The organism is Pseudogracilibacillus sp. SO30301A, from assembly GCF_037072025.1.
Taxonomy (GTDB): domain Bacteria; phylum Bacillota; class Bacilli; order Bacillales; family Amphibacillaceae; genus Pseudogracilibacillus.
The window spans coordinates 1-51,165 of record NZ_JAXHDD010000030.1; the positions used below are offsets into that span (position 1 = coordinate 1).

General features: G+C 35.2%; 51 protein-coding genes and 1 riboswitch. Of the genes, 27 read left to right on the top strand and 24 right to left on the bottom strand.

Going from position 1 to position 51,165, the window contains the following annotated elements; genetic code table 11:
• The first annotated feature begins 151 nt into the window (after positions 1-151).
• The 12 genes from SPD89_RS14200 (at position 152) to SPD89_RS14255 (ending at position 11,839) form a co-directional block, all read left to right on the top strand.
• The gene (locus SPD89_RS14200; RefSeq protein WP_336262607.1) at positions 152-1,441 is read left to right on the top strand and encodes an efflux RND transporter periplasmic adaptor subunit; all 1,290 of its coding nucleotides are present in this window, start codon (positions 152-154) and stop codon (positions 1,439-1,441) included.
• On the top strand, positions 1,425-2,105 hold the full coding sequence (locus tag SPD89_RS14205) for an ABC transporter ATP-binding protein (RefSeq protein WP_336262608.1): 681 nt from the start codon (positions 1,425-1,427) through the stop codon (positions 2,103-2,105). The genes SPD89_RS14200 and SPD89_RS14205 overlap by 17 nt, the downstream gene beginning before the upstream one ends.
• Positions 2,102-3,304, top strand: coding sequence for an ABC transporter permease (locus SPD89_RS14210; protein WP_336262609.1), 1,203 nt, complete (start codon positions 2,102-2,104; stop codon positions 3,302-3,304). The genes SPD89_RS14205 and SPD89_RS14210 overlap by 4 nt, the downstream gene beginning before the upstream one ends.
• 733 nt (positions 3,305-4,037) lie before the next feature.
• Entirely contained in the window at positions 4,038-4,538 is a 501-nt protein-coding gene (locus SPD89_RS14215; RefSeq protein ID WP_336262610.1) for a hypothetical protein, read from the top strand.
• Positions 4,539-4,659: 121 nt separating this feature from the next.
• Positions 4,660-5,319, top strand: a complete 660-nt coding sequence (locus SPD89_RS14220; protein WP_336262611.1) for a DUF6875 domain-containing protein — start codon at positions 4,660-4,662, stop codon at positions 5,317-5,319.
• Positions 5,316-6,314, top strand: coding sequence for an ABC transporter ATP-binding protein (locus tag SPD89_RS14225; RefSeq protein ID WP_336262612.1), 999 nt, complete (start codon positions 5,316-5,318; stop codon positions 6,312-6,314). Before SPD89_RS14220 ends, SPD89_RS14225 begins: the two co-directional genes overlap by 4 nt.
• Entirely contained in the window at positions 6,311-7,105 is a 795-nt protein-coding gene (locus SPD89_RS14230; protein WP_336262613.1) for an ABC transporter permease, read from the top strand. Before SPD89_RS14225 ends, SPD89_RS14230 begins: the two co-directional genes overlap by 4 nt.
• Positions 7,102-7,884 carry an ABC transporter permease gene (locus SPD89_RS14235; protein WP_336262614.1) on the top strand — a complete coding sequence of 261 codons (783 nt, stop codon included), beginning with the start codon at positions 7,102-7,104 and terminating at the stop codon, positions 7,882-7,884. The genes SPD89_RS14230 and SPD89_RS14235 overlap by 4 nt, the downstream gene beginning before the upstream one ends.
• A 356-nt stretch (positions 7,885-8,240) precedes the next feature.
• Positions 8,241-8,498, top strand: coding sequence for a hypothetical protein (locus tag SPD89_RS14240; protein ID WP_336262615.1), 258 nt, complete (start codon positions 8,241-8,243; stop codon positions 8,496-8,498).
• A 463-nt stretch (positions 8,499-8,961) separates the two neighbouring features.
• Positions 8,962-10,122, top strand: coding sequence for a GNAT family N-acetyltransferase (locus SPD89_RS14245; RefSeq protein ID WP_336262616.1), 1,161 nt, complete (start codon positions 8,962-8,964; stop codon positions 10,120-10,122).
• Between the two features lie 24 nt (positions 10,123-10,146).
• Complete coding sequence (deoC, locus tag SPD89_RS14250; RefSeq protein WP_336262617.1) at positions 10,147-10,821, top strand: deoxyribose-phosphate aldolase; 675 nt, start codon at positions 10,147-10,149, stop codon at positions 10,819-10,821.
• 826 nt (positions 10,822-11,647) lie between these two features.
• Positions 11,648-11,839, top strand: coding sequence for a hypothetical protein (locus SPD89_RS14255; protein ID WP_336262618.1), 192 nt, complete (start codon positions 11,648-11,650; stop codon positions 11,837-11,839).
• Between the two features lie 2 nt (positions 11,840-11,841).
• On the opposite strand, the gene thiE is transcribed toward SPD89_RS14255, so the two are convergent.
• From thiE to SPD89_RS14285, 6 genes are all read right to left on the bottom strand, one after another.
• Positions 11,842-12,459, bottom strand: a complete 618-nt coding sequence (thiE, locus tag SPD89_RS14260; protein ID WP_336262620.1) for a thiamine phosphate synthase — start codon at positions 12,457-12,459, stop codon at positions 11,842-11,844.
• Positions 12,460-12,471: 12 nt separating this feature from the next.
• Positions 12,472-13,218 (bottom strand): hydroxyethylthiazole kinase, encoded by a 747-nt coding sequence (gene thiM / locus SPD89_RS14265; RefSeq protein WP_336262621.1) that lies wholly within the window; start codon positions 13,216-13,218, stop codon positions 12,472-12,474.
• On the bottom strand, positions 13,215-14,021 hold the full coding sequence (gene thiD / locus SPD89_RS14270) for a bifunctional hydroxymethylpyrimidine kinase/phosphomethylpyrimidine kinase (RefSeq protein WP_336262622.1): 807 nt from the start codon (positions 14,019-14,021) through the stop codon (positions 13,215-13,217). Before thiD ends, thiM begins: the two co-directional genes overlap by 4 nt.
• Before the next feature lie 15 nt (positions 14,022-14,036).
• Positions 14,037-14,540, bottom strand: a complete 504-nt coding sequence (gene thiW, locus SPD89_RS14275; RefSeq protein WP_336262623.1) for an energy coupling factor transporter S component ThiW — start codon at positions 14,538-14,540, stop codon at positions 14,037-14,039.
• A gap of 104 nt (positions 14,541-14,644) precedes the next feature.
• Positions 14,645-14,757, bottom strand: a riboswitch (TPP riboswitch).
• Between the two features lie 618 nt (positions 14,758-15,375).
• Entirely contained in the window at positions 15,376-16,038 is a 663-nt protein-coding gene (locus tag SPD89_RS14280; RefSeq protein ID WP_336262624.1) for a CoA transferase subunit B, read from the bottom strand.
• A gap of 15 nt (positions 16,039-16,053) precedes the next feature.
• On the bottom strand, positions 16,054-16,752 hold the full coding sequence (locus SPD89_RS14285) for a CoA transferase subunit A (RefSeq protein ID WP_336262625.1): 699 nt from the start codon (positions 16,750-16,752) through the stop codon (positions 16,054-16,056).
• Positions 16,753-17,010: 258 nt separating this feature from the next.
• On the opposite strand from SPD89_RS14285, the gene SPD89_RS14290 reads away from it, so the two are divergent.
• Positions 17,011-17,949: a S66 peptidase family protein gene (locus tag SPD89_RS14290; protein ID WP_336262626.1), complete on the top strand. Its 939-nt coding sequence runs from the start codon at positions 17,011-17,013 to the stop codon at positions 17,947-17,949.
• Between the two features lie 214 nt (positions 17,950-18,163).
• On the opposite strand, the gene SPD89_RS14295 is transcribed toward SPD89_RS14290, so the two are convergent.
• Together SPD89_RS14295 and glcD are read right to left on the bottom strand one after the other, a co-directional pair.
• Positions 18,164-19,444 (bottom strand): (Fe-S)-binding protein, encoded by a 1,281-nt coding sequence (locus SPD89_RS14295; RefSeq protein ID WP_336262657.1) that lies wholly within the window; start codon positions 19,442-19,444, stop codon positions 18,164-18,166.
• 44 nt (positions 19,445-19,488) lie between these two features.
• On the bottom strand, positions 19,489-20,892 hold the full coding sequence (glcD, locus tag SPD89_RS14300) for a glycolate oxidase subunit GlcD (protein ID WP_336262627.1): 1,404 nt from the start codon (positions 20,890-20,892) through the stop codon (positions 19,489-19,491).
• Positions 20,893-21,003: 111 nt separating this feature from the next.
• Here glcD and SPD89_RS14305 point away from each other — a divergent pair, with 111 nt between their 5' ends.
• The 4 genes from SPD89_RS14305 (at position 21,004) to htpX (ending at position 23,487) form a co-directional block, all read left to right on the top strand.
• On the top strand, positions 21,004-21,243 hold the full coding sequence (locus SPD89_RS14305) for a hypothetical protein (protein ID WP_336262658.1): 240 nt from the start codon (positions 21,004-21,006) through the stop codon (positions 21,241-21,243).
• A gap of 217 nt (positions 21,244-21,460) precedes the next feature.
• Complete coding sequence (locus SPD89_RS14310; RefSeq protein WP_336262628.1) at positions 21,461-22,075, top strand: TetR/AcrR family transcriptional regulator; 615 nt, start codon at positions 21,461-21,463, stop codon at positions 22,073-22,075.
• Positions 22,076-22,102: 27 nt separating this feature from the next.
• Positions 22,103-22,522: a Spx/MgsR family RNA polymerase-binding regulatory protein gene (locus SPD89_RS14315; protein WP_336262629.1), complete on the top strand. Its 420-nt coding sequence runs from the start codon at positions 22,103-22,105 to the stop codon at positions 22,520-22,522.
• Between the two features lie 86 nt (positions 22,523-22,608).
• Positions 22,609-23,487 (top strand): protease HtpX, encoded by an 879-nt coding sequence (gene htpX, locus SPD89_RS14320; RefSeq protein ID WP_336262630.1) that lies wholly within the window; start codon positions 22,609-22,611, stop codon positions 23,485-23,487.
• Between the two features lie 105 nt (positions 23,488-23,592).
• Here the strand turns inward: htpX and SPD89_RS14325 are convergent, their stop codons facing one another.
• The 15 genes from SPD89_RS14325 to recQ form a co-directional block, all read right to left on the bottom strand.
• Positions 23,593-24,684 carry a glycerophosphodiester phosphodiesterase gene (locus SPD89_RS14325; RefSeq protein WP_336262631.1) on the bottom strand — a complete coding sequence of 364 codons (1,092 nt, stop codon included), beginning with the start codon at positions 24,682-24,684 and terminating at the stop codon, positions 23,593-23,595.
• Between the two features lie 223 nt (positions 24,685-24,907).
• Positions 24,908-25,666, bottom strand: a complete 759-nt coding sequence (locus SPD89_RS14330) for a DeoR/GlpR family DNA-binding transcription regulator (protein ID WP_336262632.1) — start codon at positions 25,664-25,666, stop codon at positions 24,908-24,910.
• A 25-nt stretch (positions 25,667-25,691) separates the two neighbouring features.
• A complete protein-coding gene (locus SPD89_RS14335) occupies positions 25,692-26,828 on the bottom strand; it encodes an ABC transporter ATP-binding protein (RefSeq protein WP_336262633.1) in 1,137 nt (378 codons plus the stop codon).
• Positions 26,829-28,334, bottom strand: coding sequence for an ABC transporter permease (locus SPD89_RS14340; protein ID WP_336262634.1), 1,506 nt, complete (start codon positions 28,332-28,334; stop codon positions 26,829-26,831).
• A gap of 306 nt (positions 28,335-28,640) precedes the next feature.
• Positions 28,641-29,696 (bottom strand): ABC transporter substrate-binding protein, encoded by a 1,056-nt coding sequence (locus tag SPD89_RS14345; RefSeq protein WP_336262635.1) that lies wholly within the window; start codon positions 29,694-29,696, stop codon positions 28,641-28,643.
• 128 nt (positions 29,697-29,824) lie between these two features.
• Positions 29,825-30,916 carry an alcohol dehydrogenase catalytic domain-containing protein gene (locus SPD89_RS14350; protein WP_336262636.1) on the bottom strand — a complete coding sequence of 364 codons (1,092 nt, stop codon included), beginning with the start codon at positions 30,914-30,916 and terminating at the stop codon, positions 29,825-29,827.
• A 626-nt stretch (positions 30,917-31,542) separates the two neighbouring features.
• A complete protein-coding gene (locus tag SPD89_RS14355; RefSeq protein WP_336262637.1) occupies positions 31,543-33,240 on the bottom strand; it encodes a DUF6044 family protein in 1,698 nt (565 codons plus the stop codon).
• Positions 33,206-34,333, bottom strand: a complete 1,128-nt coding sequence (rffA, locus tag SPD89_RS14360) for a dTDP-4-amino-4,6-dideoxygalactose transaminase (RefSeq protein WP_336262638.1) — start codon at positions 34,331-34,333, stop codon at positions 33,206-33,208. Before rffA ends, SPD89_RS14355 begins: the two co-directional genes overlap by 35 nt.
• Positions 34,334-34,343: 10 nt before the next feature.
• The gene (locus tag SPD89_RS14365; protein WP_336262639.1) at positions 34,344-34,709 is read right to left on the bottom strand and encodes a hypothetical protein; all 366 of its coding nucleotides are present in this window, start codon (positions 34,707-34,709) and stop codon (positions 34,344-34,346) included.
• Positions 34,710-34,712: 3 nt separating this feature from the next.
• A complete protein-coding gene (locus SPD89_RS14370; protein WP_336262640.1) occupies positions 34,713-35,396 on the bottom strand; it encodes a GNAT family N-acetyltransferase in 684 nt (227 codons plus the stop codon).
• Positions 35,347-36,345: a glycosyltransferase family 2 protein gene (locus tag SPD89_RS14375; RefSeq protein WP_336262641.1), complete on the bottom strand. Its 999-nt coding sequence runs from the start codon at positions 36,343-36,345 to the stop codon at positions 35,347-35,349. Before SPD89_RS14375 ends, SPD89_RS14370 begins: the two co-directional genes overlap by 50 nt.
• Entirely contained in the window at positions 36,324-37,346 is a 1,023-nt protein-coding gene (rfbB, locus tag SPD89_RS14380; protein WP_336262642.1) for a dTDP-glucose 4,6-dehydratase, read from the bottom strand. The genes SPD89_RS14375 and rfbB overlap by 22 nt, the downstream gene beginning before the upstream one ends.
• Entirely contained in the window at positions 37,339-38,271 is a 933-nt protein-coding gene (gene rfbA / locus SPD89_RS14385) for a glucose-1-phosphate thymidylyltransferase RfbA (RefSeq protein WP_336262643.1), read from the bottom strand. The genes rfbB and rfbA overlap by 8 nt, the downstream gene beginning before the upstream one ends.
• A gap of 1,057 nt (positions 38,272-39,328) precedes the next feature.
• A complete protein-coding gene (locus SPD89_RS14390; RefSeq protein ID WP_336262644.1) occupies positions 39,329-39,571 on the bottom strand; it encodes a YkuS family protein in 243 nt (80 codons plus the stop codon).
• Positions 39,572-39,660: 89 nt separating this feature from the next.
• On the bottom strand, positions 39,661-41,814 hold the full coding sequence (gene recQ, locus SPD89_RS14395) for a DNA helicase RecQ (RefSeq protein WP_336262645.1): 2,154 nt from the start codon (positions 41,812-41,814) through the stop codon (positions 39,661-39,663).
• Positions 41,815-41,981: 167 nt separating this feature from the next.
• Here recQ and SPD89_RS14400 point away from each other — a divergent pair, with 167 nt between their 5' ends.
• The 10 genes from SPD89_RS14400 to SPD89_RS14445 all read left to right on the top strand — a co-directional run bounded on the left by SPD89_RS14400 (position 41,982) and on the right by SPD89_RS14445 (position 50,593).
• A complete protein-coding gene (locus SPD89_RS14400; protein WP_336262646.1) occupies positions 41,982-42,158 on the top strand; it encodes a polysaccharide deacetylase family protein in 177 nt (58 codons plus the stop codon).
• A 451-nt stretch (positions 42,159-42,609) separates the two neighbouring features.
• Positions 42,610-43,527, top strand: coding sequence for a carbohydrate ABC transporter permease (locus SPD89_RS14405; RefSeq protein ID WP_336262647.1), 918 nt, complete (start codon positions 42,610-42,612; stop codon positions 43,525-43,527).
• A complete protein-coding gene (locus tag SPD89_RS14410; protein ID WP_336262648.1) occupies positions 43,524-44,333 on the top strand; it encodes a carbohydrate ABC transporter permease in 810 nt (269 codons plus the stop codon). Before SPD89_RS14405 ends, SPD89_RS14410 begins: the two co-directional genes overlap by 4 nt.
• Positions 44,334-44,350: 17 nt before the next feature.
• A complete protein-coding gene (locus tag SPD89_RS14415; protein WP_336262649.1) occupies positions 44,351-45,661 on the top strand; it encodes an ABC transporter substrate-binding protein in 1,311 nt (436 codons plus the stop codon).
• A 203-nt stretch (positions 45,662-45,864) separates the two neighbouring features.
• Positions 45,865-46,599, top strand: a complete 735-nt coding sequence (locus SPD89_RS14420) for a Cof-type HAD-IIB family hydrolase (RefSeq protein ID WP_336262650.1) — start codon at positions 45,865-45,867, stop codon at positions 46,597-46,599.
• Between the two features lie 45 nt (positions 46,600-46,644).
• On the top strand, positions 46,645-47,367 hold the full coding sequence (locus tag SPD89_RS14425; RefSeq protein ID WP_336262651.1) for a glycerophosphodiester phosphodiesterase: 723 nt from the start codon (positions 46,645-46,647) through the stop codon (positions 47,365-47,367).
• Positions 47,368-47,400: 33 nt separating this feature from the next.
• Complete coding sequence (locus tag SPD89_RS14430; protein WP_336262652.1) at positions 47,401-48,027, top strand: SGNH/GDSL hydrolase family protein; 627 nt, start codon at positions 47,401-47,403, stop codon at positions 48,025-48,027.
• A gap of 147 nt (positions 48,028-48,174) precedes the next feature.
• Positions 48,175-48,933 carry an MBL fold metallo-hydrolase gene (locus tag SPD89_RS14435; RefSeq protein WP_336262653.1) on the top strand — a complete coding sequence of 253 codons (759 nt, stop codon included), beginning with the start codon at positions 48,175-48,177 and terminating at the stop codon, positions 48,931-48,933.
• 32 nt (positions 48,934-48,965) lie between these two features.
• Complete coding sequence (locus SPD89_RS14440) at positions 48,966-49,838, top strand: HAD-IIA family hydrolase (RefSeq protein ID WP_336262654.1); 873 nt, start codon at positions 48,966-48,968, stop codon at positions 49,836-49,838.
• Between the two features lie 77 nt (positions 49,839-49,915).
• A complete protein-coding gene (locus SPD89_RS14445) occupies positions 49,916-50,593 on the top strand; it encodes an MgtC/SapB family protein (RefSeq protein WP_336262655.1) in 678 nt (225 codons plus the stop codon).
• Between the two features lie 19 nt (positions 50,594-50,612).
• On the opposite strand, the gene SPD89_RS14450 is transcribed toward SPD89_RS14445, so the two are convergent.
• The coding region (locus SPD89_RS14450; RefSeq protein WP_336262656.1) for a glycerol-3-phosphate responsive antiterminator at positions 50,613-51,165 on the bottom strand (553 nt) is incomplete at its 5' end.

Below are 51,165 nucleotides of genomic sequence, written 5' to 3' on the forward strand. Positions count from 1 at the left end.
CTGATTTTACATAGTTAACTCAGTGCTTGCTTTTCCAAGCCTTGCGCTTTATAATTAAAACAACTGTATTAAGCGGATGATACATAGGGGTTGTTAATACTTTTAGTGTACTGTACGATTAATACGTTAAGTGGGTCAAGGAGGGAAAAGAGTGAAAAAGAAAACAAAGATATTAATAGGCGCAGGGGTACTTACGCTTGTTATTGTAATGGCTGTTATTTATGCGTTTAAAGGGAGAGTAAGTACGGTAGATCAGATGGATCCTGAAGAAATGGAAGTTCTTGTACAGGAAGTAACAGAAGAAAAAATGGAAGAGACGCTACTAGTATCCGGTAAAATAGTCGCTGAAAATGAACAAAAAGTGTACGGAGAACCTGAAAATGGAGAAATTAAAGAATTTAAAGTAAAAGAAAATGATAAAGTAAAAAAGGGCGACAGTTTATTCGTATATAATGGAACAGAGTTAGATAATGAGTTGAATGCGGCGGTACGCTCAAGAGATATACTACAAAATAATACGCAAGCGACTCAAAATCAATTAAACCAAATGGTAAACCAAATAGAAGAGATGAAAAAAGCAAAAGAAAATGGGCAGAGTACAGATGAAGAAGGGACCTTTATAACGGATGAAGATATTAAGTCACTAGAATTAGAAAAGAATCAGTTAGCACTTGAAATAGAAAATGCTAAAGCGGAAGTTTCAGGAGCGCAGGCAGAAATAAATCGGATTGATGAACAGAAAAAAGCATTGACGGTAAAAAGTAAAATGGATGGTACCGTTGTAAAGGTAAATAAAAATTTAGAAAGAACAGAAGAAGGAACAACAGAACCAGTTGTGCATATCGTTTCCAATGAACCATTTAAAGTGATTGGTACAATGAGCGAGTTTGATAGTGTCAAAATAAAATCTGGACAAGATGTAGTCATTCGCCCAAAAGTGTTTAAAGACCGAGAATGGAAAGGAAAGGTAGAGTCTGTTTCTGAATTCCCAACCGATGAAGAGGGAGGGGAAATGGACATGTACGGTGGTGGTGATATGAATGTCACGATGTATCCGTTCAAAGTAGAAATTACAGATGACACGAAGGAATTAAGACAAGGTTACCATGTTTCTTTAGAAGTAGCTATTGGGGGTGACGAGAAAAAACTGGTTGTCCCGCATTCAGCTCTTTTGGATGATATGATGATGGGTGAAGAAGATGAAGACGCAGATATGATGGATGACATGTTTGGTATGGAAGATGGGATGATGGAAGAGGCTCCGTTTGTTTATGTGCTTATTGACGGAGTGCTTGAACGACGAGACGTAGAGACTGGTGCGATGAATGATGAATTTATTGAAATTACTGATGGAGTAGAAGTAGGAGAGTTAGTTGTAATCACTCCAAGTTTTGAGATGTATGATGGAATGGAAGTGACCTCCTATGATGAAGTTGAGTAATATAAGTAAAATATATAAATCTGGTAAACTAGAAGTTCCTGTCCTACATGATATAAATCTAGAAATAGCGGATGGGGAGTTTATTGCAATTATGGGGCCATCTGGCTCAGGAAAATCTACTTTAATGAATATCATTGGTTTCTTGGATTCGCCAACATCTGGTGATTATGAATTAAATGGTGAGAAGATAACTGCTTTTCATGAAAACCAATTAGCCAGGCTCCGAAATAAACATATTGGTTTCGTTTTTCAACAATTTTTTCTATTGCCTAGATTGAATGCGATAAAAAATGTAGAGGCACCACTTGTCTATGCAGATATCAAAAAGAGAGAACGAATAATTCGAGCCGAAGAAATGTTAGCAAAGGTTGGACTTGCTGATCGAACCCGGCATTTACCAAATGAATTATCAGGTGGGCAAAAACAACGTGTTTGTATTGCACGAGCACTAGTGAATGATCCAGAAGTTATTTTAGCAGATGAGCCAACAGGAGCACTTGATTCAAAAACAGGTCTACAGATCATGGAATTATTTACGCAGTTAAATGAGGAAGGGAAAACGGTAATAGTCGTAACACATGAGGAGGAAATAGCTGCATATGCAAACAGAACTATCTTTCTTCGTGACGGTGTAATCACCGAGGAACGGAGGCTAGATGTATGAACTTAATGGAAAGCTTTAAAATTGCACTATCCTCTATCTGGAATCATAAAATACGTTCTATTTTAACAATGTTAGGTATCATTATTGGAGTTTGTGCGGTTATTATTATTGTTGCTATTGGAACAGGAGCACAAAATCAGTTGACGGATGATTTATTTGGAGCAGATAAAAACATTATTGAACTATATTATGAGCCGTTTCCTTCTGAAGATGGCGGAGAAATGATGTGGATAGAACCAGAAATAACCTCTGAAGACTTGGCAGAAATTCAAGATATTTCAGGGGTTCAAGTTGCGATGGGAATCAATCAAGGCTGGGGAAATTTGATTCATAATGACAAACAAATAGAAATTGAAATCGTTGGAGTGGGCAGAGACTATTTTTACGGTAAAAATATAGAAATGTTAGAAGGGCGTCCTTTTACGGAACAAGATAATGATAATATGAATCGTGTAATTATGATTGATGATTATACACGCGATAAATTATTTAAAGAAGATGAAGAAGTAGTTGGGGAAATCGTTGAAATTGATGGAAATCCATACAAGTTAGTAGGTGTTTACAAATCTACTATTCCAGAAGAGTATCGTATGGACCAAGGAGAAGGTTTAATGCCACGCACATTAAATGGAATGATGTTTGGAGTATCTGAAATACAGCAAATTCAGATTTTAGCTAGTAGTGCGGAAACATTAACAGAAACTGCAGAAACGGCTGCTTCTCTTCTTACGGAATTGAAAAATTTAGAGGATGGGATGTATACGTATTGGGATATGAGTGAATATGAAGAAGAGTTTCAGTCATTTTATCTTATCACTACGCTCGTTATCGGTAGCATCGCTGGTATCTCATTGCTTGTTGGAGGTATAGGTGTGATGAATATTATGCTCGTATCCGTTACAGAACGAACACGTGAAATTGGCTTACGTAAAGCAATTGGTGCAACAAGAGGTAGGATACTTTCGCAATTTTTAATCGAAGCAATGACGATTACATTGCTCGGGGGGGTAGTTGGTATAGGAATTGCGATGTTGGTAACTATGGTAGCTTCACAGTTTTTACCTTTTACAGCAGTTGTAAGTCCAATCGTCGTGATGATTGGTGTTGGGTTCTCGGCATTAATTGGAATCGTGTTTGGAATCTTACCAGCGAATAAAGCATCAAAATTAAGTCCGATAGATGCACTTAGACATGAGTAATAGACGATTGTTCTTTATAATTTTGTTCTAAAATAATAGAATGTAAGCATATTTCGGAGGGCACGGGAGATTTCTCGTGCTTTTTAATTAGGGAATTAATTACTAGATTGTATTAGAAAGGTAATTAGTTCACTTAATAGCATTGACGACAATGGTATCTTTCTAGAATGAAACTAACTAAAGAGGTAGCAGATGGAGGGTATAAAAAAGTTATGAAAAGAAAACGTTGAAGAAATTATATCTCTTTCGCAATTTGCCTTTCAATTCTTTCAATATACATTTAGTGATGAACAACGTCAGGTGAAAAAAGAGGAAGCCAAGCGTCACTCAATTTTGGGGTATATGGTAGATGGGGCATTAGCGGAAACTGCACATTATCCCACTTGAAGTGTATATCAATGGGACAGTCTACCAAATTATTGGAGTATGTAGTGCTACTTCGAGAAGGGATAGATAGTAAACATATCAATATTAACTAGAATATTAACATGCTTTGAACGCTAGTTTTGTGATTAGACAAAAGAACGTTGAATTTTCATGAATAAACTTGAATAAAAGTATATAATTTTGAATTAATGGAAGTTATTGACATTGGTAGTTTTATAGCTTACGCTATCAGTATATTCAAAGTATCAATTAACTAAAACAAGGAGGGAATATAAAAAACATTGGAAGGGAGCTTTCCCGACCCATGTTAAGAAGTAAATACTATAACTAATTGGGAGGAAAAATCATGAATAAGTTAGAGACTATTGGTAAACAGGAATTAATTAAATTTTTAAAAATTTACAGAGATTATGATGTGCCAAGTTTAATGTTTTCAGAAGCTATTGATCAGGTTTGGCATAATTTGCTTAAGAGTACGGAAACTTATGAGGATTTCTGTATGAAGGAAATAGGGGTAAAACTAGAACATAATGTTTGTGGTGGAGTAGATGTTATTAATTGGGTTGCAGTCTATGAAAGACTATACGGTCCCTTACACCCTTTCTGGTTTGCAGATGAAGAATTTAATATTGACTCTGTTGCATACAAAAATTACCTAGATAATAACTATGGTGCTGATTATAATTTTACAATTGAATCAGTTAAACGTAACAATAAAAAACAGCCATTAGAGTTATCGTGGGATTGCAACGCTTATTTTCAGTTGGATAGAGAACCTTTAAAATTATCCTGGGATTGTAATGCTTACTTTAAGCTGGATGATAAGCCAGTAATGGTCTCCTCATAGGATTGATACATGATTCATTAAATAATTATCATATTCCAAAAGAGGTACTTCTAATAATGTAGATGCTAGAAGTATCTTTTTTGTAAAATGATATTTTTAAAAAAAGTGAGGTGTCATAGTGATGAAAGAATTAAGAGAATTAAATAACCTAGAATTTGATCAATATGTAAAGGAAATAAGTAAGGGTTTTTGTCCGTATATAGCACCATCAACAAAAAAAGATGCTATTTACTTTTATAATTATGAACTTGAATCAAACTCTATTGAAAGTATTAATAAAGATATTTTTTATATTTCATTAATGCATACAGAGTTATTTAGAAATGATAGACTCTCAACTAACAAAAGTCGGGCTTTATTGTTATGTAGGAATATAATATTTAATATTAAAGATCAATATTTGGATAAAAAGGGTAGAGAATTATTGGACATACCACATTGGTTATTAAAAACTCACTATACAAGTAAAGGCATCATGTTTGGGAAATTTTGGAAAGGGGAAGAAGGGAAAAGCAGGATTGGTAAAGAAATTCCTATACCTCCAAAATACTTTATTTCAATTAGATCTACAATCAAATCCAAGGATCCATTTTTCTTTAATAAAGCCCCCGATCTAATTGATGATTTAATTAATTCGGTTGATGATGGGCAACAAGTGTTTGAAGAATTAGAAGAAATAAATCTACCGAATGAGGATTTAGATGTATTGAGGGACACGAAGTTATATGAGAAACTATATGAAAAAGAAAAGTCTACAAGGATGAAAAGAGGAATTGAATGATTTCAGTTAATAATCTAAATAAGATATATAAAGTGCATGAAAAAGAACCTGGTTTTATTGGTAGTGTCAAGTCTTTATTCAAAAGGGAATATAACAGTATTCATGCTGTCAAAGATATTTCCTTTGAAATTGAACAAGGAGAAATTATCGGCTTTATTGGGAATAACGGGGCAGGTAAGACTACCACATTAAAAATGTTATCTGGACTTTTATATCCTACATATGGCAGTATTCTAATTAACGGCAATATACCTCAAAAAAGAAAAAAACAATTCTTGAAAGATATTACGATGATTATGGGACAAAAACAACAGCTTTCATGGGATTTGTCTGCACACGACTCCTTATTAGTTAATCAGGCTGTTTACGAAATTCCAAATGATGTATTTAAACGAAGATTGCGTTTTTTATCCGAGCTTTTAAATATAGAAAAAGTGTTAAATAAACAAGTGAGAAAACTATCGCTTGGTGAGAGAATGAAATGCGAATTAGCAAGCGCACTTATTCATGAACCGAGCATATTATTTCTCGATGAGCCAACTATTGGGCTAGATTCTAGTATGCAGAAAACAGTGAGACGTTTTATAAAAGAATACAATGAAAAAGTTAATGCTACCATTATCTTAACAAGTCATTATATGAAAGATATAACCACATTATCTGATAGATTGATGATAATTGAACAAGGATCTTTGATTTATGATAATTCGATTCAATTGTTTGGCGATTACGGGCAAAAAAAAGAAATTACTATATTATTTCAAACGGAAACAAAAGTAGATAAAAGTAATTTATTTGATGTCAGTGAAGTAGTATATGTCGATGATTATAAATTAAAGGTTATAGTGAGTAAAAAAAATGTAGCCTCATTTTTAGCAACAGTCATTGATAATTATGAGGTGAAAGATATAAATATCAATGAACAACCGATTGAAAAAATTATCCCCCAATACATAACCAAGTATAGAAAAGAGAACGATCAGGTGATCTTATGAAAAAGTTTTTTATTAAATTAATTAAAATGACTCAAAGTATGTTTACGCTGCAAATGACTTATCGTATCGGCATTTGGATATGGATGCTAAATGGTCTACTTCCTTTAGTAACGATGTTTGTTTGGATAAACATTGCGAATGAAAATCCTTTAAGCGGAAGAACTTCTTCTGATTTCATAAATTATTTTTTAGCAGTGATTGTTGTTGGGCAGCTAATGGCCAGTCCAATTCTTTCCCGATTGGATTCTGACATCCGCTATGGTTATATGTCAAATAAGTTATTGTTGCCTATCAATCCCTATTGGTCATATGTAAGTGAAAAGATTTCGATTACTTTCTTCGCTATTCCATTTTTGGTAATACCAATCGCAATTGTTTACTTTTTTTTTGGTTTAGATTGGAAGATGGACTTGTTCAATGTATCACTATTTTTCATTTCACTTATCGGTTCAATTATTCTACAATTTCATAGACAATTTAGTATGGGACTTATTTCATTTTGGTCGGATAAAACCTTGGCAACAAGTAGAGTTTGGGAGAGTCTGAATTATATTTTAAGTGGAGCATTTGCACCAATTGACATGTTTCCATTATATCTTCAAAAAATCATTTTACTATCTCCTTTTCCATATGTTATTTATTTTCCTGTAGCAATATTAAATGGTAACTTATCGAATTCGGAAGTTTTTTTAGGTTTTTTTATTCAATATTCTTGGGTAATCATTTTTGTTTTTTTATATAGGTTTTTGTGGTATAGAGGACTAAAAAGGTATGGAGCTGTTGGTGCATGATGTACTTTAATTTAATCTACGTGTTTATTAAAAATTCTATTCAGGAAGAATTAGAGTATCGTTTTGATTTTTTTATGAATTTCTTTAATGCAGTAATTTCCTCATTGGCTTCGTTGGCTGTAATTTATGTTATGTTTCAAAATGCTAACGAAATTGGAGGATGGACTTTTACTGAGGTTGTTGTGTTAATTGGAATTTTTAGACTAATTAGAGGAATTGTTGATTCAATTATTATTCCAAATCTAGGCCAACTTTCTGAACATGTTCGACAAGGGACAATGGACTTTATACTATTAAAACCTATAAATGCACAATTTTATGTTTCCTTACGTAGGTGTAGAGTATGGGATGCTTCGAATATATTAATCGGTTTTTTCCTAGTATTTGTAGGTTTATTTAAATTAAAGTTATTTTTACTGTTTTCATTTATATTAGGTAGTTTTTTAATAGTATTAAGTATTATTATCATTTATTCTATTTGGTTTATAATAATGTCGCTTGCATTTTGGTTTATTGATGTAAGGAATTTACAGACAATATTGAATATGTTAATGGAGTTTGGACAATTTCCACTGTCTGTTTATCCAAGTGGGTTACGCTTTTTGTTTTCCTTCATTTTCCCAATTGCTTTTATTACAACTATTCCTGCCAGTGCTTTAATCGGTAATTTTTCAATTCATCTATTGGGTCTAGCTGGATTGATCGCACTAATATTCTTTATTAGTAGTGTGGCTATATGGAGAATGGCACTTAGAAATTATTCGAGCGCCAGCAGCTAAATCTAAATAAAAGTACTATCATTTTCACCAAAATCAGTGGAAGCACAAATTGCAATTGTATTTAGAAAAAATTATAAACTATTATGGATGAACGATTTACGAAAAATATCGATCAATTTTTGTGAAGGATTGGCAAAATTTATTTTTGAAGCAATGCGTGTTTTTGCATAGCAAAACAAAATGGAATGAACGGATAATTTTGTTCAGTCTTTTTAATTGAAAAAGAGGACTTGCTTTTGCTCAATGTCACAACCATAATATAGTGAAGTGTATTAGTTTATTGGTACAGATAGAGCGTGCCTACTTCCCGTGTATTAATAATTTAATACATGGGATACCAACAAGAGGGAAAAGAAGTGAAAAAGAAAACAAAGATATTCATAGGCGTGGGGGTACTTACGCTTGTCATTGTAATGGCTGCTATTTATGTGTTTAAAGGAAGGGTAGCTACAGTAGATCAAGTCGCTCCTAAGGAAATGGAAGTTTTCGTTCAAAAAATAACGAAAGAGAAAATGGATGAATCGATCTTAGTTACGGGTAAAATTGTCGCGGAAAATGAACAAAAGGTATATGGAGAACCCGAAAGTGGGGACATTAAAGAATTTAAAATATAAGAAAATGATGAAGTTAAAAAAGGAGATAGTCCGTTCATATATGAGGGAACAGAGTTAGAAAGTGAGTTTAATGATGCTGTACGCTCGAGAGATATGTTACAATACGCAATCAATTCAAAATCACTACTGTTACCATAGTGTACAGCTTTTCGTTCGATGTCTTTTAGCGTCTTTTGCTTGACGACACATATTGTTTTACCGATAGCATGATCAGGCTACCGAACCTTATCCAGTTTTCCAATGAACAAGAATGTTTTAGAGACTTTTGCTTGTCTTTAAGCCAAGTGTAGCACATTTTCAGACAATTTAGACAGCGAAAGCGATCACTATCATCCCATGTCTAAAGACGAGCTAGCTCTACATGGGCTTTCTCGTTTGGAAAATTTATAATTAGTTCACTTAATAGCATTGACGACAATGGTATCTTTCACTAGAATGAAACTAACTAATGAGGAGGTAGCAGATGGAGGGTATAAAAAAGTTATCAAAAGAAAACGTTGAAGATATTATATCTCTTTCGCAATTTGCCTTTCAATATACATTGAGTGATGAACAACGTCAGGTGAAAAAAGAGGAAGCTGAGCGTCACTCAATTTTGGGGTATATGGTAGATGGGGCATTAGCGGGGAAACTGCACATTATCCCACTTGAAGTGTATATCAATGGGACAGTCTACCAAATGGGAGGGATTGCTTCTGTCGCGACATGGCCTGAATTTCGCAGGCAGGGGATTGCAAAAAAGTTATTGTTACAAGCCTTAAAAGAAATGAAGCAAGCTGGACAAACGATTTCTGTCTTGGATCCTTTTCATGTTGGGTTTTATAGAAAGTACGGATGGGAATTATCATTTATGAATCAACGTTATACAATCCCACTTAGAATATTAAAAGAGGATTGGTATGGAAATGGCTATATACGAAGAACAGATGATATTTCGTTACTTGATTCAATCTACAAGAAGTTTGCAAAACAGTATAATGGCATGCTTAAACGGAATGAAAAATGGTGGGAACAGCGCGTACTTACAGATGAAGTGGCACAGATTAGAGTGGCTTATCACGAGACAGGTCATCCAGAGGGATATATCATCTATAAAGTGAAAGATGAGGTATTTACTGTGATAGAAATGGTTTATACATCGTTAAATGGGATGTATTTGCTCTATGAATTTATTGGAAACCATGATTCCATGGCTAAAGAAGTGAAAATGATCGTCCCTGAAAATGATTTATTACCATATAAATTAAAAAATCCATTTTTTAAACAAGAGAAAGAAACCTTTGCGATGGCTCGGATTGTCGATGTTGATAATTTTTTAAAAAATTACCCATTTACAGAGGCAGAAGGTTCCGTTACCATTTTGATTGAAGATGAATCTTTTTCTGAAAATAGTGCCGGCTATCAAATTCAGACACAGTCTGGGAAAACAGTAGTAACGAAAGTAAAAGGCTTAAGGAATGGGGATATCAACTGTACGATACAGCAATTCACATCGATTTGTCTTGGATTCAAACGTCCAAAAGAGTTATTGGCACATCATTTAATTGATGGGAAGGTCTCAGCGATAGAACAATTAGAGAAAATGATTCCTCAAAAGCAAACATTTCTAACCGACTTTTTTTAATTGATGAAAGAAAGGGAGACATAAATGGTAGAAAAACGTATAGCAAGTAAGATTGATCATACACTTTTAAAACCAGAGGCGACAAAAGAGGATATCGTAAAACTTTGCGAAGAAGCCAAAGAGTATGAGTTTGCAACAGTGTGTATTAATCCATCGTGGGTACGTATCGCTGCAAAAGCACTAATGGGTACAAATGTAGGGATTACTACGGTGATTGGGTTTCCGTTAGGAGCCACAAGTACTTTTACCAAAATTGCTGAAACGAGGGATGCGATTGCCTCTGGTGCAACGGAAGTCGATATGGTTATAAATATCGGTGCCTTAAAGTCAAAGGATGAGGTGACAGTATATCAAGATATTAAACAAGTTGTTCGTGCTGCAAGTGAACAGGCTATTGTAAAAGTAATCATTGAGACGGGCTTTTTAACGGACGATGAAAAAGAGCGCGCCTGTTTATTAGCAAAAGAAGCGGGAGCAGATTTTGTAAAAACTTCTACTGGATTTGGACCTGGGCAGGCAACAGTAGAAGATATTCGCTTAATGCGTCAGACTGTCGGTCCTGAAATAGGTGTAAAAGCATCAGGTGGAGTGCGTGATCTAGAATCCGCTAAAGCGATGATTGAAGCGGGAGCGAATAGAATTGGGGCGAGTGCAGGAATTGCTATCGTAACAGGGGAAAAGGGTAGCAGTTCATATTAATTTACTAATCACATAAAAAGCCTAAATCTTATATCGATTTAGGCTTGATCATATGAAGGGGATTATGATATTGGTAGGTTTAGAAATTTATTTATATAGAGGAAGTTCAAAAAGTCCGGTAGAAATGACACTGCGAATTTCGCACGAATGCTTGCTTTTCCGCTCCTTGAAAAAGGAAAGCACTTTTCTGCGTGCTAGAAGCGTTTCCTTGGAAAAGTAGAACACTTTTCCTGCGTGCCAAATCTTTGCTCATGTATTTAAAAGCATACATTCCGCTGACGGGAGCTGCGCCACCTCGAACTTCTTGGTTCTTTTTATCCTTTTTTTTATACGAAAATGGGAGATAAGCTCAATTTTGACACAAAAAAGCTCCCTAAAAAGTAAAATTACTTTTTTTGGAAAAAATTATTTGATTAATTTGTTATATGATGCTTTTTATCCCCCATTCTGTTTTTTTGATTGGACTTGAGCTTATTAACTACCAAAATGGAAAATCTGGACATTATGGATACTTTCTTCCACTAGACGCTCCGCCAGGGAATCCCTTAATGCGAGGAATACTAATCATCGAAAATGTTGTTTCCTATGGTAGAAGTGCTCGTCATAGAAATGTACGATCACCAAGCTCTGTAGTATCTATAATAAACAAAGTAATTAATTATTAAACGCCACACCCCCATTTTCATTCATTGCGGTGTCTGTAAAGACATAGGAGTTTTGAACACGCACTTATATGAGAAAAATTTTAATTATCTTTATTTTGAGTTCTGTGATCATATTATTTTTATTAATAAGTCTCTTGAAACGTAAAATGGAAGCTAATACGTTGATAGTTGGGCTTTTTTCCATTACTGTAATTTTAGTTTCTGGATTAAACGTCGTTATAATGGGTTATCTAGGTGATGGTATTTATCCAGCAGGCGATTCCATCATATTTTATTTATTTTTAATTGTTGTAGCTCTAAGCGGAATAAATATTTTATTGACCATTTCAAAATCCGCTAAACAGACTGGATAATTTTATAACGAGTTTACGGTAGTATAAATATCTTCTGACTTTGTAATCGCCGAAATAACAGCAACCCCGTCTGCTCCTGCTTCAATCACTTGGTGGGCATTCGATGTGTTAATCCCGCCGATTCCAACAATAGGAAGGTAGTGGTGCTTGTTCCGTAAATATTTTATCCAATAAGTACCGACGGCAGCTTTGGCATCGTCTTTTGAAGTTGTCTCAAATATGGGACCTGCTCCAATGTAATCGACTAAATGAAGCGGGCTTCTTTTTAATTCTTCTTCATTAGAAACAGATAAGCCGATAAGTAGATTTGGAAATTCGATCCGTAAGTTAGCAATTTTTTCATCCTCTTGACCGACATGAATCCCATCAACGTCAAGTGTTATTGCGAGATCCACATCATCGTTAATGAAAAACGGAATATTATAATGACGGCAAAGCACACGTAATTTTTTCCCAAGATCTATTTTTGCTTCACCGTTAAGGGACCCTTTTCCTTTTTCACGAAATTGAAAAGCGGTAATACCAGCGTTAATTGCTTCTTGTAAGATAATTTCTGGATCGCGGTCACAATCCTGGCTACCCATTATAAAGTATTTTCGTAAATAATTTCGCTGTGTCATCTTATTTGCTCCTTATTTTCCAAGTTCATCGATAAAGGCAGGGAGGAAGGTACCTGTTCCGTTAACCTCGTTTCTTTCAGCAGCTTTTTCAGCAGCTGCACCGTAAAAATGAACTGCTTCATAAGCTGCATCTATCTTTTCAATTTCTGTTGTTAAACAAGCGGTAAGAATGGAGCCAAGTAGGCATCCTGCGCCTGTAATTCTAGTTAAAAACTTATGTCCGGTTCTGTTTGCTTTAACTTTTTTGTTATAACAAATAATATCAATTTCACCAGTCACTACAGCTAAAGTATTATATTTTTCCGCAACTAGTTGAGCTATCTCTTCTAATTTTGACATATCATCATCAATGGACTCTACACCTTTTGTTTCCCAAGCGACTTCAACTAAATGCGCCATCTCACCGGCATTTCCCTTAACAGCAGTAAAAGAAATGTTTTCTAACAATGTTTGAATTGCTTGTTTTCTGAAATTAGAAGCGGCAACACCAACAGGGTCAAGGACGACTGGTATCCCTCTTTCATTTGCAGTTTGTCCAGCGATTATCATTGCTTCAAGTTCTTTTTCTACAATCGTCCCAATGTTTATGAGTACACCGTTGGCAATGCTCGCCATATCACGTGCTTCTGCCGGTTCTTTTGCCATGATTGGAGAGCCGCCAAAAGCTAGCAGTCCGTTTGCAGTAAAGTTCATGACAACTTGGTTCGTTAAATGGTGAATTAACGGCTGTGCTTTTCTTACTTGTTCGATTCCATTCATAGTTTAATGGCTTCCTTTCTCACTGCAAAATGATTTGTTGGTCCGTTTCCTTTACCTAAATCAAACGATTGTTTAATTGCTTCCGTCACATAGTGTTTACTTTTTTCAACAGCTTCAATCAATGAAAGACCATGACTTAAATAAGCAGTGATTGCAGCGGAGTACGTGCATCCTGTACCATGAGTATTTACTGTATCAATGCGTTTTTCTGTAAATGTGTACATTTCTTTTCCATCATATAAAAAGTCAATCGCATCCCCGACAAGGTGTCCGCCTTTTACAAGTGCAGCTCCCGCGCCATATTTATCAACAATTTTTTTGGCAGCATCTTGCATCGCTTCAGTTGAAGTGATTTTTTCCCCAGTTAAAAATTCTGCTTCAGGTATATTAGGTGTAATTACTTTACAAAGTGGCACTAGTTGATCTCGTAAGTAAACTCTCGCATCCTCATTAATTAACGCATCCCCACTCGTTGCAACCATAACAGGGTCAATAACAAAAGGGATAACTTTGTCTTTCACTTTTGCTTGAATAATTTCCATCATGTCAATATTTGCGATCATTCCTGTTTTAAATGCATGTACTGGCATATCAGAAAAAACAGATTCTAACTGATCTTCAATCATCTGTAAAGGAAGATGATGAATATTTTGAACCCCGGTTGTATTTTGTGCAACTACTGATGTAATGATAGACATGCCGTAACTTTGTAATTCTTGAAAAGTTTTTAAATCAGCTTGAATTCCTGCACCCCCTGATGGATCAGTGCCTGCAATTGTTAAAGAACAAGCTACTTCTTTCATGTTAAGCAACTCCTTTTATAATTTATGCTCATTTTTCAATTGAATAAAATTTTCATATTTAACGCGAGAAACGATAAATAAAGCAATTCCTGCACCTGTAATACTGCTCACTAAGAAAGGGGGGATGAAAAATAAGGCACCAAAAGATGTTCCCATTAAAATTTTGGCAAATGGGACGGAGAATAACGCACCAATGATTCCTGTCCCGATAACTTCACCTAGTGCGGCGAAGTATTTTTTCCCAAACTTTTTGTATAGGTAACCGGCTAAAAATGCCCCAAACATTCCACCGGGAAATGCAAGTAATGAGCCGAGTCCAAGCATATTTCTAAGTAGTCCAATCACAAAAGCAATTGCAACAGCTGGCCCTGGTCCTAGCATTACAGCAGCCAAAACGTTCACCGCATGTTGGACGGGATAAGCCCTCGCAACACCAGCGGGAAACCAAATCAATTGAGATCCCAATGTTCCAATAGCTACTAATAAAGCCATCGTTGTTAGTAATCTTGTTTGATTCATGTGACCTTCTCCTCTTAAACCAATTCGAAAGGGGTGTTAGCTTATAAAACAGTAAAAAACCAGATTCAACACGGAACCTGGTTTGTAGTTAACTAAATTTTAACATTAACGATTTACTACTTCCCTCCGCTAGTATAAACTAGATCAGGTTCACAAGAGTTAGAAATAATCTGTATTTCTTCTCAGCCCGCATATTTGGGCACCCCTAGTAGTGTGCATATGGAATTATTTACCCTAAAGTCATTATAGCAGAAATCCTTTTTATTGTCATATCGGACTAATTTTTGTTTCCTTTAATATTTCATAAATTCTTGTTATAATACGTTCCATGAGAAGGTCTCTTTCTAAATGTATTTGCCCTAGTAAGCATACATTTTATGATAGAATGCCTTCTCTTTTTTGGCTAGTAAATTAGCGAAAATTTCCCCCGAGTAAAATATTACACATATTAATAAAGACTTTGTGTTTTAATTCACACAATAATGGGGCAGCTAGAAAACATGCTTAGTGGCTGGCGTGACTTGCTTGTGGCGAGAAAAGATGCGATGTGTCTCTTCCAGCATGCAGAGTCGCTGGAAAAGATGCGATGTGTCTCTTCCAGCATGCAAAGTCGCTGGAAAAGATGCGATGTGTCTCTTCCAGCATGCAGAGTCGCTGGAAAAGATGCGAAGTTGCTCCTCCGGCGTGCAGAGCCGTTGGAAAAGATGCAAAGTGTCTCTTCCAACATGCAGAGTCACTGAAAAACATGCTTAGTGGCTTGTTTAAACGTCGAGTGACGCACATGCAAACATAAAAAAATCCCACTCGTTTTTTTAACGAATGGGACAATTAAAAATTAATATGCCTTCTCAAGTAATCTCTCACTAATTGTTAATTCAGCTTCTGTAGAATTTACGACATCCTCTACTGTAAAACCATCAGCAACTTCAAGTAAGACGAGACCGTTATCTGTAACTTCTATGACCGCCCGATCTGTAATAATTTTATTTACGACACCTTTACCTGTGAGTGGCAGCGTACATTCTTTTAAAATTTTCGGTTCACCGTCACGGGTAACATGCTCCATAATGACAATGATTTGCTGGGCACCGTGAACGAGGTCCATTGCACCACCCATACCTTTAATCATTTTGCCGGGAATCATCCAGTTTGCTAAATCACCAGCTTCGGAAACTTCCATTCCACCTAATATAGCAAGGTTAATATGACCTCCACGTATCATTGCAAAACTTTCAGCATTATCAAATAATGCAGCTCCATCGATCATGGTTACCGTTTCCTTACCAGCGTTTATTAAGTCTGCATCAATTTCTTCTTCAGTTGGATAAGGACCAATTCCAAGGAGGCCGTTTTCCGACTGAAGCACGACATGTTTATTATCCGAAATATAATTGGCAACTAGAGTCGGCATACCGATCCCTAAATTCACATAGTATCCGTCCTTAATTTCTTTCTCCGCTCGACGGGCGATTTTTTCACGAACTTTCGCTTTACCCATGTTTTCACTCCTCACTTAATTATTTGCCGTGGCAACTGTTCGTCTTTCAATCCGTTTTTCCTGATTACCTTGGATAATTCGTTGCACGTAAATGCTTGGGGTATGAATGTAGTTAGGGTCAAGTTCACCGACTTCTACAAGCTCCTCCACTTCAGCGATTGTTACTTTTCCTGCCGCCGCAATAATTGGATTAAAGTTTCTCGCTGTTTTGTTATAAATTAAGTTCCCCATTTTGTCGCCTTTTAACGCTCTTACAAAACTAAAATCAGCAGTTAAAGCTTCTTCAAGAACATACTCTTTTCCGTTAAATGTTCGAGTTTCTTTACCTTCAGCAATCGGTGTACCAACCCCAGCCGGTGTATAAAAAGCAGGAATTCCGGCACCTCCAGCACGAATTTTTTCAGCGAGCGTTCCTTGAGGAGTTAATTCGACTTCAATGATTCCTTCTATAACTTGGCGTTCAAATTCTTTGTTTTCACCAACATAGGAGCCGATCATTTTTTTAATTTGTTGATTTTTTAATAGTAAGCCGAGCCCAAAATCATCTACCCCACAATTATTAGAAATAACGGTTAAATCTTTTACACCAGTTTTAACTAATGCATGAATTGCATTTTCAGGAATTCCGCAAAGTCCGAAGCCTCCAACCATTATTGTTGCCCCATCATGTACATCACGAACAACTTCATCAAATGAAGTATATACTTGTTTCAAAAAGTTCCCTCCTCAAATAGAAATAAATAATTATAAAATTAAATGAATTTTGCATATAGTCTAACTTATATTATAGCATAGACAATAATTGTTAGCACTGTTACTAAAGAGATATCTACTATTTAGATATCTATGGTTAGTAAAAGTAAATTATAAGTGAATCGTGGTCTCGTAAGCTATTATCAGCAAGTGTCACGCAATTAAATCAACTTGAATAGGCTAATGTAGCATAAAAACCAGAAGTGGTAGGTGGCAAAAATGGCAGTGAGACCGTCCATTTTAGAACAAGGGGATACAATTGGAATCGTGACATTAGGAAGTCCACTTGGTCCAATGGTAATCAATCGAGGTATTCAAACATTAGAGAACTTTGGGTTTAACGTAGTTTTAGGAAAAAATGTTTATGCTGCGACAGGCTTTTTAGCTGGGTCACCGGAAGAACGAGCAGTAGATTTAATGAATATGTTTGAAAATAATACCGTGAAAATGATTCTGCCAACAAGAGGAGGAGTTGGAGTAGACGGAATCCTCCCTTTTTTAGACTATGATGTAATTAGAAATAACCCGAAAATTATCTCAGGATATAGTGATATTACGACTCTGTTAAATACGCTTACACAAATGTCGAACTTAATCACTTTTCACAGTCTACTATTACTTGATTTTCGACCTAGTACACCGGCATATAATTATAATCAGTTCTTTTCAGCAACCTCAGTAGTATTGCCTTCTAGAGTAATAGAAAATCCCCAAGGTATACCACAAACGAGTGTTATTCCTGGCAATGTAACTGGAACAATTGTGGGTGGAAATTTAACATCACTGATCAGTTCGCTTGGAACCCCATATGAAATTGATACAGAAGGAAAAATACTATTTCTAGAGGATACCCATGAACCGACGAATACGATTTACAGATACTTAAACATGTTAAAATTAGCAGGAAAATTTGATGATTGTGTTGGTATTGTAATGGGGGAGTGCACGAATTGTCCGAATGCATATAATACATCTTATGCTGATCTTATCAATGGAGTGATTGCTCCTTTAGGCAAACCATTAATGACTAATGTTACTACTGGACATGGTTACTATAAAGCAGCAATACCAATCGGAGCGAGAGCCAACTTGAATACAGTTAATAATACATTTACTGTGTTGGAACCGACTGTTAGCTTATCGGCGATGAACATCTGAATTTTAACATGGAAAAAGAAAAACTCTTCCTCGCACTTAGATATTGATAAAAATTGGAAGAAGAGTTCATGGTATTTTCCCTCGCCTTCGATGTCGGTAGAAAGTAGGGAGAAGAGCTTCGCAGTGTTCTCCCGCACCTACGTTTTCGGCAGAAAGTTGGGGGAGAAGAGCTTCGCGGAGTCCTCCCACATATTTAGTGAAACAAGTATTTTATTTAAAACTTCTTTTGCTCATACGCTTTAAGCAATAGATCTACAATATGTACGGCATCTACTTTCCCGGTTAAACCTTCACGCTCAATGCCTAACTTCATTTGTAGTAAGCATCCAGGGTTTGCCGTAACAATCGTTTTTGCATTTGTCTTTTTAGCTTGTTCCATTTTATAGTCTAGTATTTGCATGGACATCTCTGACTCTACAATATTATAAATACCTGCAGAGCCGCAGCAACGCCCAGCATCTTTCATTTCAATATAATTAACACCTTCTATCGATTTTAATAGTTGCCTTGGTTCCATAAACGTTTTCTGTCCATTTTTCAAATGACAGGAGTCTTGATAGGTAACAACTTGCTCCTCTAACTGAAGATCCAATTTATCAAACTCAAGTTCAATTAAAATGCTGGATATATCTTTGATTTTCTTTGAAAATTTTACAGCCCGTTCTTGCCATTCAGGTTCATTTTTAAATAAATATTCACAATCATTTAGAAATGCTCCACATCCGCCTGCATTTGTAATGATATAATCGACTTGTTCCTCCTCAAAAGCTGTAATGTTTTTCTTTGCCATTTCTTTGGCTGCATTAATTTCACCGCTATGACCATGTAACGCCCCGCAGCAACCTTGTGACTTTGGGATAACAATGTCACAGCCTGCGTATTGTAACAATTTAGTCGTTGCATCATTTGTGCTCATAAATACCGTATCCATTAAACAACCGGAAAAAAACGCTACCCGCTTTTTCTGCTTCTTTAGTGCTGGTAAATGAGTAGGTCTTTCTTTCATTTCTTTCTTTTTAGGTACTTCTGGTAAAACATTCTCCATTGCCCGCATATTTTCTGGCAAGATTTTTAATATACCTGTTTTTTGAGCAGCCCGCTTTAGACCTGATCTTTGATAAAGACCGACAAAACTAGTTAAACGAATCATTTGTTTTTGCTTAGGAAAAAGATGATTAAAAGCAATCCTTCTAGTAAGTTTAGTCGTGACAGATTGTTTATTAGTTTGATAGATCGCATCTCTTGCTTGTTCTAAAAGGTGACCAAACTGAACACCAGAAGGACAAACTGGTTCACAAGCCCTGCAACCGAGACACATATCAATGGAGCGTTTTACTTCCTCAGATGGTTCAATGATACCATCAACGACACCTTTCATAATGGCAATTCGACCACGGGGAGAATGGACTTCATCCTGTCCTGTTTCGATATATGTCGGACAACTTGGAAGACAAAACCCACATCTTGTACAGTTCATTAATTCATCATAATCCATTCTTTCTTTAAATGCCTGTTGAATTCGGTCTTTTTCTTGTTGTTTCAATTTGGCTTCACCTCCGCTTCCTTTGTAAACATTTTACCGGGATTCATAATATAGTTAGGATCGATAGCTTTTTTAATGTTTCTCATCACATCGATACCCGATTCTCCAATTTTTAAGTGTAAATATGGTAGTTTCATGGCACCAACACCGTGTTCTCCTGTAATTGTACCTCCTAATTCGACTGCTCGTTGAAATATTTCTTCAAACGCTTTTTCGACTCTAGCAATCTCTTCTTTGTTGCGGGCATCAGTTAAGCAAGTAGGGTGTAAGTTACCATCTCCAGCATGGCCGAAAGTACAAATGGTTACATCATACTTAGTAGCGATTTCCTCAATTGCTTTTACCATATTTGCAATTTCTGATCTTGGAACTGTCGCATCCTCTAAAATTGTCGTTGGCATGAGACGTGATAATGCAGACAGAGCGGCTCGTCTTGCAGTCATTAAACTTTCTGCTTCAACCTCAGTTTTTGCAATGGAAACATTAAAGGCACCATTTTCTCGGCAAAGTGTTGAAATCTTTTCGATATCTCTTGCGACAACTTCGGGAGTACCATCTTGTTCAATTAATAAAATCGCTTTTGCCTCAGTTGGTAGTCCAATTTTAGCAAAGTCTTCAACTACTTTTAAGGTAGGCTGATCCAAAAATTCTAATGTAACTGGAATAATCCGATTTTCAATAATAGAAGAAACTGTTCGAGCAGCAGCTTCTAAGTCATGAAAGAGTGCAAGCATCGTTTTCTTTGCTTCCGGTTTAGGAATAAGTTTTAAAATAGCTTCAGTAATAATGCCAAGGGTTCCTTCCGAGCCGATAAATAATTCCGTTAAATTATATCCAGCTACATCTTTCGCCAGTTTTCCTCCAGTTCGGATAATTTCTCCGTTTGGGAGGACAATTTCAAGTCCTAATACATAATCATTCGTTACGCCATATTTAAGACCGCGTAGTCCTCCTGAATTCTCACTAATATTACCGCCAATTTGAGAAATATGCATCGAGCCTGGATCAGGAGGATAAAACAATCCGATATTGTCGGCAGCTTCAAAAATTGTTTTCGTATAGACACCTGGTTGAACGGTCATCGTTAAGTTTTTTTCATCAATATCAAGGATCTGATTCATCTGATTAAATAGTAAAACGATCCCACCTTCAAGAGGTGTTGTACCTGCACATAAATTAGTCCCTGAACCACGAGGAACAATTGGGACTTTATTTTCATTACAAATTTTTATTATTTCAGCTACCTCTCTTGTATTACGTGGAGAAATGACCGCATCAGGCAATGCCTGGTACTGTGCTGTAGAGTCATAGGAATAGGCAAGTAGAGAAGCTTTGTCTAGTTTAATATTATTTTTACTAACTATATTTGTTAATTGCTCAATAACTTGTTTTGTTAACATATACTCCCTCCTCGGATAAAAACGCTTCATACCTTGATTATAAAGGATAAACGTACTTAATTATATAGAAAATTATCCAATGTTCTGTGAATAGAAAACGGGTTCTATTGGATGAAAGTCCAATTGTTAACAAATGGCTTGTTTGATAAAATAAATGTAGGTATGGATATGGGAGGAGAACGGATATTGAATGAGGGATATTTTGTAGGTTGGGGAACGCTAGCATTAATCAATGCAGGCATTGCTCAAGGAAAAAATAGAAGTGGACTTAATTGGTTTTTAATATCATTGTTGCTAGGACCAATTGCTACATTTCTGCTAGTGCTCTTTGATAAATTACCAGGTGAATAATATTTACTTGCAAGGTAAGAACGTATAAAATTTTCTTACTTCATAAGTGCAACTTCGGCTTTCGCCATAAAGGCTTGGCGATAAGCCGAGTTTTCCAAGAAAATAACAAAATTGTGACACTATGTCGCTTTTGGTTGACAAATGACACGATGTCACTTATACTTATTTTGTACTTGAAGTGACAATGTGTCATTTCGGCTGAATAGGAGGAAGACGAATGCCGCGGCCAACTTTTTTTAATTTACAAGAAGAGAAACAACAAACATTGCTTCAAGCAGCGAAAAAAGAATTTACAAGAGTTTCACTGGCTGAAGCTTCAATAGCTAATATTGTAAAAGAAGCAGATATACCTAGAGGAAGTTTTTATCAATATTTTGAGAATAAACAAGATCTTTACTTTTATCTATTAAATGAGCATTTAAAGGAAAAAAGAGAAGAACTAATTACCAACTTACGAAAACATTGCGGGGATATATTTGCTTCCATTCGAGACTTGCTCCAATCATTATTGACAGAGATGGAAGAGGAGGGCACCTATCAATTTTACCGTAATGTATTTTTAAATATGGATTATCGAACTGAAAAAGCTTTTATGAATTTAATGAATTATAATACATTAGATAAAAAGTATGATTTAATCAAAAGGTTGATCAATAGAAAAAGTTTAAATATTGACAATGAAGAAGAATTACTTCAAGTCGTTCAAATTGTTTCCTTGATTATGACAGATAATCTTATTCAAAAATTCGGTAAAGAAATGACAAATGAGGAAGTCATTCATAATTATAAAACTCAAATAAGGTTATTAAAAAAAGGATTTGCTAAAGAGTGAAAAAGACTATAGAAGGGAGAAACAAATATGACTGTTAAAATATATGGTTCATCTTGTGCATCTACTCGAAAATCAAGAATGTGGTTTAATACGCACAATATACCTTATGTCTATAAAGATATTATGAGAAACCCTTTATCAATAGAAGAGTTCCAACATATTCTGCGGTTGACAGAAGAAGGAACAAAAGATATTATTTCAACGCGATCAAAAGCGTATAAACAGTTAAATATTAATTTAGAAACGATTCCCTTAAAAAAGCTTTATTCATTAATTCAAGAATTTCCAAGATTATTGCGTCATCCAATCATTTTTGATGAAAAAAAATTACAAATTGGTTTTGATGAACATAATATCCGTCAGTTTATTCCGAAAGAAGAACGTCAAAAATTTATTATTGACAATTTATTCAATCTGAATAACAACCCTCATATCGAAGGAATTTAATATTTTTATACTAAAATCTTGTAAAAAGTATATACTTTTATGAGAATTATTATAAACTTATAAGTATAGAAAAAAGGAGGAAGAGAATGGGGAAGAGAATTTTTTATTTCTTATTAACAAACGTGTTAGTTTTACTAACAATTAGTATTATTTTTACGATACTTCCAATTGGTCACTATATTAGAGCCAATGGAATTGACTACGGAGCTCTACTCGTTTTTAGTGCAGTCATTGGTTTTACCGGTTCCTTTATATCGCTTCTGATTTCACGTTGGACGGCGAAAAAGATGATGGGTGTAAAAGTGATTAACCCAGATCGCCCAGAAAATGACTATGAAGCAAGGGTAGTTGAAAAAGTATATCGTTTATCAAGAGCTGCTGGATTAACACATATGCCGGAAGTAGGGATTTATCATTCACCTGAAGTAAATGCATTTGCTACAGGACCTTCCAAGAAACGTTCGTTAGTTGCCGTATCAGCGGGATTACTAAATGAAATGGATGATGATGCAGTAGAAGGAGTCATTGCACACGAGGTAGCTCATATCGCAAATGGTGATATGGTAACAATGACACTACTTCAAGGGGTAGTAAATACATTTGTCGTATTTTTATCACGTGTTGTTGCCTATATTGCTTCTCAATTTGTGCGGAGCGAAATTGCACCAATCGTTCATTTTATTGCCATCTTAGTCTTTCAAATTTTATTCTCGGTCCTAGGTAGCATCGTCGTGTATGCATACTCACGTCATCGTGAATTCCATGCCGACAGAGGTGGAGCAGATCTAGCAGGTCGTGATAAGATGAGACATGCTTTAGAAAGCTTAAAAGCTTATGCAAATCGGGCAACAGTAGGGGAAGAAGATACCGCAGTTGCGACGATGAAAATTAATGGACAGAAAAAGTTTGTTGCACTATTTTCAACACATCCAGATTTAGATGAACGAATTAGACGTTTATCATAATAAAAACAATATAATACCTCATAAAACTAGTTGGCTTAATTAACACAAATAAATGCCCACTATGACTTATCAAAAATTTGCCATAGAGGGCATTACGTTTTATTTTTACTTCCATTTATTAATTTTATTAATTTGTTTATCAGCATTTACTTTCAGGGTGTTAGAGGTTGTTTCTGTAATCCAGCTTTTCTGTTCCTGAAGGTCAATCATATCCTTAAATTTTTCCATATGTTTAATAGCTTTATCATTCTTCCCGGTATCTTCAAAGTGTCTTACCGCATTTAGATGCATCTTAAGAACATGAGCGGCTTGATCCTTTTTTATCCCTTCTTCCTTCCGTAATTGCTCTATAAGATTCACTAGACTATCAATTCCACCAGGGACAATCACATCCGTTTCAATTAATCGAGGTTCTATCTCCATAGATTTCGCATATGTTTCCGCTGAATTAACTTGATACACATGGATTTTTAATTCTTCCTCATCTATTTTTTCAGCAGCTGATTTATCGATGTTATTAATAGATGTGGTATAAATTGCACTATCGTATTTTTTTAATTCTTGGATATCTTCATCCAAATTTTTTAATGCATTACCAAGAAAAGTTACCGTTGCTTCCGGATACCACGAGTTAAATTGGTCACGAGTAGCCTGATCGCTTAATACAAAAAAAGAATGGTCTAATACATTATTTTGTCTAGCAATCTCCATAATACCATCTACAAACTCCTTATTATCCCATTCCCCTTTTGAACCATCAAAGTTGATTCCAATATTATATTTGTCAGCTTCCTCTAAAGCTTCTTCAAGTGTTGGCACCTTATAATTTGTCTCCCTACCATCAGCGTTTACTACATTATGGCTTTTAATTTCTTCTAATGTTAAATCTTTTACCTTTCCAGAACCTGTTGTTGTTCGATCAATTGTCAAATCATGCATTAGTACATACTGACCATCTTTTGTTTCCTGTATATCAATTTCAACAAAACCATACCCAAGCAATCCTGCCCACTTTATTGCCTCGACCGTATTTTCTGGAGCGGCTACATGAGCACCGCGATGCGCACTTAACTCCGTTTCATCACTATGGAGCCATTCATCACTTATTTCAACTGGTTCCGCTTTAGCTAGATTGCCAAACCCAAAAGAGAATACAAAGACACCTAATATAGAAAGTAGTAAAGATTTAAATTTCATCAAGATACTCCTCCAGTTTCTCATTCTTTATATTTTTGCAATCTCTTGTTAGCCTGAATTTTCGTGTGACTTTCGATAATTAGCACCGAAAATAACTAATATCTTTTCACAAATGCCGCCATCTTCTATTTTCATGATTAATCTATAATGAGCATCACCTCCAATAAAAATTAAAATTTAAAGATATATGATTATTAATGTTTCTTCGGTGATTAAAGGCTAATTATGCAAGATGGAGTTGTATATCTGTGTTTTGCAATCTTTTTATATCCGCTTCTTCTAATTCTTTTCCAATTACTAAGTCATCAATTTTATTTATATCTGCAACAGAATGAATAGAAACTCGACCAATTTTTGTATGATCCGCTGTCACAATTATTCGTTTAGCAGCTCTAATCATTCCTCGCTTTGCGGATACAAGGTATTCGTCGAAGTGTGTCAGACCTTTTTCATGATGAAAAGCAGGTGTTCCGAGGAATGCCTTTTGGATATTAACTGTACTTAATGTTTCATCAGTAATCATTCCATTTAGCATATAACTTTCATGAAAAAGCACACCCCCGGTTACAATCACTTTTATGGACTTGGAAAAGCGTAATGTTGCCGCAATGTTAATATCGTTTGTAACAACAGTTAAATTCTTTTTATTTTTAATTGATTTAGCAATGTGTAAGGTCGTTGTTCCCGAATCTAATATAATGTTATCACCATCTTCTATTAGTTCAGCTGCACGGTTACCAATTCTTTCCTTTTCCTCGTATTGGACAGATTCCCTAACTTGAAAAGAAGGTTCAGAATGAACTTCTTCCAGCATAACTCCGCCATGAGTTCGTTTCATTAATCCTTTTTTCTCTAACGTTGTTAAATCCCGACGAATTGTTGCCTCATGAACCTGAAAATGTGCAGCAAGGTCGGACACAGTCGATGCATGATTTTGTTTCAAAAACTCTAACAAACCTTTTTGTCTTTCAAGTGGAAGCATTTATATCCCTCTTTCTTCTTTATTTCTAATTGACTTTATTAATTTTCTGGTCTTCAGTACGATAGGCTAATACTTTTACTAAATCATTTCTTAATTTTAACCGTATTTTCGACCCTATTTCCTTTAGTCCGTTTTCATAATAGTGATAATCAAAAAATTTAAATGATTGATTTCCTAACTGGGCAATATATTCCACGTGAGACCCTAAGAAGGTAGCTTGAATAATTTCTACTAAAAAATTCCCTTGATCAGAAATAGACCAAAACTCAGGTTTCATAACACAGTTAACCACATCATCTTTTTGAAAAAGATAATCAATTTCATTTTTTACTTGAAACACTGTTTCCTCAATAACTAATTGTATAAATTTCTCGTCAGCCTTATTTACGGATACTTTTAATATATCCGAATCTCCGATAAAATCTGCTACAAAGCTATTAACGGGATTTAGATATATTTCTTGTGGTGAGCCGATTTGTTGAATTTTTCCTTCGTTCATAATTACTACCTGATCGGAAATAGCCATTGCCTCTTCTTGGTCATGGGTAACATATATGCTTGTAATACCAAGCCTACGCTGTAAATTTCGAATTTCATTCCTCATATATTGGCGCAGTTTCGTATCTAAATTAGAAAGCGGTTCGTCAAATAATAGTATTTTAGGTTCTGTAATAATCGCTCGAGCAATTGCTACACGTTGCTGCTGCCCTCCTGATAGTTGTGAAGGGCTACGGTCCTTCAGCCCTTCTAGATTCATGAGAGATAATACGTTCTCGGTTCTTTCTTTCAGCTCAGCCTTGTTTACTTTTTTTATTTTCAATCCATACGATACGTTATCAAAAACGCTTAAGTGAGGAAATAAGGCATAATTTTGGAACACCATACCTATATCACGTTTATTTGGCAATTGATTTGTTATATCTTCTCCATCAACAATTATCTTCCCGCTTGTCGGAAATTCGAAGCCGGCTAGCATACGCAATGTAGTTGTTTTGCCACAACCAGAAGGACCTAATAGTGTTGTTAATTCCCCATGTTTAAAATGTAAAGTAATATGATCAACTGCATAAAAATCATTTTTTTTATTGCGAGATGGAAAAACCTTTACCACGTCTTCAATCTTCAGCTTCACAGTATTAGTCGCCGAATGTTTTGAACTCATTTACATCGACCTTTCATTTTGTTTTAACAATAAATTTAGCCCAGAGAATGCCAACCCTATAATGACAAACAAGATAACACAATAGGCTGCAGCAACACCTAGCTTACCAAAATCAACAGCTGATAAGATGGCTACCGTCATCAAATTCCAACTTGCAGAAACCAAAAATATGACTGCACTTATAGAAGTCATTGCCCTGGTAAATGCATATATTGCACTGGAAAACAATGCAGATCTAATTAGTGGAAATGTTATTCTCCAAAATGTTGTAAATCCACTAGCATTAAGAGATTTTGATGCTTCCTCAAGCGATGGATCTATTTGTCTTAAAACATTTGAGCCAGCTTCAATACCTAAAGACATATATCGAAAAACTAGCACCAAAATGATAATAGCTGCTGTACCTGTAATTGCAAATGGGGGTTTGTTAAATGACAAAAGATAGCCTATACCAACCACTGTACCAGGAACAGCAAAAAGCAACATAGAACCTATTTCGATTAATTTTCTTCCAGGAAATTTTACTCTTACCGTTAAAAATGATATCACCATACCTAACAAAACCATTATCGGCGTAGCAATAAGAGCAATAATCAATGTATCCTTAACTGTACCTAGGCCTGTATCAAATACATACCTAAAATGATCCAGAGACAGGGTGTAATCTATACCCCATAATCTGACAAACGCACCTCCAATGATAGTTCCATAAAACAATAAGACAGTTCCTGTTATCAAAAGGCAGACGATAAATAACGGTACAACCACTTTTTTCTCTCTAATGATTGTTGAGCCTTGAGAAGCTTTTCCCGTTACGGTAGTATATGATTTTTTATTAACCCAAAACCTTTGAACTAAATAAGCAGTTAATACAGGGAGCAACATAGAAACAGCCAATAGGGAACCTGTTCTTAAATCATTTCTGCCCGTAATTGTCATATAAGCTTCCGTAGCTAAAGTCGTAAAATCTCCACCTATAATCATGGGGTTTCCGAAGTCTTCAAGCGATTTAATAAATACTAAAAGTAATGAGCTGAAAATACCAGGTATCGCTAAAGGAAAAGTAATCGTACTAAATACCTTCCATCTAGAAGCTCCTAAATTAAAAGCGGAATCCTCCAAAGAAGCATCCATTGATTCAAGCACACCTTTTAAATTAAGGTAAGCAATAGGGGAATAGGACATAGCCTGTATAATTAATAGGCTTTTAAAACCATATACATCGGTGCTTTGCATCCCAAATACCTCTCTAGAGATTAAACCGGAACTTCCAAAAAGTAGAATCATAGCTAATGCCAAAACGAAAGGGGGAGAAACAACAGGAAACACAGCAACAAAATTAAAAAACTTCCGCCCGAACATGCGTGTTCTTGCTACTGAATAAGCAAATACAAAGCCTATTAAGGTGCTAATTACAGCTGATGAAACTCCTAGTTTAAGACTATTCCATACAGTTTGATAAATACGAGGCTTATCAAAAAGCTTCTGAACTGCATGTAAATCCAATCCCTGCTCCCCGACAAAAATAGTTTTAAAAATATTTAAGATAGGATAAACAGAAAATAGAAGAAGAGATAGTAACACTACAATAACTAACACAAATAAATGTGGGTTCTTTACTATTGTTTTCAATTTATTTTTTACCGTATTTTTATTTAAACTTGAATAAGACAATGTAATAATGCCCCCATGTCAAACAGATTAGTATTCAAGGATTCATCAATCAAACAGTTGTAAAGCCCCTCTTGTTGAAAGGAAGAAGGGCTTCACCATGCCTAGCGTGTTGAGTGAAACCTATTCAGAAAAGTCAGTTTATTCATCACTGGCAGCATCTTCTGATTCAATTTCCCGTTCAAATTTATCAACAACCTCGTCCCGATGTTCACTAGACCAAAGATTATCGGTATCCGCTACATTTAATTCGCTCAAATCAGGTGCACCTTCCGGTATTTTAGCATTCGGTATTACTGGTAGATGGTAATAGCCTGTGTCTGCATATACATTTTGTCCTTCATCACTATTTATCCAACGCATAAATTCATTTGCATTTTCTTTTTCCTTTTCCGGTCCGCCTTTTATTTTAGCTGCTCCTTCAACAGCCACCGACACCCCATCCTCTGGGTAAGTGATTTTAATAGGATAACCTTCCTCTATAAGAGGTAGCAAGTCTTGGGCAAATGCAAGCCCAGTACCAACTTCACCTTGACCAATAAATTGTGCGTTTGCTGAACCGCCTTTCGTCCATTGTTTCACATTTTTATTAAACTTTTTTAAATAGTCTAATGCTTCATCTTCCCCCATTACTTGAAATAAAGTAGATACAAATTGATAACCTGTTCCTGAAGCTCCAGGATGAGCTAACATAATATTGTTTTTAAACTCGGGCTTCAATAAATCTTCCCAACTTGTTGGAGCTTCAACATTATTCTCTTCCAGCCATTTTTCATTAGATGCAAACGCTATAGGTCCTTGATATATTGGTAGCCAGCTAGCATCTTCCACCATGATGCTTTCATCAATTTCATCAAGATTCTCTAGAGAGTCAGGATCATATTTTTCTAGCAGTCCCTCTTTATCTGCCTCAATGAAACTATCTGAAGGACCAGCAAACCATATACTTGCATCACTGCGTCCATCCTCACTTTTTAGTTTTGATAAAATTTCTCCAGTACTAAGCCGAGTATAATTAACTTTGATTCCAGTATCTTCCTCAAACTTTTTAAAATATGCATTTGCGTTCTCTTCAGGCATTGGAGTGTATATTGTTAAAGTACCTTTACCTCCGCTTGATGCTTCATCATTACTACAGGCGACTAAAAATATTACACAAATAATTGAAATAAAGGTGAAAATTTTTTTAAAGTTCATTTCCATTTCCTCCCAATTATAAAAATATATTTATTTTTATCCATATGCCAAAACGACTTTAATTACTATCACTGCTTAACACAGTTCCCCCTAATTTAAAACAATATCAAGATACTCTTTCATGTTAATTAGTCCCATTTGAAGGAAAGATAAGTCTTTTTCCAATCCTTACTTTTCATAGCTTTATCCATAGTCTTTTCCAGATCCTGCACATTTCGAATTACTTCATTCTTATTTGGTATAAGCTTCTTTAATGTACGCTGAAACGCTTTGTTTTGAAATTCATTCATTAGTGTTTTAAATTCGTCCTCAGTGCTTCTGGAGCTACCGTAAACCGTTAATCCTTTCTCTAAAATATCTCTTGTATTAAGAAGGACATGTTCCTCAGATACACCTAATAAAGTAATTTTTCCTTGCGGTTCTATTAGATCGATTGCCTGGTTAATAGCATTATTACTAAATTTTCCTCCTGTACATTCAATCACTGAAATCACATTTGCCTCCTCTCTAAAATTGAAATCGTGCACAAGATGTGTCGTTGCAAAATCAAAATGTGCCAACCGTTCATCTATCGCACCAAAGACTAACAAATTTTCCTTTGATATATCAAACACATGATGTAATGTTGCTGCGGTCAAATATCCGACCGGTCCATCACCAAAAACTGCTATTCTACCATCATTAAAGTAATCGCTTACATAATTTGCTGCTTGTAATGAAACGGAAGTTAGTTCAGCTAAAACAGCTATTTCATCGGGAATATTTTCGGGTACTGGAATTACATTTTCTGTTGGAAGCACCAAATGCTGCTGTCCTATCCCATCATAACCACTTCCTAGAAAAAAACTATCCGGCAAATAATTATCCTTCACAATCCGCCTATAAGAGGAGGATTTTTCATTTATTAAGGGAGCTTTCAATCGCCTTGCAGGTATATTAGGGACAATAACAACACGTTGCCCTTTAAAAAAGGACTCATCTTTCGACTTTACTACTCGACCAATTCCTTCATGAAACAGAGCCATAGGAAGTTTCTTTTGCAAGGCTTCCTTTCTTCTTTGGCCAGTATAATAACGAATGTCTGCATGGCATATACTTGCTAAAATTGGTTGCACTACAACTTGATTATGATTAATTGTATGTTCGAGTATAACTTCTTCAAATTTTTCGGGCTTAATCAACCGATAAGCTTTTGAATACACAATATCTTCACTTTCCACCTTATCGCCCCTCACTTATGTTCATTTGTGTTCACTTATGTTCATTTTAGTTTCAATATCACTGTTTGTCAATATTAAATATTCAAAATAAACAGATACAAGCAATTATTCCGAAAAAATTAACTCTCTATCCCGAGCATTTTATAACATCACTTATGGAGCAAAACAATCCTGACACTGTCAACTCGTTTTATTGCCAATGAGTAGCACCCAGCAAATCCACATTATTTCCCTTTAATCCATAAAAACCATCCGTCTGCTCTTTCATTCCATGAATAAATCGTTCTAACCGCCTGCTTTTGACCTTAGTGGAAAAAACATTCCTATAGATAGGCTTAATTAAAATATTTAATACAACTATGCGTGTCCTGAGTTTATAGGGTAGGGGAGGAATTAGATGATTTAAATTATCTACTGATTGAACAAAATAAAACTAAACCTACCACATTTATTTAATAAACAAAAATAAAATCGAACGTTTACCACATAACGAACTAATCACCTTTAATTTCCTACTATTAAGTTCTATTTTATCTTCTCTTTCTTAAGTAAGTCTTTTTGCAACCTCTTCTTTCGGTAAATCATCACGTGCATTCATTATATATTTAATAATTGTATTGCTTCTTTTAATTCACCTGATACAAATAAATCTCCCAGTACGAATCTTTTGTAGAAAAACTTTTCTCAAAATCAAGCCCAAGTTCTGCATGATTTTCTATCGGTACCCCGGAAAAAATATATTTTCCCTCAAGTTTTTTGAGTTGTTCTATATTTAAATCCAGTTCATTAATCCGTATATTACTGTCTTTTTTAAATACGTATTTCTTCCCAATTTCATCACTGAATACATAAAGTCTGCTTCCCCATGTATCAAAATAATTTTCTAGCGTATGATTTTTCTCAAGTTCAGGAGCAATTATTTTCCTGAAATTAAGTTTATACGCAAGCGGGATCGTATTGTTATATGTATCCAGTGTATAAAACCCATTATATTGCGCAATCGCTGGGTGCAGCGCTATATTGACAATGCGATAATTCTCTTGTGCTTCACCAATGTAAGTCTCAATTTCAGCAAAAAGTTCTTCATCGTAAAACTCAGCGTAGGTTGGTGTTCCGATCTGGCGGTATTTTATTTCTTCTGTCAACACAAACAATTGACCAATTTGTGCAATGAGTAAAAGGCAAACGATAATAGAGCCAAATTTAAGCTTTTTCCATATGATTGATAAGGCGATTGCGAACATCATATACCAAAGGAACGGGCGTAACAGATGAAAACGTCCAAAATTAAATTCGTTAAAAATGGAAAAACTATCCTTTAACACACGCAAACCTTCCCAATACCAAAAACTGTATACGAGTGAAAAAAGAACATTTAATAAAAACAACTTTACCAACAAATTTACGTTCATTCGATGAAAAATCGCCATGACAAAACCTACTAAAATTACGGGAAGGATGACAGTTGCGTGAATATCAAGGGCATGTGTATGGCTGTGAACAAAATTTTGCTTAAACAGCTGTATCGTTTGTATGAAATTGTTGTAGCCTAAATCAAGTTCCTTTCGATGTGATACAGACCCGTTATCGATAAACATTGAGTAAATAAGCATATAATTTTTAATGAGATAAATAGAGATCATTAAACTGATTGAGAGAAAAAAGGCACGATTGAACTGCTTCTTTTTCCATAAATCATACAAGAATAAGAGACCGACTAATGTAAGAAAAAAGAAAAACGTTAAAATGAAATTAGAAAAAAAGGGGATCAAGCTTAAATACACCCAATATCGCTTCGGTGTTTTGAATTCCTGCTGACGTATCGTAAGAAAAAGATAGGTTGCAAGTGGTAAGCCTGCAATCGATAATACACCAGATGGCCAAAAAGGCAGAATTGCAAAACAAACGGATACACCGAGCGCAATAACATCGTACCCCCGTTGAAGCCCAGAAATGATATAGGTACGCAGCAAAAGAAACATCCCTATAAATGCTATGATGCGCATCATTGTCTGGCTGATCGCATAAGCGAGAAACGGTGGAAACAAGACATACAGCCATAGCACGCCGTCTAATGCGGAGGGAAGGGCGCTACGAGGGAGTCCATTAATAATATTTGGAAGCTGTGAATGAGGTGCGGCAAAAATCTGGCCACTTTCAGCAAGAATTTTGTACCAAACGATATTGGAATCTAAATTATCATGAACCCGAATATGTGTATTTTCCCCTAAAAAATAGTATGGCGATAAATAGGCCAACACAATAAGTATCGCAAAAACAAATAAATATTTATTTGAAAAACGAATAGATTTGATGAATGACATAGGTAACATCCTTCTCTCTTATCTGGTAAAAGAGTGGTAGACGGATAAGACGTTCACTTTCAGTAGTCGTATAGTTGTCTCTTCCAATAAATATACCAAATTTTTTCCCGGCAACTGAATTGTGTAATGGAACATAATGTGAGGCTGCTTGAACCCCGTTTTCTTGTAAATGATCCATCAGTTTTTCCCGTTCTCGCTTATCCCTTGTTTTGATGAAAAAGAGATGGGCATTATGTGTATTTGCGTCAGGAATGCTCGGCTTTTCTATACGACCTTTCTTTTCCAACTCCGTTAATCCTTTGTCATATAACTCCCAAGCTTTCATTCTATTTGAGTATATTTTGTCAGCATGTTTCAATTGGACGGATAAAAATGCTGCACTCAGTTCATTTAAGAGATAAGAAGAACCCAAGTCACGCCAAGTATACTTATCAATTTTACCTTCTCGAAAGGCAGTTCGATTTGTTCCTTTTTCTTGGATAATATGTGCACGTTCAAGAAGGGACGGATCATTTACTAATAAAGCACCACCTTCTCCGCACTGATAATTTTTTGTGTCATGAAAGCTGAGTGTTGCTAAATGACCTATCGATCCAAGGGGACGCACTTTGTAACTACTCTGCAGTGCTTGTGCTGCATCCTCTATCACCCATAAATCGTGTGTAGCCGCTAATGCCATAATTTCATCCATGTCACAAGCTACTCCGGCATAGTGTACAACAACGATCGCTTTCGTTTTATTTGTGATCGCCCGTTCAATTTCGCTGACAGAAATATTCATTGTCGCAGCTTCAATGTCAACATAACGAATGTGGGCACCACGCAGGGCAAAAGCGTTGGCTGTTGATACAAATGTATAGGACGGCATAATAATTTCATCCCCATCTTTTACATCGATTAATAATGCACACATTTCTAGCGCTGCTGTACAAGAAGGGGTGAGCAGTGCTTCTTTACAATTTGTAAGATTTTTAAGTAACTGCACGCAGTTTTTAGTAAACTTGTTATTTCCTGAAAGCTGATCTTGATTGATCGCTTGCTCCATCATTTTAAGTTCTTCACCGATAATAGCTGGTTTATTAAAAGGGATCACAACAAACACCTCATATACTTTGGCTGGAAATAAAAATACCTACAACAATAAAAGCCAACCCAATTATTTTATGTACTGTAACGGCTTCTGCGAATAGAAAGGCCGACAAAAGAAAGACTAGAATAAAGGATAAACTCATAAAAGGATAGGCATAACTTATATCGAACTTCGTCATTGTAGCCATCCAAAACAGGGATGCAATAAACGCAGATGCTAAACCGGAAAAAATAAATGGATCAAAAATAAGGGTAAGAAGCGCAAGTAATTTACCGAATGTTTGCTCAGGCAATCCGCCTATCTGGTCAATTCTCCACTTTAAAATTAATTGACCGTACACCGTAAAACTAATAGTTAAGGCAATATAAAGATAACCCAAAATTTACACTTCCTTTAATGGTGCACCGTGTAATTTATGATACACATCGACAGTTTTATGTAAGGTGAATCCGAGTTTTATAAAGAGATTAAGCGATTTGACATTCGCTGCTGAAATGGATGTTTTTAATTCCTCATATCCAAGTTCAAATTGTCTCTTCAGGCACATACTTGTAAAGGACTTTGCTAAATTTGCACCTTGATAATCTGGATGAATGCTTAGTAATAAAGCACGATCATTTTTGAATCCGTAAAAACCTACTTCTCTCTCATTGTGAATAAGTGCATAGATACCATCTTCTTCAATCAAATCTTCAACCCACCGCATATACCGTTTATCTGCTAGATGATTTGGAATCATGTAATCACGATGGAACCGGCCATGTTCAAATGTGTTTGCTGCAATTTCCAACACGTTATCTGCATCAAAATCAGTTGTGAGACGAACTGTGTCGTTGTGAAAAAGCTGTAACTTTTCCTTCTTGCAACGAGGTTCAATCAATGTATCTACATAATAGAATCCGTACGCATGAAGCAATTTGTGATTAGCTAATGGGTCAATTTTAGCTGTGAAATGTCCTTCTAATTCGTCGGTTAATTTTAACGTATTTTCATTTATATCCACTATTTCATATGTATCAATTTGAAATGTCCTTTTGTCCCAAGGGGTTTGTTGCAAACTGTTCATTTTCAAACTCCTCTCTCATATTTATTTCTTCTTTAACAAAATAGAGCGGTCGAGCTTTTGTTTCATTGAATACCTTCCCTAAATACAGACCAATAATTCCGAGATTAAATAAAATTAACCCACCCAAGAAGAAGATGGAAACCATTAAGCTGGTCCAACCTGGTACATGTTCAGACAAGAAGAAATATCTGGCAAATAAATAGATACCATAAATAAAAGACAAAATTGCAATAAAAAGACCAACTTGTATAGAAAAACGAAGCGGTTTATTCGACTGAGAAATAATGACGTCTGTTGCCAGTTTAAAGAGCTTTTTAATATTATAGGAAGACTTTCCAGCCCTCCTTTGTTGGTGATGAACAGGAATATAGGCCGTATCGAAGCCCATCCACTGGATAAAAAGGGGGTAGATTCGGTTTTGCTCTCTCATTTGTCGAAAACTTTCAATAACTTTTTTTGAGCTAATACTAAAATTTGCCACTGCATCATCACTTGAACGTTCTGCCAAATAATTATAAAATGTATAAAAAATTTTCGAGCTTAGTTTTTTAAAAAACGTATCTTGTCTTTCTACTCTTGTCGCAAAGACAACGTCATACCCATTTTGAGCTTTTTCATATAGATGAACAATCTCTTCAGGACGATCTTGTAAGTCACCGTCCATGACAACGATCCATTCGCCGATTGTACGATCTAGCCCTGCAGTGATCGCATTGTGCTGACCGAAATTTCGAGATAAATTAATTCCTTTTATCCTGTTATCAAGTCTGCCTAAGTTGTTAATTGTTTGCCACGCACCATCAGGGCTCGCATCATTTACGTAGATAATTTCAAAGTTTTCCGTAATTTTTTCTAAGGAGTCAATAAGTCTTTCCGTTAATTCTATTAAACTGTGATCACACCCATAGATAGGGATGACAACAGATATTAATGTATTTTTTCTTTCCATTTTCTCACATACCAGTCCACTGTTTTTTCTAACCCTTCGTCTAAGCTTACTTCTTGTTTCCAGTTAAGATCTTTTCTCAGTTTCGAATCATCGACTGCATATCTTCTGTCATGGCCGAGGCGATCTTCTGTATAAGTAATTAACTGTTCATGTATAAAACCGTCTTTTTCAGTTAACGGATGATCATCTAGTAATGCACACACCTTTTTAGCGATTGAAATATTCGTTACTTCACAATTTCCGCCAATATTATATTTCTCTAACCGATCAGCATAATGGTAAATGAGATCAATCGCCCGGCAATGATCTAGTACATATAACCAATCGCGAATATTCATCCCATCTCCATAAATCGGAATTGATTTTCGCTTAAGAGCCTGAGAGATAATTGTCGGAATTAGCTTTTCCTTATGTTGATTCGGTCCGTAATTATTCGAACAGCTCGATATAACAACATTCATCCCGTACGTATATCCAAAACTTTTTAAGATTAAATCCGCACTTGCCTTGGATGCGCTGTATGGATTTCTCGGATCATACGGGGTATTTTCCTCAAACATACCTGTAGCTCCCAAAGACCCATACACCTCATCGGTTGAAATTTGGTGGAAACGGTTCTTATCTAAATTTCCTTGTTTTTCCCAAGCGTTTTTTGCACAATTAATTAAATTAAATGCACCATGTACATTTGTTGTCATGAATTTCTCAGCATTTTTTATCGAACGATCGACATGAGACTCCGCTGCAAAATTAATGATCCCTGTGATGAAATAAGACTTAAAAAGTTGATTGATAAAATGGGCATCCGTGATGTCGCCTTGAATAAAGGTATAGTTATCAGTCGAAATAGATGCAATGTAATCAAGAGAACTGGCATAGGTTAACTTGTCAATATTAATGACTTGCTTATCCGGGTATTTTTCTGTGTAATATTTTACAAAATTTGAGCCGATAAAACCAGCTCCCCCGGTTACCAATAAAGCTGGTTTACTTTTATCCATGTTTTACCGTCCTCAAGTGAGGGTAGTGAAGGGATTCATCCCAATATTGCTGTGTATATTTTCGTTCTGCCAGTTCCAGTAAATACGTACCATACTCATTATTATCCATGCTTTTTCCAACTTCATAAAGCTCCTGTTTTGAAATATATCCAAGGTAATAAGCAATCTCTTCTAAGCAAGCGACTTTAAATCCTTGACGATCTTGGATGTTTTTTATAAATGCTGAGGCTTCAAATAAAGCATCATGCGTTCCTGCATCCATCCAAGCGAATCCACGCCCTAACAGTTGTACCTTTAACTGTCCCTTCTCAAGATATAATTTATTTAAATCAGTAATTTCCAATTCACCACGTTTTGAAAAAGATAGCTTTTTGACTAATTTTAAAGCTTGATGATCATAGATGTAAAGTCCTGTTGCTGCAAAATCTGACTTAGGATCTTCCGGTTTTTCCTCCAATGAAATAACATTTTGCTCTTCATCAAATTCAATCACACCGAAACGATTCGGATCTTTTACTCGGTAGCCAAAAATAGTAGCATACTTGTTTTCATGAATGGCTTGTCGTATTACATTGGTAAATCCTTGCCCAAAAAAAATATTATCAGCTAAAATAAGCGTCACATCACTATGACCAATAAACGCTTCTCCAATTGTTAAAGCTTCAGGAATTCCATTTGGTTCATCTTGCACAGCATACTGTAGCCGCAGACCAAATGAACTACCATCTCCTAACAAATTTTTAAACCGCTGTTGATCTTCTTGTGTGCTAATGATGAGAATATCCCTAATGCCACCCAACATTAAAACTGAAAGGGGATAATAAATCATCGGCTTATCGTAGACGGTCAGTAAATGTTTATTCGTACTATTTGTACTTGGCAAAAGTCGTGATCCTGTTCCACCTGCTAATACAATTCCTTTCATCATGTCACCTCATCTTTAATTAAAAATTATTAGAAAACTTGTCTTTTCGCTAAAAGCCTTAATTGCACTTGGGCAGGAAGGAAGTTTCAACTTCCTTGTCTGCGAACGAAACCATTCGCTAACAGGAATACTTCTTCTTAAATAACTTCCCTTACTACTTATTTTTAAACGTTTTTGCAGCTAAATAGGTGTTAAGTTTTAATTACGGAAAGATTTCATTTTGCAACATTTGAGATGGGGAAAATTTTGAAGTGAAGAGGTTAGGGCAACGTTCTACTCTAAAAGCCGAACGATTAAAGGATAGATAGTTTAGAATGTTACTATTACAACGGATTGGATCCTAATATGTAGTTGACGTAAACTGTAACGTTAAAATAACTCACCGCTACGGAAAATGCAGAGTCGATTTGCACCATACCGAGTCGTCCCTAAGAAAGCGCAACTGCCGTAACTATCAACCACCTTGAATAGCGTAAGTATAAGTGACAATGTATAAATGTGCAAAAACGATTAAATAATAATGGATGGTTTTGATAAAAAATTGCAGGTTACAAACTTTAATGGCACAAGTGGACAAGATTTTTTTTTCATTTGTTTCTTGGAAACCCGATGAAGTTTTTTATTATTGTCAGTATCGGATACTCGTAATATGCCGGAGGGAGATACAGCTCTTTTTTTGCTGTTTTTTCGTTAATTTTAACAACTTAGGGAAGAAGTCTTCCTTCTAAAGGGATGAAGGGAATTTTTCTGATTCATTCACAATTTGTACAAGCTGTTTGTCATAAATACTTGTTTGCATGCGATGAGGCAAGGGAAGCAAGTAGAGGGGGGCATAAGACTTATAAACAGAAGGCACATTTTAATATGAAATGGGTAAACTTGGCTTCAGGTTGTTTGTGAATGGAAAAATTAAACTATCTCTGGGAAGCTTTGTAGGCAAAAGACGGAAAGCATTGTCTATTTGGGTGAAAGTCATTGTTAATGATAGTTAATATCTAGAACAACACAAAAAAACGCACCTAGATAACTAAGTGCAGAAATTTTACAGTTGATACCGTTAACTAAACCTGTCTCTTACCATTTGACAAATTTGTTCCGTCGTTGCCCCGTCAGCGTTAATAACTGGACCTTCAATGACAACATCGGAAATGCCCATTATGTCTTTGTCTGTTCCGGAAATGATGACACTGTCACAGCCAGCAGCATCATCTTCAGAGTGTACATCGACTATTTCATGTCCCATCTCTCTTAAAGCTTCTTTTACATTATCAAGTCCTTGTTCTACTCCAATACGTGCCATTATATTTTCCTCCTCAAGCATTTATACATATTCGAAAGTTAGCATATCCAAATCGTGGAATGATATGCAATTAGAGGGGGATTTAAATTTCACATCAATTTATTCTTTACTAAAACAGCTTTAATTTTTCGGTAAGAGTAGGCTTCTGGAAGGGATTCTTTCAGTGGCTTTAAACGCTTTTCTTCTAGTTGTTCGTGTTTCGTTAAAATAACATCTTCTTCTTCCTCATTAAAAAATATATCCCACAGAAGTGGATAGCCATCCTGAAATGCTTTGAATAAATGCCCTTCAATGGTTTGTTCGGTCATGGCTCGTATTGTAGCAATATCTTTTATCGATTTTCCGGACTGGAACATTTTATAGCTAACGATATGACTAGGCCCATCATGTGTGCTTTCACTTGTTGTTTTTTTACGGATGGGACGATGTGTGTTCGTAATTTGAACTTTTGGCTTAATTTCCGGATGCTCTTTCTTAAAGTCTTGAATGACTTGCATGAAGAGCTCACCATATTGTTCATATTTTCTTTCGCCGATCCCTTTAATTTGTAGGATTTCATCTTTTGAGGTTGGGAAATAACGGCATAGGTCTCTTAATGTTGCATCTGAAAAGATAACATACGGTGGAACATTCTTGTCATCCGCAACACTTTTTCTCAAATTCCGTAAATTAGCAAATAATCCTTCGTGAAAGTCAACTTCCTCATTACTTGGGATTGGAGCTGTTTGCATCCATACTTTCCGATTCCCTTTTAGAACAGCAACAGAATTTTTATTAAGTTTTAAGGTCGGGTATTTTCCCTCCACTGTACTGAGTATTTGTTCAGCAATTAAAAAATGAATCCATTCGGTTAATTCCTTTTCTGTATAGGATGATAAAATACCATATGTAGAAAGTTTGTGCATATTAAAAGCGATTAATTTTTTGTCCTTTGATCCACGTAAAACCTTTGCAGTCATTCCTACACCAAAATTTTCACCCATTCGTTTTACACAAGATAAGATCATTTGAGCTTCCTCTGTAATATCCGTTTTTTCACCTTCATTTTGACAATTACTGCACCGATTACAACTATGTTCAGAAGATAGGTCACTGAAATAATTGACGATAAAGGTTGTTAAGCAATTATGAGTATGACAATAATTGATCATTGCTTGTAATTTCCGATATTCATTTTGTTTCATCGGTTCATCCATCTCTGATTGTTCTATTAAAAACTTTTGTAATTGGATATCTTGAGGAGAAAAAAGTAAAATACAGTCACTCGGTTCTCCGTCGCGTCCAGCTCTACCAGCTTCTTGATAGTAAGATTCAATATTCATTGGCATAGCATAATGAATCACATAACGGACATTTGATTTATCAATACCCATACCAAAAGCGTTTGTCGCAATCATGATTGTCTGTTCATCATGAATAAAAGCCGACTGCGCTTCTTTTCTTTCGAATTCAGGCATTCCAGCATGATATTTTTGGACTGCATAGCCAGCATTTTCCAGTTGGCTATAAAGCGTATCAGCTTGTTTACGAGTTGCCGTATAAATGATACCTGATTCATCTTTACGTTCTTTTAAAAATGATCGGATATACGTTTCTTTATCTTTTCCTTTTACAAGGTGAAAGGATAAGTTTTTTCTTTCAAATCCGGTTTTAATCACACATTGATCATTAATGTGTAATAAATCTTGAATATCAGCAATTACTTCTTTTGTAGCCGTTGCTGTTAAAGCGACAAAGCTAGGGATATTATGTAGTTGTTTTAATGTTGGAACGATAGATCGATAGCTTGGTCTGAAGTCGTGTCCCCATTGTGAAATACAGTGAGCCTCATCAAAAGCAACAAGTGATAGGCGAATACTTTTAATAATGTTTACAAAAAATGATGATTCAAATCGTTCAGGTGCAACATAAACAAACTTAAATTTTCCATCTGCAATCTTTTGAAGCCTTTCTTGTTGCAGGGTGGCTGATATGGAACTATTAATATAAGTGGCACGAATACCATTAGCAATTAGAGCATCCACTTGGTCTTTCATAAGTGATATTAATGGAGAAATAATAATTGCCGTTCCCTCCATAGCAAGAGCAGGGATTTGATAACATAATGATTTACCACTTCCTGTAGGCATGACGGCCAGAGTGTTTTTCGTATGTAAAACATGATTTATTGTTTCCGCTTGTCCCGGGCGAAATGTTTGGTAACCAAAATAATGTTGTAAAATATTTTCTACTTTTGAAGTCATAAATAAGTGCACTCCTTTAGTATAGTTTAACATAATTGGATGAACTTTTTAGCGTCTGTATAACGGTAATAGACATTTTATTTTTTTATCTAATACACAGCTTACGAATGGAAATACGTAGCTTTGACATTTGAAGATGAACCAAGTACTGATGTAAACCTAGAGTATTGAAAGTATTGAAAGAACATAATGCGAAAGCTACATTTTTCATGTTGGGAAACCAAGTAGATGATTATCCGAATCTCTCACTAAAAGTCGCTGAGGATGATCATGAAATTGGTAAAACCCATCCTGATATATCTAAAAAGAGCACCGCCAAAATACAAAAGGAAATTAATATATAAACAAAAAATTGAAGAGGCAACTGGTATAAGATCTAAACTTTTTCATCTAACTTATGGAAGTATGAAATAAAGGAAACAGAATGTACCTAAAAATTTACAATAAATTTACTGCAAGTTAATCAAATATAAATATTAGGTCATTATACTATAATTGAAATATATAGTTAGGCGAGAGGTTAATGACATTTAAAATAATCAAAAACGCAGAAGAAAGATGGATTAATGGATATTGGTAATGAAAAGTAATATTGACAATATTTTAAAAATCTGCTTAAATTATATTAATTATATAAATTGGATGGAGAATATGAGAGATCCACTTAAATTTCCTTCGAGGGGAGATTTTTGTGGATTTTTATTGTTATAAGATAGTAGTTTTCTAAATTAGTTTCAATATAAATAATTGAAAGATTTTAAGCGTAAAGAAACTATTGAAAGGGAGTATAATAGTATGGGTGTGGTAAAAAAAGAAGTAAATGTAAAAAAACAAAGAAAAAAGGAAGTGAAACTTTTTGGGGTTGGTATGTTATATTTGCTTCCCGCTATAATTTTATTAAGTGTATTTTTATTTTACCCTATGTTTAAAACACTTTATTTTAGTTTTTTTGAGGTACAAGGTGGTGGAACTGTCGAAAGGTTTGTCGGTTTCGAGAACTACATTTCTTTATTTAAATCATCCGAGTTCAAGGAAAGCCTTAAGGCTACATTTTTGTTTGTATTATACGTTGTTCCTGGAGAAATAATAGTTTCCCTTTTTTTAGCTGTAATCGCTAGTGAGAAAATGAAAGGGATGGGTTTTTTTAGGACAATATTCTCTTCTACTTTAGGAGTTTCTGTAGCAGCGGGTGCAACAATCTTTTTATTTATTTTCCACCCTTCTTTAGGAGCAATAAATAATGTACTTGGCTTTCTTGGGTTTGGTCCGATTGAGTGGCTAACCAGTTCAAAAATCGCTCTAATCTCAGTAGCAATAACAACAATATGGATGCATATAGGTATAAACTTTATCATCCTTCTTGGGGGTATTCAAAACATTCCTGAAGAAATGTATGAGAGTGCAAAAATTGATGGAGCTGGTTATTTTTCGCGGCTGTTTAAAATAACTATACCTATGTTATCGCCGGTACTCTTTTTTGTTTCAATGATTGCAATCATTGGTTCGTTCCAAACTTTTGGTCAAATAGATTTACTGACAGGTGGTGGACCAGACAATTCAACTAATTTGATTGTTTATTCCATTTATAAACAGGCCTTTTCATATGGTCATTTTGGCTTTGCAAGTGCTCAAGCTATCATTCTATTTTTTATTATCCTACTTGCTACTATTGTTCAGTTCCGATTTGGTGAAAGGAAGGTACATTACCAATGATGAGAAAAATATTTTTCTACATAATATTATGTATATCAGCTTTATTGCTGTTCGCGCCAATTTTATACGCAGTTTCAGCAAGCTTTATGACACCTCAGGAGATTTACGCAGGAGCATTATTCCCGTCTTCAATTAATTTTGATGCTTATAAGGAGGTGGTTAACAGTATTCCATTATTTCACTTTTTGTGGGTAAGCTTTGTAATGTCATTTATGGTTATGGTTGGTCAATTGGCAGTTTCTAGTCTATCAGCATATGCATTTGTCTTTATCCCATTTAAAGGAAGGAATTTAATCTTTTTCTTATTTCTATCAACAATGCTTATACCTTGGGAAGCAACGATTATACCAAACTTTCTCACCATTATGAAATTGGATTGGTTAAACACATATCAAGGCTTAACATTTCCATTCTTTGCACTGCCTTTTGGGATATTCTTGTTAAGGCAACATTTTTTAACTATTCCAAAAGAAATATGGGAATCCGCACAAGTTGATGGTTGTTCAAGATTACGTTTCTTTTATAAATTTGCATTGCCATTGTCCAAATCGTCGTTAAGCGCACTTGCAGTATATGGATTTTTAACAACCTGGAACAAGTACTTATGGCCGTTGCTAGTTACTAACGATAATAGCGTGCGTACAGTACAAATTGGCTTAAAAATGCTTATTGCACAAGAAGGATCTTCACAGTGGAATGTTGTAATGGCTGCAGTAGTTGTTATTTTATTGCCGACGTTATTTTTGTTATTTATTGGAATAAAGTATATTAGGGAAGGTTTAACTGCAGGAGCTGTTAAAGGATAAACAAGGAGGAAAAACGAATGAACAGGAATATTTTTGGATCATTTCTTTTTGTATCATTAATTGTTGTTTTTGGTTTAATGGCATGTAGTAATAAAACAGATGGTGGATCAGAAGAGGATAACGATATAATTTCTGTTACATTTTGGCATTCTATGAGTGGTGAAAATGGAACAAATTTTGAAGAAATTGTAGAAGAATTTAATAATCAGTCTGATAATATCCATATAGAGTCTGTATATCAAGGAAGTTATACTGATTTAATAACGAAGATACGTGCTATGGGTAATACGGATGAGGCCCCGGCTATCATACAAGCATCCGGTACGAATCGAAAGTATTTAGCGGAAAGCGATTTTGTTGAACCTATGCAGAAATTCATTGACGAAGAGGACTTTGATACTTCCCAACTAGAGGAAAACGCACTAAACCGTTATGTAATAGAAGATACATTATATTCAATGCCTTTTAGTACTTCGAATGCTGTTATGTATTATAACAAGGATATGTTTAGGGAAGTTGGCTTAGATCCCGATAATCCGCCACAGACATTTTCAGAAATAGAAGATGCGGCACAAAAGATTAAAGATGCAACAGGTAATTATGGTTTTACGATGGCAACAATAGGATGGTATTTTGAACAGCTTTTAGCCAATCAAGGAGAACTGTATTTGGATAATGATAATGGATTTAGTGGAGAGCCAACTAAGTCATTGGTAAACGAAGAAGCTGGACAGGGGATATTCCAATGGCTTGATAACATGAATAAAGCAGAAACCTTCAAAAACTATGGTTCAGATTGGGAGGATCCGCGTGCTCCATTCCTAGCAGGACAAGTTGGAATTTACTTTGATTCATCAGCAAATATAAGAGAAGTGGTTAAGCAAGCTCCTTTTGAAATTGCAACAGCTCCATTGCCAGTTCCTGATGGTGTAGAACCTCACGGAGCAACCGTAGGCGGTAATTCAAACTACATTACTAATAAAGTATCCGAGGAAGAACAAAAAGCTGCTTGGGAGTTTATCAAATATACAGTCAGTCCAGGAGTACAAGCCAAATGGGCTTCTGTAACTGGATATTTCCCTGTAACAAAGGCAGCAAATGAAGAAGATGTATTAAAAGAAACATATGACGAATTCCCGCAAATGCTTACTGCTGTAGAAGTTAATAATAAAACACCAGCAGAGCCCGCAATGAGTGGTCCTTTATCGGATGATGGAGAGCAGTTTCGTTCTATTATAGAGGCTGCACAGGAGAAAGTCTACGAAGGCGAAGACCCTAAAAAGGCATTAGATGAAGCAGCGGAAAAAATTAATGACTTATTAAAGTAAGATAGTTTGAAATTATTATGCACATGAATTAAAATTTACTCTTTATCTGATAGGGCGAGGATGGAGAAGCCGCAACATATGCTTATTAAGTTTTGTTGTGGCTATTTCCATTCAATTTATACTAATGAAGTGATAAGGACCAAAACAATTTATTAAGAACTAAAATTTATTTTAGCACCACCGTTGATGGGAAGGTTGATTTTATGCCAAACTACCGTTTGTTAGCCTTGGACTTGGACGGGACTGTATTAAATGAAAAGAAACAAATTTCAAAAAGAAATAAAGATTGGATATTACGCACTAAAAAAGCCGGTGTTATCGTTATGTTTACAACTGGGCGAGGAATGCATAGAGTGAAATATTTTCTAGATGAATTAGATTTAACTGGTCCCGTTGTATTAGTAAACGGTGCTGAAATTTGGAGAAGTAATGATCAGTTACTAGAAAGACACTTTATTTCGAAGGAAGATATCCATCGATTACATAAAATAGCGTTAGCTTATCAAGCTACTTTCTGGGGATACAGCAATGATTCTTTTATAAAAGGGGAAGATTGGAACGAAACAATGTTTCAACAAAACTGGATGAAATTTGGTATGAAACATACTGAAGTTAAAACAATCGATCAAATTAGAAGACAGTTGTTAGGCATGGAAGAAATTGAAGTTTCTAGTTCTGGACAATTAAATCTAGAAATTTCATTAAAAGGAATAACAAAAGAATACGGAGTTAAGAAAATTTGCCGAGAATTTGGAATAGGATTCCATGAAGTAATGGCAATTGGAGACAATATGAATGATTACCGTTTGCTGAAGAATTGTGGTTTGGGTATTGCAACGGGGAATGCTTCTCCAGAAATAAAAGCAATAGCTGATACAATCACGGATACCAATGAAAGAGATGGTGTTGCAAAAGCAATCGAAAACTTCTTGTTTTAATTTTAAATGTATGTTGTTATATACGCAGAAAAAGGAGAGATATATTTGTATATAATTGCTCACCGAGGAGCATCTGGATATGCCCCAGAGAATACGAACTCTGCATTTAAAAGAGCAATAGAACAAAATGTAGACAGTATCGAAATAGATGTACGTATGACAAAGGATAATGTCCCAATTGTGTGTCATGATGCAACGATTAATAGAACGAGTGATGGTGATGGATTTATTCATGAGCTTACAACGAGTGAAATTAAAAAATATGATTTTGGATCTTGGTATTCACCAAAATTTAAAGGAGAAAATATTTCTACATTAGAAGAAGTTCTAATTCTCATACAAAATAAACCAACTAACATCAATATCGAGATAAAAAACGGGCCAGTTATCCCTAAAAATATGGAAGAAAAAATAGTTGAATTAGTAGATAAATATAAATTGAATGAAAGAGTACTATATTCTTCATTTGATCATGTTAGTTTAGAGAGACTATATAAATTAGATCCAAAATCTAAATTCGCCTTTATTTTCCATATCAATTTACTGCATTTATTTGATTATATTGATCGTTGTGAAATGGATTTGTTCAGTATACAGTTAAATCACTTTTATATCACAAATGAAATAGTTCAACAAGCACATAAAAGAAATATTAAGGTAAATGCATATACGGTAAATGACAAGATTTATGCGAAGAAATATAGTGATATGGGTGTTGATGGATTAATTACAAACTATCCTTTAAATATGTATGAGTTGTTTAAATGAAAACAATAGATAGAAATGAAAGGATGTGACTAAATGAAGATCAAATCAGGACAAAAAATCATTTTTATAGGTGATAGCATTACTGAGGATTTACGGTTTGAAGATGAAATTGGTCTCGGAGCAGGATATGTTCGGTATATACATGACTACTTTCTAGTAAAACATCCAAGGTTGAATCTCTTTATAGAAAATAAAGGTATTAGCGGAAACCGTATCATCGACTTATATAACAGGTGGAATGAGGATGTATTAAGTCAGAAGGCAGATTGGATTTCTATCTCTATTGGAGTAAACGATGTCTGGAGGCAGCTAGACAAACCGGAGATCGAACAGTTTTTTCCTGATAAATTTGAATCTATATACAGAAAATTACTAGACTCAATTCAGCAAAGCACCAACTCCAAAGTGATTATGATGGAACCAACCGTAATCGGGGAGGATATTGATTCGGAAGGAAACAAACGATTAAAATCATATGTAGAAATAATTAAACAACTGTGTTCAGAATACAATACAATACATGTTCCAATGCATCAATCATTTATAACGTTTTTAAAACAAAATTCAAACAAGAAATTAACGATAGATGGGGTTCATATGAATTCATTAGGAAGAATGTTAATGATGAACGTTTGGTTAAATAGTTTAGGCTTTGATTAAAAATAGTGGCTAAACCAAGGACTTTAGGCGTTCAATCATAGCGACTTCAAATCCAGTCCGAAATTAGAGTGGTTATTTAGAAATATAGTATCCTTGCATCCAAAGAGAACAAAAGCAGCATTCAGGAATAAAGTAGGAGGATTAATTATGGCAATGATTTATTTTCTTGGAACGGGAAGTGCATTTCCGAACTCCAAGAGGGACAATACATCACTCCTATTTTCAGTTAATGGAAAAAATATTCTTGCAGATGTAAGTGGAAATCCATCTAGAAGATTAAAAGAGATAAATAAACCGCTTCATGAAATTGATGTAATACTTTTAACTCATATGCATATTGATCATATATATGGGTTACCATCATTACTTTGGGGGATGTGGCTTGAAAATCGTACGGAACCATTAACGATTTTAGCGGAATATCGGAACAAACAACAACTTCAAAAATGGCTAGAAACAATACGGATAAGCGAATGGAGTAGTCAATTTGATATTCATATTAAAACATTTGAAGGCTGTAAGTACGAAGAAGTAATTGTAGATGAGGAATTACAATTGTTTACTTTTCCGGCGAAACATTCGGTTCCTACAGTTGGATGTGAGTTCGTATATAAAGAAAAAAGAATTGTATATTCATCCGATACGGAAATAAATAGTCACATTTATGAATACGATTATATAGATATATTAATTCATGAAGCAACATTTGCTAGAAAAAAATCAAAATTTCATTCGAGTATGGAAGAAGTTTTAAATAACTATCCATTAGAAAACCTAGATAAACTAATTTTTGTTCATTTAAGTGAAAATGAACCTTACGAGGAAGTGCTTAATCAATTTAAGGAAATAAATAAAGAAAAAAATAGCATTCTACTAGCATATGATCAAATGAAAATCACTTTATAATTCAACGAATGGGAAAGAGATGATGAGACCCCTTGTGTGAACAAATAGTACATATTTTTATGTACTATTTGAAAACCCAAGGGGTCTTTGGTGTTACTGAATATAGAATGGACGGTGTATATCTTTTGCAGAAAGAAATTCCAAAAGCATTTATTTTTGATTTAGATGGAACTATTTATTTAGGAGATCATTTAATTGATGGGGCGAAAGAGTCTTTACAATGGGTAAGAGAAACGGATGCTAAAGTAAGATTTGTCACGAATAACCCACGTTTTAGTAGAGAATTTTATAAGAATAAGTTACATAGATTTGGTATTGAAACGACAATCGATGAAATTATTACATCTGCTCAAATAACAGCCAACTATTTACAACAAAATAAACATTATGGAAAACTATTCGTTATTGGTGAAGGCCAGTTATTAAGAGAACTGAATGAAAAAGAGTTACATCTTGTAAACGATGATTCCGCAGATACGGTATTAGTCAGTTTTGACACGGAGTTATATTACGAAAAATTAATGATTGCATATAGAGCATTAAACAAAGGGGCAAACTTTATCACAACAAATCCAGATGCTGTTTGTCCTACACCAGATGGAGGTCTTATTGACTCCGGAGCAATTATTGCAGCATTGGAGACTTCGACATCAAGAAAGTTAGAAAAAGTGATAGGAAAACCTTCAAAAATATTAGGTGATTTATTAATCCAGCAGTTAGGAGTAGAAGCAGAAGAATGTGTTGTAGTAGGGGATCGACTCAATACAGATGTAAGACTCGCTAAGCAATCCAATATGTTAGCAATTTGGATTCGAACTTATAATGAAAAAATACCAAAAGCCACCGAATATTATCCAGACTATACAATTACATCCATTACCGAACTACCATCCCTATTTAGATAATTATAACTAATTTCTTGCTACCTACTATTCTTCAGAGTTATTAAGTTTCAAATTATATAAAAATGGAGTGAAATCATATGTCTGTGGAGTTAATCAAGTTACTAGTAGCAGCTGTTGCAGGATTGATATTAGGTATCGAACGAGAATCTAAACATAAACCTCTCGGGTTAAAGACTTGTATCGTAATATCAGTGACAAGTTGTTTGTTAACAATTATTTCTATTGAAACAGCAATGATTAAGTATGATAATCCATTTATTCGGTCAGATCCAATGCGTTTATCAGCTCAAATTGTAAGTGGTGTTGGTTTTTTGGGAGCAGGTGTAATTTTACGCCGGAATAATGATGTAATTTCTGGTTTAACTACTGCGGCAATCGTATGGACAGCTTCCGGTATAGGTATTGCAACGGGAGCAGGTTATTTCAGAGAAGTAACGATTGGTATAATCATCCTTGTTTTCAGCATACGACTTCTTCCATACATCGTTACTAAAATTGGTCCTAGTTCATTAAGGGAACAAGAAATTAACCTCACCGTTTTTGTTGAAGATAATGAAAGCAGTACAGATTTTATCTTTAATGAAATTAGTAAGATTGTCGGTGATGTAAAAAATGTTAAAATTAGTAGTCGTGACGATTATGTAAAGGTTGAAATGAGATGTACACTTGATTCTAGAGAGGGAGGGATTATGAAGTATTATCACAGAATGAAAGCAATTGAGGGGATTAAAGGGATTGAAGTTCAGGGGAGATAAAGGTGATATCTCCCTTTCCTTATTCCATCAGGTTTAAGGAGCTGCTCGAAACACCTTGAGCACCATGTTTTAAGATATGTTGGATCTCATCTTCAGAATTAACCAATCCCGCTGCTATAATTGTTTGATTAGATAAAGATTTTAAATGTTTTTTAATATGTGGTACAACAACGCCAGGTAAAATTTCAACAGCGTCCGGTTTTGAACTATTGATGGATTTTATGCCTTGTTTGATCGAAGCAGTGTCTAGAATAAAGATGCGTTGGATTGTTAATAGATTATACTGTTTTGCTACCTGAATTAAATTTGTATGAGTAGTGACAATGCCATCGACACCAATAAATTCAGACAAGAATTTAACTCCAGAAGCATCTCTTTTTAGCCCTTTTGTTAAATCAAGATGGACGAAAATAAGTTTATCAGTTTTTCTGATTCTGTCGACAGTGTCTTTCAACGTACATATGTCTGATTGTATTAATATAATAATGTTACAATCTGATTTAAGTACTTTTTCTAAAGCCTTTGTATCCGTTAGAGATGCAATCAGTGGATTCCTTTTTAAAGCATAAGAT

Coding starts and splice junctions, on each gene's coding strand:
- SPD89_RS14410 (WP_336262648.1), top strand. CDS start 43,524: ATGATGAGAAAAATATTTTTCTACATAATATTATGTATATCAGCTTTA.
- SPD89_RS14210 (WP_336262609.1), top strand. CDS start 2,102: ATGAACTTAATGGAAAGCTTTAAAATTGCACTATCCTCTATCTGGAAT.
- SPD89_RS14325 (WP_336262631.1), bottom strand. CDS start 24,684: ATGAAATTTAAATCTTTACTACTTTCTATATTAGGTGTCTTTGTATTC.
- SPD89_RS14355 (WP_336262637.1), bottom strand. CDS start 33,240: ATGTCATTCATCAAATCTATTCGTTTTTCAAATAAATATTTATTTGTT.
- SPD89_RS14405 (WP_336262647.1), top strand. CDS start 42,610: ATGGGTGTGGTAAAAAAAGAAGTAAATGTAAAAAAACAAAGAAAAAAG.
- SPD89_RS14290 (WP_336262626.1), top strand. CDS start 17,011: ATGGCAGTGAGACCGTCCATTTTAGAACAAGGGGATACAATTGGAATC.
- SPD89_RS14330 (WP_336262632.1), bottom strand. CDS start 25,666: ATGCTTCCACTTGAAAGACAAAAAGGTTTGTTAGAGTTTTTGAAACAA.
- thiM (WP_336262621.1), bottom strand. CDS start 13,218: ATGAATGGAATCGAACAAGTAAGAAAAGCACAGCCGTTAATTCACCAT.
- SPD89_RS14375 (WP_336262641.1), bottom strand. CDS start 36,345: ATGGAAAGAAAAAATACATTAATATCTGTTGTCATCCCTATCTATGGG.
- thiE (WP_336262620.1), bottom strand. CDS start 12,459: ATGACACAGCGAAATTATTTACGAAAATACTTTATAATGGGTAGCCAG.
- thiD (WP_336262622.1), bottom strand. CDS start 14,021: ATGAAAGAAGTAGCTTGTTCTTTAACAATTGCAGGCACTGATCCATCA.
- SPD89_RS14315 (WP_336262629.1), top strand. CDS start 22,103: ATGACTGTTAAAATATATGGTTCATCTTGTGCATCTACTCGAAAATCA.
- recQ (WP_336262645.1), bottom strand. CDS start 41,814: ATGACTTCAAAAGTAGAAAATATTTTACAACATTATTTTGGTTACCAA.
- rfbB (WP_336262642.1), bottom strand. CDS start 37,346: ATGGATAAAAGTAAACCAGCTTTATTGGTAACCGGGGGAGCTGGTTTT.
- SPD89_RS14420 (WP_336262650.1), top strand. CDS start 45,865: ATGCCAAACTACCGTTTGTTAGCCTTGGACTTGGACGGGACTGTATTA.
- SPD89_RS14370 (WP_336262640.1), bottom strand. CDS start 35,396: ATGAACAGTTTGCAACAAACCCCTTGGGACAAAAGGACATTTCAAATT.
- SPD89_RS14435 (WP_336262653.1), top strand. CDS start 48,175: ATGGCAATGATTTATTTTCTTGGAACGGGAAGTGCATTTCCGAACTCC.
- SPD89_RS14245 (WP_336262616.1), top strand. CDS start 8,962: ATGGAGGGTATAAAAAAGTTATCAAAAGAAAACGTTGAAGATATTATA.
- SPD89_RS14335 (WP_336262633.1), bottom strand. CDS start 26,828: ATGAGTTCAAAACATTCGGCGACTAATACTGTGAAGCTGAAGATTGAA.
- SPD89_RS14345 (WP_336262635.1), bottom strand. CDS start 29,696: ATGAACTTTAAAAAAATTTTCACCTTTATTTCAATTATTTGTGTAATA.
- SPD89_RS14430 (WP_336262652.1), top strand. CDS start 47,401: ATGAAGATCAAATCAGGACAAAAAATCATTTTTATAGGTGATAGCATT.
- SPD89_RS14215 (WP_336262610.1), top strand. CDS start 4,038: ATGAATAAGTTAGAGACTATTGGTAAACAGGAATTAATTAAATTTTTA.
- SPD89_RS14220 (WP_336262611.1), top strand. CDS start 4,660: ATGAAAGAATTAAGAGAATTAAATAACCTAGAATTTGATCAATATGTA.
- SPD89_RS14225 (WP_336262612.1), top strand. CDS start 5,316: ATGATTTCAGTTAATAATCTAAATAAGATATATAAAGTGCATGAAAAA.
- SPD89_RS14415 (WP_336262649.1), top strand. CDS start 44,351: ATGAACAGGAATATTTTTGGATCATTTCTTTTTGTATCATTAATTGTT.
- SPD89_RS14390 (WP_336262644.1), bottom strand. CDS start 39,571: ATGGCACGTATTGGAGTAGAACAAGGACTTGATAATGTAAAAGAAGCT.
- SPD89_RS14205 (WP_336262608.1), top strand. CDS start 1,425: ATGATGAAGTTGAGTAATATAAGTAAAATATATAAATCTGGTAAACTA.
- rfbA (WP_336262643.1), bottom strand. CDS start 38,271: ATGAAAGGAATTGTATTAGCAGGTGGAACAGGATCACGACTTTTGCCA.
- SPD89_RS14445 (WP_336262655.1), top strand. CDS start 49,916: ATGTCTGTGGAGTTAATCAAGTTACTAGTAGCAGCTGTTGCAGGATTG.
- SPD89_RS14280 (WP_336262624.1), bottom strand. CDS start 16,038: ATGGGTAAAGCGAAAGTTCGTGAAAAAATCGCCCGTCGAGCGGAGAAA.
- SPD89_RS14235 (WP_336262614.1), top strand. CDS start 7,102: ATGATGTACTTTAATTTAATCTACGTGTTTATTAAAAATTCTATTCAG.
- htpX (WP_336262630.1), top strand. CDS start 22,609: ATGGGGAAGAGAATTTTTTATTTCTTATTAACAAACGTGTTAGTTTTA.
- SPD89_RS14230 (WP_336262613.1), top strand. CDS start 6,311: ATGAAAAAGTTTTTTATTAAATTAATTAAAATGACTCAAAGTATGTTT.
- thiW (WP_336262623.1), bottom strand. CDS start 14,540: ATGAATCAAACAAGATTACTAACAACGATGGCTTTATTAGTAGCTATT.
- deoC (WP_336262617.1), top strand. CDS start 10,147: ATGGTAGAAAAACGTATAGCAAGTAAGATTGATCATACACTTTTAAAA.
- SPD89_RS14310 (WP_336262628.1), top strand. CDS start 21,461: ATGCCGCGGCCAACTTTTTTTAATTTACAAGAAGAGAAACAACAAACA.
- SPD89_RS14295 (WP_336262657.1), bottom strand. CDS start 19,444: ATGGATTATGATGAATTAATGAACTGTACAAGATGTGGGTTTTGTCTT.
- glcD (WP_336262627.1), bottom strand. CDS start 20,892: ATGTTAACAAAACAAGTTATTGAGCAATTAACAAATATAGTTAGTAAA.
- SPD89_RS14305 (WP_336262658.1), top strand. CDS start 21,004: ATGAAAGTCCAATTGTTAACAAATGGCTTGTTTGATAAAATAAATGTA.